57 protein-coding genes, 1 tRNA gene and 1 rRNA gene are annotated in these 57671 nt (G+C 40.6%); 57 read left to right on the forward strand and 2 right to left on the reverse strand.

All coding sequences use genetic code 11. The annotated features are described in order from the left end of the window. The first annotated feature begins 9 nt into the window (after positions 1-9). From rrf to rsmI, 12 genes are all read left to right on the forward strand, one after another. Positions 10-125: ribosomal RNA gene (rrf, locus tag HRJ06_RS20235) — 5S ribosomal RNA — on the forward strand. 415 nt (positions 126-540) lie between these two features. After that, positions 541-750, forward strand: coding sequence for a sigma factor G inhibitor Gin (locus HRJ06_RS20240; RefSeq protein WP_174734793.1), 210 nt, complete (start codon positions 541-543; stop codon positions 748-750). A 137-nt stretch (positions 751-887) separates the two neighbouring features. Continuing rightward, complete coding sequence (locus HRJ06_RS20245; protein WP_174734794.1) at positions 888-2321, forward strand: aminotransferase class I/II-fold pyridoxal phosphate-dependent enzyme; 1434 nt, start codon at positions 888-890, stop codon at positions 2319-2321. Positions 2322-2349: 28 nt separating this feature from the next. Then, positions 2350-2982 carry a dTMP kinase gene (gene tmk / locus HRJ06_RS20250; protein WP_174734795.1) on the forward strand — a complete coding sequence of 211 codons (633 nt, stop codon included), beginning with the start codon at positions 2350-2352 and terminating at the stop codon, positions 2980-2982. Positions 2983-3244: 262 nt separating this feature from the next. After that, positions 3245-3574, forward strand: a complete 330-nt coding sequence (locus HRJ06_RS20255; protein ID WP_174734796.1) for a cyclic-di-AMP receptor — start codon at positions 3245-3247, stop codon at positions 3572-3574. Positions 3575-3596: 22 nt separating this feature from the next. Further along, positions 3597-4037: a YaaR family protein gene (locus HRJ06_RS20260; RefSeq protein WP_174734797.1), complete on the forward strand. Its 441-nt coding sequence runs from the start codon at positions 3597-3599 to the stop codon at positions 4035-4037. 13 nt (positions 4038-4050) lie between these two features. Beyond that, positions 4051-5058: a DNA polymerase III subunit delta' gene (holB, locus tag HRJ06_RS20265; protein WP_174734798.1), complete on the forward strand. Its 1008-nt coding sequence runs from the start codon at positions 4051-4053 to the stop codon at positions 5056-5058. After that, positions 5051-5860 carry a PSP1 domain-containing protein gene (locus HRJ06_RS20270; RefSeq protein ID WP_174734799.1) on the forward strand — a complete coding sequence of 270 codons (810 nt, stop codon included), beginning with the start codon at positions 5051-5053 and terminating at the stop codon, positions 5858-5860. Before holB ends, HRJ06_RS20270 begins: the two co-directional genes overlap by 8 nt. Before the next feature lie 31 nt (positions 5861-5891). Continuing rightward, positions 5892-6263, forward strand: a complete 372-nt coding sequence (gene yabA / locus HRJ06_RS20275; RefSeq protein ID WP_174734800.1) for a DNA replication initiation control protein YabA — start codon at positions 5892-5894, stop codon at positions 6261-6263. A 187-nt stretch (positions 6264-6450) separates the two neighbouring features. Next, positions 6451-7194 (forward strand): tRNA1(Val) (adenine(37)-N6)-methyltransferase, encoded by a 744-nt coding sequence (locus tag HRJ06_RS20280; protein WP_174734801.1) that lies wholly within the window; start codon positions 6451-6453, stop codon positions 7192-7194. Continuing rightward, positions 7181-7468: a GIY-YIG nuclease family protein gene (locus tag HRJ06_RS20285; protein ID WP_174734802.1), complete on the forward strand. Its 288-nt coding sequence runs from the start codon at positions 7181-7183 to the stop codon at positions 7466-7468. The genes HRJ06_RS20280 and HRJ06_RS20285 overlap by 14 nt, the downstream gene beginning before the upstream one ends. Beyond that, positions 7446-8327 carry a 16S rRNA (cytidine(1402)-2'-O)-methyltransferase gene (gene rsmI / locus HRJ06_RS20290; RefSeq protein ID WP_174734803.1) on the forward strand — a complete coding sequence of 294 codons (882 nt, stop codon included), beginning with the start codon at positions 7446-7448 and terminating at the stop codon, positions 8325-8327. Before HRJ06_RS20285 ends, rsmI begins: the two co-directional genes overlap by 23 nt. Before the next feature lie 198 nt (positions 8328-8525). On the opposite strand, the gene HRJ06_RS20295 is transcribed toward rsmI, so the two are convergent. Next, positions 8526-8810 (reverse strand): AbrB/MazE/SpoVT family DNA-binding domain-containing protein, encoded by a 285-nt coding sequence (locus tag HRJ06_RS20295; protein ID WP_174734804.1) that lies wholly within the window; start codon positions 8808-8810, stop codon positions 8526-8528. A 558-nt stretch (positions 8811-9368) separates the two neighbouring features. Between HRJ06_RS20295 and metG the strand changes: the two genes are divergently transcribed. From metG to HRJ06_RS20425, 26 genes are all read left to right on the forward strand, one after another. Next, positions 9369-11312, forward strand: coding sequence for a methionine--tRNA ligase (gene metG, locus HRJ06_RS20300; RefSeq protein WP_174734805.1), 1944 nt, complete (start codon positions 9369-9371; stop codon positions 11310-11312). Positions 11313-11514: 202 nt separating this feature from the next. After that, positions 11515-12282, forward strand: a complete 768-nt coding sequence (locus tag HRJ06_RS20305; protein WP_174734806.1) for a TatD family hydrolase — start codon at positions 11515-11517, stop codon at positions 12280-12282. A 240-nt stretch (positions 12283-12522) separates the two neighbouring features. Continuing rightward, the gene (locus HRJ06_RS20310; RefSeq protein ID WP_174734807.1) at positions 12523-13707 is read left to right on the forward strand and encodes a ubiquitin-like domain-containing protein; all 1185 of its coding nucleotides are present in this window, start codon (positions 12523-12525) and stop codon (positions 13705-13707) included. A gap of 178 nt (positions 13708-13885) precedes the next feature. Then, positions 13886-14446 carry a ribonuclease M5 gene (gene rnmV / locus HRJ06_RS20315; RefSeq protein ID WP_174734808.1) on the forward strand — a complete coding sequence of 187 codons (561 nt, stop codon included), beginning with the start codon at positions 13886-13888 and terminating at the stop codon, positions 14444-14446. After that, entirely contained in the window at positions 14439-15317 is an 879-nt protein-coding gene (rsmA, locus tag HRJ06_RS20320; protein ID WP_174734809.1) for a 16S rRNA (adenine(1518)-N(6)/adenine(1519)-N(6))-dimethyltransferase RsmA, read from the forward strand. The genes rnmV and rsmA overlap by 8 nt, the downstream gene beginning before the upstream one ends. A 493-nt stretch (positions 15318-15810) precedes the next feature. Beyond that, complete coding sequence (yabG, locus tag HRJ06_RS20325) at positions 15811-16689, forward strand: sporulation peptidase YabG (RefSeq protein WP_174734810.1); 879 nt, start codon at positions 15811-15813, stop codon at positions 16687-16689. A 317-nt stretch (positions 16690-17006) separates the two neighbouring features. After that, the gene (veg, locus tag HRJ06_RS20330; protein ID WP_046525184.1) at positions 17007-17270 is read left to right on the forward strand and encodes a biofilm formation stimulator Veg; all 264 of its coding nucleotides are present in this window, start codon (positions 17007-17009) and stop codon (positions 17268-17270) included. Between the two features lie 156 nt (positions 17271-17426). Further along, complete coding sequence (locus HRJ06_RS20335; protein ID WP_174734811.1) at positions 17427-17609, forward strand: small, acid-soluble spore protein, alpha/beta type; 183 nt, start codon at positions 17427-17429, stop codon at positions 17607-17609. A 334-nt stretch (positions 17610-17943) separates the two neighbouring features. Next, complete coding sequence (gene ispE / locus HRJ06_RS20340) at positions 17944-18813, forward strand: 4-(cytidine 5'-diphospho)-2-C-methyl-D-erythritol kinase (protein WP_174734812.1); 870 nt, start codon at positions 17944-17946, stop codon at positions 18811-18813. Positions 18814-18870: 57 nt separating this feature from the next. Continuing rightward, entirely contained in the window at positions 18871-19704 is an 834-nt protein-coding gene (gene purR, locus HRJ06_RS20345; RefSeq protein ID WP_174734813.1) for a pur operon repressor, read from the forward strand. 125 nt (positions 19705-19829) lie between these two features. Then, positions 19830-20204: a RidA family protein gene (locus HRJ06_RS20350; protein ID WP_174734814.1), complete on the forward strand. Its 375-nt coding sequence runs from the start codon at positions 19830-19832 to the stop codon at positions 20202-20204. A gap of 180 nt (positions 20205-20384) precedes the next feature. After that, positions 20385-20675, forward strand: coding sequence for a septation regulator SpoVG (gene spoVG / locus HRJ06_RS20355; RefSeq protein WP_003347151.1), 291 nt, complete (start codon positions 20385-20387; stop codon positions 20673-20675). Between the two features lie 274 nt (positions 20676-20949). Next, on the forward strand, positions 20950-22323 hold the full coding sequence (gene glmU / locus HRJ06_RS20360) for a bifunctional UDP-N-acetylglucosamine diphosphorylase/glucosamine-1-phosphate N-acetyltransferase GlmU (RefSeq protein WP_174734815.1): 1374 nt from the start codon (positions 20950-20952) through the stop codon (positions 22321-22323). Positions 22324-22342: 19 nt separating this feature from the next. Further along, on the forward strand, positions 22343-23302 hold the full coding sequence (locus HRJ06_RS20365; RefSeq protein ID WP_174734816.1) for a ribose-phosphate diphosphokinase: 960 nt from the start codon (positions 22343-22345) through the stop codon (positions 23300-23302). 159 nt (positions 23303-23461) lie between these two features. Next, positions 23462-24097, forward strand: a complete 636-nt coding sequence (locus tag HRJ06_RS20370) for a 50S ribosomal protein L25/general stress protein Ctc (RefSeq protein ID WP_174734817.1) — start codon at positions 23462-23464, stop codon at positions 24095-24097. A 177-nt stretch (positions 24098-24274) separates the two neighbouring features. Continuing rightward, positions 24275-24835 (forward strand): aminoacyl-tRNA hydrolase, encoded by a 561-nt coding sequence (pth, locus tag HRJ06_RS20375; RefSeq protein ID WP_174734818.1) that lies wholly within the window; start codon positions 24275-24277, stop codon positions 24833-24835. 97 nt (positions 24836-24932) lie between these two features. Continuing rightward, on the forward strand, positions 24933-25163 hold the full coding sequence (locus tag HRJ06_RS20380; protein ID WP_174734819.1) for an anti-sigma-F factor Fin: 231 nt from the start codon (positions 24933-24935) through the stop codon (positions 25161-25163). 94 nt (positions 25164-25257) lie between these two features. Continuing rightward, positions 25258-28788, forward strand: a complete 3531-nt coding sequence (gene mfd / locus HRJ06_RS20385) for a transcription-repair coupling factor (protein WP_174734820.1) — start codon at positions 25258-25260, stop codon at positions 28786-28788. A gap of 259 nt (positions 28789-29047) precedes the next feature. After that, positions 29048-29584, forward strand: a complete 537-nt coding sequence (gene spoVT, locus HRJ06_RS20390) for a stage V sporulation protein T (RefSeq protein ID WP_174734821.1) — start codon at positions 29048-29050, stop codon at positions 29582-29584. 668 nt (positions 29585-30252) lie between these two features. After that, positions 30253-31878, forward strand: a complete 1626-nt coding sequence (locus HRJ06_RS20395; RefSeq protein WP_174734822.1) for a putative polysaccharide biosynthesis protein — start codon at positions 30253-30255, stop codon at positions 31876-31878. Then, positions 31875-33338, forward strand: coding sequence for a bifunctional methyltransferase/pyrophosphohydrolase YabN (yabN, locus tag HRJ06_RS20400; RefSeq protein WP_174734823.1), 1464 nt, complete (start codon positions 31875-31877; stop codon positions 33336-33338). Before HRJ06_RS20395 ends, yabN begins: the two co-directional genes overlap by 4 nt. 21 nt (positions 33339-33359) lie before the next feature. Further along, the gene (locus HRJ06_RS20405) at positions 33360-33620 is read left to right on the forward strand and encodes an RNA-binding S4 domain-containing protein (RefSeq protein WP_174734824.1); all 261 of its coding nucleotides are present in this window, start codon (positions 33360-33362) and stop codon (positions 33618-33620) included. A 106-nt stretch (positions 33621-33726) separates the two neighbouring features. After that, entirely contained in the window at positions 33727-34029 is a 303-nt protein-coding gene (gene yabP / locus HRJ06_RS20410; RefSeq protein WP_174734825.1) for a sporulation protein YabP, read from the forward strand. Further along, entirely contained in the window at positions 34026-34658 is a 633-nt protein-coding gene (yabQ, locus tag HRJ06_RS20415; RefSeq protein WP_174734826.1) for a spore cortex biosynthesis protein YabQ, read from the forward strand. Before yabP ends, yabQ begins: the two co-directional genes overlap by 4 nt. A 17-nt stretch (positions 34659-34675) precedes the next feature. Continuing rightward, the gene (locus tag HRJ06_RS20420; protein WP_174734827.1) at positions 34676-35068 is read left to right on the forward strand and encodes an FtsB family cell division protein; all 393 of its coding nucleotides are present in this window, start codon (positions 34676-34678) and stop codon (positions 35066-35068) included. A gap of 74 nt (positions 35069-35142) precedes the next feature. Beyond that, complete coding sequence (locus tag HRJ06_RS20425; protein WP_174734828.1) at positions 35143-35580, forward strand: S1 domain-containing RNA-binding protein; 438 nt, start codon at positions 35143-35145, stop codon at positions 35578-35580. A 373-nt stretch (positions 35581-35953) separates the two neighbouring features. On the opposite strand, the gene HRJ06_RS20430 is transcribed toward HRJ06_RS20425, so the two are convergent. Further along, a tRNA-Met gene (locus tag HRJ06_RS20430) sits at positions 35954-36027 on the reverse strand. A gap of 325 nt (positions 36028-36352) precedes the next feature. On the opposite strand from HRJ06_RS20430, the gene spoIIE reads away from it, so the two are divergent. From spoIIE to lysS, 19 genes are all read left to right on the forward strand, one after another. Further along, entirely contained in the window at positions 36353-38824 is a 2472-nt protein-coding gene (gene spoIIE, locus HRJ06_RS20435; protein WP_174734829.1) for a stage II sporulation protein E, read from the forward strand. Positions 38825-39351: 527 nt separating this feature from the next. Then, the gene (locus HRJ06_RS20440) at positions 39352-40089 is read left to right on the forward strand and encodes a VWA domain-containing protein (RefSeq protein ID WP_174734830.1); all 738 of its coding nucleotides are present in this window, start codon (positions 39352-39354) and stop codon (positions 40087-40089) included. After that, positions 40058-41047: a protein kinase domain-containing protein gene (locus tag HRJ06_RS20445; RefSeq protein ID WP_174734845.1), complete on the forward strand. Its 990-nt coding sequence runs from the start codon at positions 40058-40060 to the stop codon at positions 41045-41047. The genes HRJ06_RS20440 and HRJ06_RS20445 overlap by 32 nt, the downstream gene beginning before the upstream one ends. A gap of 149 nt (positions 41048-41196) precedes the next feature. Further along, positions 41197-42594, forward strand: a complete 1398-nt coding sequence (tilS, locus tag HRJ06_RS20450; RefSeq protein ID WP_174734831.1) for a tRNA lysidine(34) synthetase TilS — start codon at positions 41197-41199, stop codon at positions 42592-42594. 14 nt (positions 42595-42608) lie between these two features. Further along, a complete protein-coding gene (gene hpt, locus HRJ06_RS20455; protein ID WP_174734832.1) occupies positions 42609-43154 on the forward strand; it encodes a hypoxanthine phosphoribosyltransferase in 546 nt (181 codons plus the stop codon). 128 nt (positions 43155-43282) lie between these two features. Continuing rightward, positions 43283-45259 carry an ATP-dependent zinc metalloprotease FtsH gene (ftsH, locus tag HRJ06_RS20460; RefSeq protein ID WP_174734833.1) on the forward strand — a complete coding sequence of 659 codons (1977 nt, stop codon included), beginning with the start codon at positions 43283-43285 and terminating at the stop codon, positions 45257-45259. 133 nt (positions 45260-45392) lie between these two features. Continuing rightward, a complete protein-coding gene (locus HRJ06_RS20465; RefSeq protein WP_174734846.1) occupies positions 45393-46172 on the forward strand; it encodes a type III pantothenate kinase in 780 nt (259 codons plus the stop codon). Positions 46173-46209: 37 nt separating this feature from the next. Continuing rightward, positions 46210-47088: an Hsp33 family molecular chaperone HslO gene (hslO, locus tag HRJ06_RS20470; protein WP_174734834.1), complete on the forward strand. Its 879-nt coding sequence runs from the start codon at positions 46210-46212 to the stop codon at positions 47086-47088. 351 nt (positions 47089-47439) lie between these two features. Continuing rightward, positions 47440-48333 (forward strand): peptidyl-prolyl cis-trans isomerase, encoded by an 894-nt coding sequence (locus HRJ06_RS20475; RefSeq protein WP_174734835.1) that lies wholly within the window; start codon positions 47440-47442, stop codon positions 48331-48333. A 733-nt stretch (positions 48334-49066) separates the two neighbouring features. Further along, positions 49067-49996 carry a cysteine synthase A gene (gene cysK, locus HRJ06_RS20480; protein WP_174734836.1) on the forward strand — a complete coding sequence of 310 codons (930 nt, stop codon included), beginning with the start codon at positions 49067-49069 and terminating at the stop codon, positions 49994-49996. A 93-nt stretch (positions 49997-50089) separates the two neighbouring features. Continuing rightward, complete coding sequence (locus HRJ06_RS20485; RefSeq protein WP_174734847.1) at positions 50090-51547, forward strand: anthranilate synthase component I family protein; 1458 nt, start codon at positions 50090-50092, stop codon at positions 51545-51547. Further along, complete coding sequence (gene pabA, locus HRJ06_RS20490; RefSeq protein ID WP_174734837.1) at positions 51531-52127, forward strand: aminodeoxychorismate/anthranilate synthase component II; 597 nt, start codon at positions 51531-51533, stop codon at positions 52125-52127. The genes HRJ06_RS20485 and pabA overlap by 17 nt, the downstream gene beginning before the upstream one ends. A 1-nt stretch (position 52128) precedes the next feature. Further along, entirely contained in the window at positions 52129-53019 is an 891-nt protein-coding gene (pabC, locus tag HRJ06_RS20495; protein ID WP_174734838.1) for an aminodeoxychorismate lyase, read from the forward strand. Next, positions 53004-53852, forward strand: coding sequence for a dihydropteroate synthase (gene folP, locus HRJ06_RS20500; protein WP_174734839.1), 849 nt, complete (start codon positions 53004-53006; stop codon positions 53850-53852). Before pabC ends, folP begins: the two co-directional genes overlap by 16 nt. Beyond that, complete coding sequence (gene folB / locus HRJ06_RS20505; RefSeq protein ID WP_174734840.1) at positions 53845-54204, forward strand: dihydroneopterin aldolase; 360 nt, start codon at positions 53845-53847, stop codon at positions 54202-54204. Before folP ends, folB begins: the two co-directional genes overlap by 8 nt. Positions 54205-54206: 2 nt before the next feature. Beyond that, on the forward strand, positions 54207-54734 hold the full coding sequence (gene folK / locus HRJ06_RS20510) for a 2-amino-4-hydroxy-6-hydroxymethyldihydropteridine diphosphokinase (RefSeq protein ID WP_174734841.1): 528 nt from the start codon (positions 54207-54209) through the stop codon (positions 54732-54734). Beyond that, on the forward strand, positions 54686-54910 hold the full coding sequence (locus HRJ06_RS20515; protein ID WP_174734842.1) for a helix-turn-helix domain-containing protein: 225 nt from the start codon (positions 54686-54688) through the stop codon (positions 54908-54910). Before folK ends, HRJ06_RS20515 begins: the two co-directional genes overlap by 49 nt. Before the next feature lie 25 nt (positions 54911-54935). Further along, the gene (gene dusB, locus HRJ06_RS20520; RefSeq protein WP_174734843.1) at positions 54936-55937 is read left to right on the forward strand and encodes a tRNA dihydrouridine synthase DusB; all 1002 of its coding nucleotides are present in this window, start codon (positions 54936-54938) and stop codon (positions 55935-55937) included. A gap of 196 nt (positions 55938-56133) precedes the next feature. Beyond that, positions 56134-57615: a lysine--tRNA ligase gene (gene lysS, locus HRJ06_RS20525; RefSeq protein ID WP_174734844.1), complete on the forward strand. Its 1482-nt coding sequence runs from the start codon at positions 56134-56136 to the stop codon at positions 57613-57615. Positions 57616-57671 lie beyond the last annotated feature (56 nt).

Raw genomic sequence — 57671 nt, forward strand, 5'->3', positions numbered from 1 at the left:
TCAAAATAGTCTGGTGGCGATAGCGAGAAGGTCACACCCGTTCCCATACCGAACACGGAAGTTAAGCTTCTCAGCGCCGATGGTAGTTGGGGTTTTACCCCTGTGAGAGTAGGACGCTGCCAGGCACACGAAGAACAGCTGATAGAGCTGTTTTTTTTTTGTTCGTGTGGATAAAACCATATCAAAATGAAAAGAAATTAGCCTTTTTGTTAAGATATATAGGATCAATTCTTAGCTAAAACTGATTGAACTAATGCTGTTTGTATTTAGTTTGACGTCTCATTAATCAATATCAACTATAACTGTAGTATTTTATAAATAAATAATTTTCTATCCTGGAATAACAATTATTTAACGGGTTCGGCATATTTATGTTTAGCATCATGCTTATCTAAAAAGAAACCCATTAATTTATTAAGAAATCCATCCTAGACATACACAGAAACCCAGTATATAACATACAATAATAAATAATTAGGATCAAAGAGTTAATTTTCTAAAGATTGTATACAAATTAGGGCTCCGGGGAACAATTGCTGTATGGAGGTGGAGCAGTTGGAATCGTCAATAACCAGTGGGGAAAAGTGTGTTGTGTGCGAGCAAATAAAGTCTGTCGGAATACACCTTTATACTTCTTATATCTGCCATGATTGTGAAAGGGTTATTATACAAACGGATACGAGTGATCCAAAGTATAGACATTACATTAAGCAGTTAAAGAAAATTACACAGCCAGAAATCTATTCATAAAGCTCACTAGGGCTTTATTTTTTTTTATTTTTAGGAAAGCAGGCGGTAATTTGTTAAAATAAGAAAGACTGTCCTTCAATGGCAGCGTCTGTCCGTTAAAATAAGAGACGGGACAATATAAATATTGGCGGTATTTTATGAAACAGCAGCAAACTCCCTTATTTGATCAATTGCTTTTACATGCCGGAAGTAACCCGTTGTCTTACCATGTTCCTGGACATAAGAATGGTGCAGTATTTCCGGATGAAGCAAAACATTATTTTAAAAATATATTAAAACTAGATGTAACGGAGCTTACGGGTTTGGATGATCTCCATTCAGCTGAGGGCGTGATTCTTGAATCAGAAGCCTTATTAGCTGATTTATATGGGGCAAAAAGGAGTTTCTTTCTTGTTAATGGTTCTACAGTCGGCAACTTGGCAATGATTCTTTCTTCTCTTAATGAAGGGGACCAGGTACTGGTACAAAGGAATTCACATAAATCGATTATGAATGGAATTCGGCTAGCCAAGGCAGATCCTGTATTTTTAAATCCTGAATATCATTTGGATTGGGCCGTGGCCGGTGGAGTTAGCTTAGAAGTTGTAAAAGAAGCGACAAAGCAGTTTCCGGCGGCAAAGGTACTTATATTAACCTATCCCAATTATTATGGATTGGCTTATGAAATTAAGGAAATAATCAAATTTGCGCATGAACAAAATATAGCTGTCTTGGTGGATGAGGCACATGGCGTTCATTTCGCAGTAAATCCACTTTTTCCGGAATCTGCAATCGCACTTGGGGCTGATATCGTCGTCCAGTCCGCTCATAAAACTCTTCCAGCGATGACTATGGGGGCTTATCTGCATTTTAATAGCAATCTGCAGAGTGTAGATAAGTTAACCTCTTACTTACAAATGCTGCAGTCAAGCAGTCCCTCCTATCCTCTTATGGCATCTCTGGACCTTGCACGCAGTTACCTAGGGACTTATAGCAAGGAGGATATTAGTTATTTAATGCAGTCAGTAGAAGGCTTTAAGAATCAGCTGGACAGCCTTTCAGATATAAAGGTGCTGACATCAGAAAGATATAAGGTTGATCCCTTAAAAGTAACCATTCAATCCACCAAAGGTTTAAGCGGATATGAAGTGCAGCAGCTTTTGGAAAGAGAAGGGGTCTATACAGAGCTTGCAGATCCAATAAACGTCTTGTTAATCCTTCCATTACTAAAGAAGGATATGTTTTTTCCTTTTGACGATACAATTGGTAAAATACATAAGGCTTTAAAAAACACCTGTAAAACGAAGGCTCAAGCAGAGCCTATTAAAAGCAGTGAACCTTTTTCTGTTCTTTCCGTCAGCTATAAAGAAATGGAGCAATTAACGAACCTGGTTATCCCGCTTGAGGAGTCAGCGGGAAAAATCTGCGCTGAAATGATCATCCCCTATCCTCCAGGCATCCCACTTATTTTACCTGGAGAAAAGATAACTAAAAAAGCTATTGAAGAACTGATTAGATTATTAAAAAACAAAGCTAAGATTCAGGGTGGAGAGTATCTGGCAAAGGCCAGGATAAAAGTGTTTCATCGATAATAGACAGGCAGTGGAGGTCAAAATTAATATGAAAAACGGGTTATTTATCTCAGTAGAAGGCCCTGAAGGTGCAGGTAAAACAACGATTATCAAGCTGTTAGCAGAAAGGCTAGGCAGTCAGGGCTATAGCGTGATGCAGACAAGGGAACCCGGTGGAATTGAGATTGCTGAACAAATCCGCAGTGTTATTCTTGATAAAATGAATGTTAATATGGATCCTCGAACAGAAGCACTGCTTTATGCGGCAGCAAGAAGGCAGCATCTTGTTGAAAAGGTAAAGCCGGCACTGAGCAGAGGAGAAATTGTTTTGTGTGACCGGTTTATTGATAGTTCACTAGCGTATCAAGGCCATGCCCGAGGCTTGGGTATAGACCAGGTATTTGCTATTAATCATTTCGCAGTTGAAGGTACGATGCCTGAGCTGACTTTTTATTTCGACCTTGAACCAGAGACTGGGCTTGAGCGGATTAGCCAGAACAGTGGCAGGGAAGTGAACAGGCTCGATTTGGAAAACCTGGAATTTCATCAAAGGGTTAGAGAGGGGTATCTCCTATTAATTGACCGCTTCCCAGAGCGTATTTATAAAATAGATGCTTCCAGACCGGTTGAAACGGTCTATAATGAAGCAGAAGCTGTCATACTAGACAGGCTTCTGCATTAAGTTTGATAAATCCCCTGGAATTTTTTCTGGGGTTTTTTGCTGTTAATAGAATATTAAAGATTGTTAGTGAAAATGGCTACAAGGTGATTCTTTATCTTCAGTTAGCAATACCAGCTTTTGAATACCGAGAAGCAACAAGAAAAAAGGTTTTGTCCCTTATGCTAGTTTGAAAGAACATCTAACAATGCCCTGTCAGGACTTGCATTTCTGTTATAATATAGAGTAAGATGCGAATCGGAAAGAAAACAGGAGGTCTGAAGGAATGAAATTAATTCTTGCGGTCGTACAAGACCAGGACAGCAATAGATTATCCAGTGCATTAATTGATAATAATTTTAGGGCTACCAAGCTTGCAAGCACCGGTGGTTTTCTAAAATCAGGAAATACAACGTTTATTATTGGAGTCGAAGATATTCGTGTAGATCGGGCTTTACAGGTTATAAAGGATAATTGTAAATCTAGAGACCAGTTGGTTGCCCCTGTGTCTCCAATGGGAGGAAACGCCGACTCCTACGTCCCTTACCCGGTTGAAGTAGAAGTGGGCGGAGCCACTGTATTCGTCCTTCCAGTAGAACAGTTTTTTAATTTTTAATCGTGGGAGGAAATAGCACAAAATGAAAATTAACCACGATCAAAGGTTAAATATTGAAAAAACACGTCAGGATCAAAAACAACAAGTCTTAGGTGGAAATAACTTTAATAGATATATTCAGAGCCAGGGGCAGAAGCTGCATATGGGTGAGCTTCAGCGCCTGTTAGGCCAAATTGATTTTGCTGGTGAACGCCTCGGAAGGTCGAGAACGTTTAAGGACCTCGCAAAGTTTAAGAATCTGGTAAAACAATTTGTAAGGGAAACAGTGGATTTTGGGATGGATTTAAAACAATCACATAGCTGGAGTCCTAACGGACAGGGACGGTCGCTTACGATAGTGGATGTAATCGACCAAAAGTTAGTGGAACTAACCGAAGATGTGATTAAGAAAAAAGAGGGGTCGATCGACCTCCTGGGGAAAATCGGCGAGATTAAAGGCCTTTTGATTAATTTATATACGTAAGAGAGGTAAAACTATGGGAAAAACCTGGACGCAGCTGGAAGAAATTCAACCGACTGTATTAAAAATGCTAAAAAACAGCAGAGTGAAAAATCGGGTAGCCCATGCTTATTTGTATGAAGGAATACGGGGAACAGGAAAAAAAGAAATTGGACTACTGCTTGCTAAAAGTTTGTTTTGTAAACAGCCTGGGGATGGATTTCTTCCTTGTGAAAACTGCTCAAATTGCAAACGTATCAACAGTGGTAACCATCCGGATATCCATCTAATTGAACCAGATGGACAATCCATAAAAAAAGGGCAGATTCATGCTCTGCAGGAAGAATTCTCAAAGACTGGGGTAGAGTCAAAAAAAAAGCTTTACATGATTACCCATGCTGATCGAATGACAGTTAATGCAGCCAACAGCTTGCTTAAGTTCTTAGAAGAGCCTCATGCCGAAACGGTCGCTATACTAATGACCGAACAGGCTCAAAAGATCTTGCCAACGATTCTTTCTCGCTGTCAAATAATAAATTTTAAGCCATTATCATCTGTAAAGATGGTGGAAAAGCTGGTTGAAAATGGAATAAAACCTGTGGTAGCCCCCTTGATAGCCCAGTTAACCAACAATTTAGACGAAGCTTTGGAAATAAGTAACGACGATTGGTTTGCACAAGCACAAAAATTAGTGTTAAAATTATATGAAATGCTAAAAAAGAATTCTCTTGAGACGTTAGTCATGCTTCAGGAAAATTGGTTTGTGCATTTTAAGGAAAAAGAACAGCTAGATCGCGGCTTGGATTTATTACTTCTTGTCTTTAAGGATTTACTATATATTCAACTTGGAAAACCAGAACAGGTTGTATACGTAAACGAGAAACCTCGTTTAGAGCAATACGCAATGCAGACTTCTGGCCGTCGTTTAGCAGATCAAATGGAAGCTACTCTCGAGGCCAAAAGGAAACTGCAGGCGAATATGAATCCCCAGCTGCTGATGGAAGAGCTGGTGTTAAAACTTCAGGAGGGATCTTCCTTTGTATGATGTAGTGGGTGTCCGCTTTAAAAAAGCGGGGAAGATATATTACTTTGATCCCGGAGAACTCCTAATTCAGAAAGACGATTTTGTAATCGTTGAGACTGTAAGAGGCGTTGAATTTGGAAAGGCCGTTACACCGCGCAAGCAGGTTGGCGAAAATGATGTTGTTCTGCCATTGAAAAAGGTGGTAAGAATAGCAGATCAAAAGGATCGGTTAATTGTCGATGAGAATAAGGCAGCAGCGGAAGAAGCATATCAAGTATGCGGCGAAAAGGTAAATGAGCATCAGCTTGATATGAAGCTTGTTGATGTTGAATATACGTTTGACCGAAATAAAGTCATTTTCTATTTTACAGCTGATGGAAGAGTCGATTTCCGTGATTTGGTAAAGGATTTGGCGGCAATTTTCCGGACAAGGATAGAGTTGCGTCAAATTGGTGTTCGGGATGAAGCAAAAATGCTGGGGGGAATTGGTCCCTGCGGCAGAATGCTTTGCTGTTCAACCTTCTTAGGAGATTTTGATCCAGTCTCCATTAAGATGGCGAAAGACCAAAATTTATCCTTAAACCCTACCAAAATATCAGGATTATGCGGACGTCTTATGTGCTGCCTAAAATATGAAAATGATCAGTATGAACAGGCTAAAGAACAGTTGCCTGACTTAGGTGAAATCATTACTACCCCAGATGGCATAGGTAAAGTGGTTGGTTTAAATTTATTAGAACGTGTCATGAAGGTAGAATTAAAGGGACAAGACCGCGTTCTCGAATATACACCTGATGAAGTGATGAAAGAAGGCGCTATTTAGTTATAATCCACAAACTGATGAGGTGGACCGCGTGGATAAAAAAGAGATCTTTGACTCAGTAAGCAATATGGAAGAACAAATCGGTAATTTATATAGCCAGCTTGGTGAGTTAAAGCAGCATCTAGGAGAGATTCTAGAAGAAAATAACTCTTTAAAGCTTGAAAATGATCATTTAAGACGCCGACTTGATCAAACAACACAAAAGGAAAACAAAGCTGCCCATTCAGACAGCAAGGGGGGCCAAGCCGTCTCTGGTGATAAAACCCCTCTTGATATTGGGGAAGGCTATGACAATTTGGCCCGTCTTTATCAGGAAGGTTTTCATATTTGCAACTTGCATTTTGGGAGCCCACGAAAAGAAGGGGACTGCCTATTTTGTTTATCCTTTTTGAATAAAAAATGATCGCAGCCTTCCCTGTTTAAAGGGAAGGCTATTTTTATAAATACTGTCTATGCCGCCTAGAAAAGGGATGGACAATGTCCGATATGTTCAGACAGCTGGATGGCGGGTATGCTAGTTATGAAGAAAATGATTTAACTTACATAAAAAAGCAAGAGGATAATCCTCGCTTATTAATCCGGAGGAACACATGGTTAATTTAAAAAATGATGAAAGACTTGATTATTTGCTAGCAGAGGATCTGAAAATTATCCAAAGCCCCTCTGTTTTTGCATTTTCTCTTGATGCAGTATTACTGGCTCGATTTGTTTATGTTCCAATTCAGAAAGGCAGACTGATCGATCTATGCAGCGGAAATGGTGTTATTCCTCTGTTTCTAAGCTTGCGGACAAAAGGTTCCATAACAGGGGTCGAAATTCAGGAACGCCTGTATGATATGGCTATTAGAAGCATTGAATATAATCAGCTCGGAAACAAATTAGATATGATTCATGGCGATCTTAAGGATATGCCGGCACTGCTGGGGCATGGAAAGTATGATGTCGTTACCTGTAATCCACCGTATTTTCCTACATCCTCAAAGGAAGAGATTAATTTAAATGAGCACCTTGCCATTGCACGCCATGAACTTTTATGTACGCTTGACGATGCAATCCGAGTATCAAGCCAATTGGTCAAACAAGGGGGAAAGGTTGCATTTGTACACCGACCGGGAAGGCTGCTGGATATTGTTGAATCAATGAGAAAGTATAGCCTTGAGCCTAAGCGGATTCAGTTTGTTTATCCTAAAGCTGGTAAAGAAGCTAATACTCTATTGGTTGAGGCAATTAAAGGCGGAAAGCCCGATTTGAAAATTTTACAGCCACTTACCGTCTATAATGAGGATAATGAATATACACCTGAGCTGAAAGAAATTTTATATGGAAACAAGTGAGCACTATTTTTATGTACTTTGCTGCAGGGATGGAAGCTTTTACGGTGGCTATACAAATGATTTAGAACGCAGGCTAAACCAGCATAATGAGGGCAAAGGTGCAAAGTATACGAGAGGGCGCGGGCCTGTCAAGCTGCTCTATTCAAAACCCTTTACCAATAAAAGTGATGCACTTAAGGCAGAATATCAATTTAAACGGTGGTCTCGGAAGAAAAAAGAGCAGTTTTTAATAAATGAAACGGGTGGTATATATGTGGCAGCAAAAGAGCTTTAATAATGAACAGGAAAAAGGCATATTATATCTTGTGCCAACTCCGATTGGAAATTTAGAAGATATGAGCTTTCGCGCTATTAGGATCTTAAAAGAAGCTGACCTTATTGCGGCAGAGGATACAAGAAACACCAAAAAACTATGCAATTATTTTGAGATTGAAACCCATGTAACTAGTTATCATGAACATAATAAACAAGTAAAAGGTGAGAAGATTATTGAGCGAGTTAAAGAGGGTGCCAAGGTTGCGCTCGTAAGTGATGCTGGCATGCCAACTATTTCAGATCCGGGTTATGAACTAGTTGTTGAGGCGTTGGCAGAAGAGCTGACAGTTGTTCCGCTTCCAGGGGCAAATGCTGCATTGACAGCACTAGTTGCTTCGGGCATTGAAACTCAGCCTTTCTATTTTTATGGATTTTTAAATCGCCAGAAAAAGACGAAAAAGAAGGAGCTGGAGGAACTATCTAAACAAACGGCAACCCTTATCTTTTATGAGTCCCCGCATAGGCTTCGGGAAACACTGCAGGTGATGAATGATATATTAGGCAATCGTCAGATAGTTTTATGCCGTGAATTGACAAAGCGGTATGAAGAATTTATTAGGGGAACGATCACAGAAGCAATTCAATGGGCGGAAAGCGATCAGATTAAAGGAGAGTTTTGCCTGATTGTTAAAGGTTCTATCCAATCTGCAGAAGATTCTTCTGAAGAACAATGGTGGACAGACTTGGAAATGAAGGAGCATGTAAACTTTTACATTAAAGAAAAGGATATGAACAGCAAAGATGCTATTAAGCAGGCGGCCAAAGATCGCGGTCTTAATAAAAGAGATATATATCATGCCTACCACATTGAAGAGTAGGTCATAGCTTTGGGTTTGACTGACGTACCGACTGAGATAAAGGAAGCATGAAGAGAGAGAGTGGCGGTAAGGCAGGATAATTCTCAAGTGGCTATGACTGGAGCTGAATGGAGGTATAGTAAACACCTTTATCATTTTACCTAAACGATCAAAAAAGCCTCTTAATAGTTAAGAGGCTTTTTAATTTGCTGCCTATTTTTATTTTGCAGGCTCGAATGTGCCTTGGATTTCTTTAAGAAGCTGTTCAGCGCCGTCACGGCTAAGAATTAACTTTCCGCCAGCAAGTGTAATATTGTTATCAGAAACTTCCCCAGTTATATGGCAAGTCATATTTGGCTTGTATTTTTTAAGGATGATACGGTCATCATCAACATAAATTTCAAGTGCATCTTTCTCAGCGATCCCTAATGTTCTTCTTAATTCAATCGGAATCACTACGCGGCCTAACTCATCAACTTTACGAACAATACCTGTAGACTTCATTTATTGTTTCCCCTCTCAAGCTATCATTTTCTAATTTATATTCGTCATTATTCGACAAATTTCAACTTATTGGTTTAATAATACCAGCCATTCCCAAATACGTCAATTATTTTATTTTTCTTCCAGTAGGAAATATTTACAGATGACTAATAGTGCGCTCATATCAAAGAATTCTTGATAATAACTACAATGTTGTCCATGTTAAATTGGAAAATGATTATAGCATAGGGAAGGAAAAATGTTTTTGCTTAGATAGTAATTGTACTAATTTCGTCACAATTTTCGACATTTCAGCCTCCGTTAATCGACAAAATTCGCATTAGGGTTTTGTGGCAATTATTTTGTTTTTCTAAACTTTGAGATGGTTGCACAAAATAAGATTTTTAGGTATATTTTGATGATATAAGAGGTTATGATGACTATAAGTATTATAGAGGAAGGGATCTTCTAGCTAGTACATAATAAGTGTATGAAAAGAGAGATAGATTGAGATCAAAGTTCTTGTCCGCCGGGCAGGGCTTTTTTAAGGAACTTATAGAAAAACGAGGAGGGAATAACATGCAAGAAAAATTGAAAACTTTTTATCTTACTACTCCAATCTATTATCCAAGTGGCAACCTTCATATTGGACATGCCTATACGACAGTTGCCGGTGATGCAATGGCACGTTATAAGCGGCTGCGTGGGTATGATGTTATGTTTTTAACAGGAACGGATGAACACGGACAGAAAATCCAAAGGGCAGCAGAGGCCAAGGGGGTAACTCCACAGCAGTATGTTGATGAAATTGTGTCTGGCATTCAGCAATTATGGGGAACGCTGGATATCTCCTACGATGATTTTATCAGGACTACTCAAGACAGGCATAAACAAATCGTAGAAAAGATTTTTGCAAGGCTCCTAGAACAAGGGGATATCTATCTTGACCAATATGAAGGCTGGTACTGTACACCTTGTGAATCTTTTTATACAGATCGTCAGCTTGAAGAAGGGAACTGCCCAGACTGCAATAGAGGGGTAGAAAAAGTTAAAGAGGAATCTTACTTCTTCAGAATGAGCAACTATGCTGATAGGCTCCTCCAGTATTATCAGGATAATCCGAGTTTTATCCAGCCAGAATCACGGAAAAATGAAATGATTAATAACTTTATTAAACCAGGGTTAGAGGATTTAGCCGTATCAAGAACTACATTTGATTGGGGAGTAAAAGTTCCCGGCGATCCAAAACATGTCATCTATGTTTGGATTGATGCTCTTTCAAATTATATTACGGCCCTTGGATATGGGACAGAGGATGATAGCAAGTATCTGAACTACTGGCCGGCAGACGTTCATTTAGTAGGTAAGGAAATTGTCCGGTTCCACACGATTTATTGGCCGATTATGCTGATGGCTCTCGATCTGCCGCTGCCTAAAAAGGTTTTTGCTCATGGCTGGCTTTTAATGAAGGACGGCAAAATGTCAAAGTCCAAAGGGAATGTAGTGGATCCTGTTACGCTTATTGATAGATATGGATTAGACGCTCTCCGTTATTATTTGCTTCGTGAGGTACCGTTTGGTGCAGATGGGGTATTTACTCCAGAAGGATTTGTTGAACGAATTAATTTTGACTTAGCTAATGATCTTGGGAACCTTTTGAACCGGACAGTGGCGATGATTGATCGATATTTCAACGGGGAGATACCTGCTTACCGGGGATCAGAAGGGGAATTTGATCAGCTCTTGCTTCAAGCGAATTTAGATACCTTAACAAAATATGAGGATGCTATGGAAAACATGGAATTCTCCGTTGCTTTAACTTCTATTTGGCAATCAATTAGCCGAACCAATAAATATATTGATGAAACTCAGCCATGGGTTCTAGCTAAGGATGAGGAAAAAAAGGATCAGCTGGCAGATGTTATGGCCCATTTAGCAGAATCATTAAGAAGAGCTGCTGTGCTGCTGCAGCCGTTTCTGACTAGAACCCCGAAGAAGATCTTTGAACAACTTGGCATCAATGAAGAAACATTAACCTCTTGGGAAAGTCTTGAGAAGTTTGGGATTATTCAGCAAGGAACCAAAGTTGTCAAGGGAGATCCAATCTTTCCTAGGCTTGAACTACAGGACGAGGTCGGCTTTATCAAGGAAAAAATGCAGGGTTCAGCCCCAGTTAAAGAAGAAAAGCCGGACCAGCTTAGCGAAATCAGTATTGATGACTTCATGAAAATTGATCTGCGTGTAGCTGCTGTGATTCATGCTGAACCTGTGAAAAAGGCAGATAAGCTGTTGAAAATCCAACTAGATCTTGGCTATGAAAAAAGACAGGTTGTTTCAGGGATTGCCAAGTTTTACAAGCCTGAAGAACTAGTAGGTAAAAGAGTAATATGTGTTACAAACTTAAAACCGGTTAACCTTAGAGGAGAACTTTCAGAAGGAATGATCCTCGCCGGATCCAAGGATGGCGTGCTTTCTCTCGCTTCTGTCGATGAGAACCTGCCGCTTGGAGCAAGAGTAAAATAAATTGGAAAAACATAGAAATGTTTCATGTGTAACACTGACGGGTAAACATTTCTATGTTTTCTTTTTTTTGCCTTTATTAACAAAATATCCTTATTGTTGTGACAATCGAGTAAACAGCTGTCCGAGGCATACATGTATCTAGGATATAGAGGTATAATAAATGAGCCAAGGATTGTTGTATGACTGAAAAAGGAGTTTTTTTATGTTTTTTGATACACATGCCCACTTAAACGCGGAGCAATTTAACGAAGACTATTTAGAAGTCATCAATCGCGCCCTGGAAACAGGCGTTTCGAATATTGTTGTAGTAGGTTTTGACAGGCCGACGATTACTAGAGCGATTGAACTGGCGGAGAACTATGAGTTTATATATGCAGCGGTTGGCTGGCATCCAGTTGATGCGGTTGATATGACGGATGCTGATCTGGAATGGCTGAAGGAACTTTCTGCCCATCCAAAGGTAGTCGCTCTTGGAGAAATGGGACTAGACTATTATTGGGATAAATCACCGAAAGAAATTCAAAAAGAAGTGTTCAGAAAGCAAATCAAGCTGGCGAAACAGGTTAAACTCCCAATCATCATACATAATAGAGAAGCTACAGCAGATATAGTAGAGATTTTAAAAGAAGAGGGAGCAGCCGAAGTAGGCGGTATCATGCATTGTTACAGTGGCAGTGTTGAAATTGCCCAAGAGTGCCTCGAGATGAATTTTTATATTTCATTAGGTGGGCCTGTTACCTTTAAAAATGCTAAAAAACCGAAGGAAGTGGCAACGGAAATTCCACTGGATCGTCTGCTGATTGAGACGGATTGTCCGTATCTAACCCCGCATCCATTCCGCGGGAAACGCAATGAACCGGCCTATGTAAAATTGGTAGCCGAGCAAATTGCAGAACTTAAAGGAGTTTCCGTAGAGGAAGTGGCGGAAGCTACACAACAAAATGCAAAAAGATTATTCGGCATAAAGTGATATGTAATGCTGTCGATTTGTCCAGATGGTTGTCCTAATTTTTTCTTATTCCATAAAGTTCTACATGTCTCTATGCTTTCATAGGATAACCATGTCGATAAGTCTTTCTTTCCTTTTCATCGGACATCTTGCATAATTATGAATACGTCCAGGGGGCAGGAGGTTAGATTTGACAAGTCGGCAGTATACTCTATATAATCACTCCGAGAAAAGGAGGCGTTTTTCATCGTCATTCAAAACGTGAAAAACCTGTTTTCCAAGTCTTTGAGTAAGAAAAGATTAGCTGTTTTTTCTGCTAGTTTCCTAGTTTTTGCTTCTGTAATCGGGTACTTTTTATACGAGGGTACCAAAAATACAGTTGCATTAACATTGGATGGTCAAGAAACAGTCGTCAAAACACATGCAGATACAATCCAAGAAATATTTGACGATCTTGATATTTCCTTACGATCCGAAGACTTCTTATCACTTGCCGCTGAAACCTCCGTTAAAGACAATCTTGAGATTGTCTGGAAACCGGCTAAACAGGTAGAGCTTTTAGTTAACAACGAAAAACAGCAATACTGGACCGCAGCTAATACGGTCTCTGAATTTCTGGAAGAGCAAGGTATAGATTTAAGTGAACACGATAAACTTAGTCCTGCCCCCAAAGAAAAAATAAAACAGGATCTGACTATTGCCATAGAAAGAGCTTTTCAGCTAAAAATAGTGGATGGCGGAAAAGAGCAAGAGGCATGGTCAACTTCGACTACGGTCGCTGACTTTTTAACACAGCAACAGGTTGCACTTAACGAATTAGACCGTGTTGAACCAGGTTTGGAAGAAGATGTCGCTGAAGATTCAGTGATACATATTATTCGAGTCGAAAAAGTCACCGATGTAGTGGAAGAACCGATTAAGTTTGCTGTAGTAACTGAAAACGACAAAGCCCTTGAAAAAGGCAAACAAAAGATTGTAAAAGAAGGTCAGGAAGGTTTACTTTCCAAAAAATACGAAGTCATTTTAGAAAATGGCAAAGAGGTATCCCGTAAATTAATAAGTGAGGATACTGTCAGAGAAAAACAAGATAAAGTAGTGGCAATGGGTACAAAGGTAATTACTCAGCAGGTATCGCGCGGATCCAATGAATCTGGCGGGACCGAGTTTTATGTAACATCAACAGCCTATACTGCAAACTGTAATGGGTGTTCCGGCTATACTGCTACAGGAGTTAACCTCAGAGCCAACCCGAATGCAAAGGTTATTGCTGTGGATCCAAGAGTAATCCCCCTTGGCACCAAGGTATATGTTGAGGGATATGGCTATGCTGTTGCAGCAGATACAGGCTCCGCTGTAAAAGGTAATAAAATTGATGTGTTTTTCCCCTCAAAGGCGGAAGCTTACCGTTGGGGACGGAAAAGTGTAAAAATCAGAATTCTAAATTAGTACACGGTGCAGAGGAAGTGATTCCTCTGCATTTTATATTTAGAATGTTTATTTGTAAGGTATAATATAAAAGAATGTATGACATAGCAGAAGTGAAGTTTTAATAAATACTTTCAATTAATTAGACGAGGAATGTTACAAAAATGTTTCAAGTTTTTTTAATTTTATCGGAGGAAAAATGAAAATTAGAGAAATCATTGTTGTAGAAGGCAGAGATGATACAACAGCTATTAAAAGGGCAGTAGATGCTGATACAATCGAGACTAATGGTTCAGCGATAAATGAGGCAACATTGGTTAAAATTAAGCTAGCCCAAAAGAAACGCGGGGTAATTGTTTTTACCGATCCGGATTTCCCGGGTGAAAAAATCCGGAAAATCATTTCGGAAAATGTACCAGACTGCAAACATGCCTTTATCCCAAAGGACCTTGCAACCCGTAAAAACAGGCGGGGAGTTGGAGTAGAGCATGCCACACCGGATGTCATCAGGGAAGCCTTGAGCGGGGCCCAGTTGATGGCAGAGTCGGTCAAAGAGGAAATTACCCAGGATGATCTTATAACGGCAGGCCTAGTTGGCGGAGAAGGTTCAAAAGAAAGACGTGAAAAACTGGGCAGGATATTAAAAATAGGCTATACAAACGGAAAACAGCTCCATAAAAGACTAATGGTCTTTCAGGTAACCCGGGAAGACTTTGCCGCTGCTGTTAAGTCCATTCGACAGGAGGAACAAAATGCATAAAGATATCGCCACACCGGTGCGGACAAAGGCTATTTTAGAAAGGCACGGTTTTTCATTTAAAAAGAGCCTCGGACAAAACTTTCTGATCGATACAAACATATTAAACCGAATTGTCGACCATGCAAACATGACTGAGGAAACAGGTGCAATCGAAATAGGGCCCGGTATTGGGGCTTTAACAGAGCAGCTGGCTCGCCGAAGCAAAAAGGTGGTTGCCTTTGAAATCGATCAGCGTCTTTTGCCAATTTTGGAGGAAACATTATCTCCATATCCTAATACAAAGATCATTCATCAGGATGTTTTAAAAGCAGATGTACAAGCTGTTATAGATGATGAATTCAATGATGTGAGTGACATAATGGTTGTTGCGAACCTGCCCTATTATGTTACAACACCAATAATAATGAAGCTGCTAGAGGAAAACCTTCCAATAAGAGGGATCGTTGTCATGCTGCAAAAGGAAGTTGCAGACCGTATTTCTGCATCACCAGGAACGAAAGAATATGGTTCCTTGTCTATTGCTATCCAGTATTACACCAAGGCTGAAACAGTCATGATTGTACCGAAGACCGTTTTTGTCCCACAGCCAAATGTTGATTCAGCAGTAATAAGACTTACGCGCCGCAAGGAACCCGCTGTTACTGTAAAAGACGAGAATTTCTTTTTCAAAATAACGAAAGCAAGCTTTTCACAACGAAGAAAAACATTGCTTAATAATCTTACAAGCATGCTCCCAGACGGAAAGGAAAAGAAATCCGTAATCCTTGCAGCGCTCGAGGAAGCCGAAATTGACGGTACAAGAAGAGGAGAAACACTGTCTATAGAGGAGTTCGGCAGATTAAGTGATGCACTATATCCAATCTTTAAATAAAGGCCCAAATCCGGGCCTTTTTTAATTTTGCGTTTTTGTTAAAAGACTTTAGTTAAAAACATACTTTTGATGGAAGAATAGGGTCATTTGTTTAATTTCGGAATAAATATCGTTAAAGAACATATCCGTTTTTTTGGAATATAATCAGATCTTATGGAATATATTTTATTTTTATGGAATCTTCATTAAGTTTAATGGACTATATTCTCTTAGTGGGCTGAAATAAACCGTAAACTTCAAATCCTCCAGTTTGTTCGTTTCTGGGCAGTCGTCTCCGCTTTTCTATTTGTCTAGCTCCGTCTCCTAGAAACTCAGCAAACTTCAAATCCTCCGGCAGAAGCACAACCCGCTTCTTTGTCGGATTCTCCAGTTTGTTCGTTTCTGGGCAGTCGTCTCCGCTTTTCTATTCACATGGATATGGGTTTTTGCATAGCTTAGAAGGAATTGAAATTTATGTGGGCAGAGAATGTCCGACCTATTTGGAGTGAGGACAGTGAGCATTAAACTCATGGATGTAGTGGGAAGGGTATCCCACAATTGTGATATTATGTTCCGGGTTATCGATATTCGAGAGGAAAACGGGCAAAAAATTGCTTTATTATACGGGGAAGACATTAGATTAATGGCCGATGCCCCTTATGAGGATCTTATCCAAATGGATAAAAACAGGCGTATGAGAATGTCTGAGGAATTTAGGTCACTTGAAGAGCAATCCTTTCAGCTGATTCGTCAGGACGTAGACCTGGTGAAACAAAAGCAAGAATATGATGCAACGGCAGGTTACAGTAAGCCGTATAGTTATTTTCAGATGCCTGGAAGGGTACTCCATATAGATGGTGATCAGAACTACTTAAAGAAATGCCTGTCAGTATATGAAAAAGTCGGTGTTCCAGTATACGGGGTGCACTGTAATGAAAAAGAGATGTCTAATAAGGTTGTCGAGCTGATTGATTATTATCGGCCGGATATTTTGGTCATTACTGGGCATGATGCCTATTCGAAATCAAAGGGGAATATGAAAGACATAAACGCATATCGCCATTCCAAAGATTTTGTTCAAACAGTCCGAACAGCGCGGAAGAAGGTGCCGCACCTGGATCAATTGGTGATCTTTGCGGGTGCCTGTCAATCCCATTTTGAATCATTAATCCAAGCTGGTGCAAACTTCGCAAGTTCCCCATCCCGAGTTAATATACATGCTTTGGATCCGGTTTATATCGTGGCGAAAATTTCTTTTACGCCATTTATGGAACGAATCAATGTTTGGGATGTACTGAGGAACACGCTAACAGGAGAGAAAGGCCTTGGAGGTATTGAAACAAAAGGGGTTCTTCGGACCGGGATGCCTTTTAAAAGGCCGGAAGATGCTTAATAATTAGATACAGCCGTCCCTGTACGGCTTTTTTCTCCATAAAAATAGACAGGATCAGACTCTGGAAAGATGATATTATTTTTTCTGTAAATCAGTTGATTTTTATACAGTCCCTTATCTATTCTAATATTATTTCTTGCAAGTTAATTTCCTTACATATTTTAATTCGATAAAGGACAATCTAAAATTGTTGAAATTTACAAGAAAAAGTAGATCGAAAAATATTGACAATCAAAATTAATGACTGTTATAATTTTATGTTTTTATTTGACTGAATTTTGTCAGCGTGTTATACTTTACATAGTGAGGTGGACCGAATGCCAAAAACATTATCGGATATTAAAAAAGCTCTTGATTCAAATTTAGGGAAGAGACTTTTACTTAAGGCGAACGGTGGACGCAGAAAGACGATTGAGCGTTCGGGAGTTTTAGCTGAAACCTACCCTTCCGTCTTTGTGATTGAATTAGATCAGGAAGAAAATGCGTTTGAACGAGTATCATACAGCTATGCAGACGTTTTAACAGAAACGGTTCAAATTACCTTCTATGAAGATACAACAGGAAATATGGCTTTAAGCTAATAAGCAGAGAAGCAGCAGCACAGGCAGTGAATAAAAATTCACTGCTTTTTTGTGTGCCGAAATGGCAAAGCCGGAACAAGGATATATTGGCGCTCATGAAAAGAGCTGTTGATTATCATAATATAAATAGCCGCGGTGATGAAAGGAGATGGGACAGTGGGCAGAAGAAAAGGGGTTATGTCTGAAGGATTTAAAGAAGAACTTGCGAAGGAACTTGGCTTTTATGATGTCGTTCAACAGGAAGGCTGGGGCGGCATCAGGGCACGAGATGCGGGGAATATGGTGAAGCGTGCCATTGAACTGGCCGAACAGCAGCTTGCGGTCCAGAACAAGCAATAAAATCACTGAAGAACAATCACTGGCTGCCAACTTGGTTAATAAAACAGTCACATTGAGATAGTAAGCATCGCGGCGAAAGGCTTGGGTTTAAACCCAAGCCTTTTTTATTATAAAATTGGGACATAGACTACTGTCTTTGCTGCAGCAGCCTATCACTTTTCAATCCCTGAAGAACTTCTTCGATCTTTGAAAAAGGCTTCATACACCCGTTTTGAAATGATAAAATATGAATTCTATGTGGTTGTTTCCTAAGAGAGGTCTTACATTGGCCATTTTGTGGTAAAATAGGACAAAAAACTAGGGAACGTTGAATTTCGTAAAGTAGGTGGAAGCAGTGAGGCTTTTAATAAAAGCACCGGCCAAAATAAATTTATCGCTGGATGTATTACATAAACGTCCAGATGGTTACCATGAAGTAGAAATGATCATGACAACAATAGATTTAGCAGATCGTATCGAACTTAGTTTAAATCATTCAAATCAAATTATTATAAATTCACATAACCGGTTTGTTCCAGATGACCAAAGAAACCTCGCCTATCAGGCCGCGCTATTATTAAAGAACCGATTTCGGGTTAAAAAAGGGGTTAACATCACGATAGAGAAAACGATTCCGGTAGCTGCAGGGCTTGCAGGAGGCAGCAGTGACGCAGCTGCAACTTTAAGAGGGCTTAATAAACTATGGGACCTGGGTCTCTCGCTGGAAGAGCTGGCTGAGCTAGGAGCTGAAATTGGTTCGGACGTTTCCTTTTGTGTCTATGGCGGAACTGCGCTAGCCAAAGGAAGAGGAGAGATTATTACAAAGCTTCCTCCTCCTCCAACCTGTTGGGTTGTGCTGGCCAAACCTTTTATAGGAGTATCGACAGCCGAAGTTTATCGCCGCTTAAATATTAACGATGTACATCATCCTGATACCAATGAAATGATCAATGCAATTAAAGCCAACGATTTTGGTGGTGTCTGCAAAAACCTTGGGAATGTACTGGAAGAAGTCACTCTTCCGCTTCATCCTGAAGTTGCTCAAATTAAAGATCAAATGAGCCGATTTGGCGCGGATGCTGTTTTAATGAGCGGGAGCGGCCCAACAGTTTTTGGGCTGGTTGAACATGATTCCAGGATGCACCGTATATACAATGGACTGAGGGGCTTTTGTGATCAGGTATTTGCCGTCCGGATGATGGGTGAACAGCATACTCTTGATTAAAACCGTATAATAGTGTTATATTATCGGTAAATCATTCGGATTTGGGAGGTTTCCTAATTGAAGTTTCGCCGCAGTGAACGTTTGATAGACATGACTAATTATTTACTTGAGCACCCTAGACAGCTTGTCCCGCTGACTTTTTTCGCAGACCGTTACGGTTCAGCTAAGTCATCAATCAGTGAAGATTTAGGGATCATTAAAGAGACATTTGAACAAAGAGGAATAGGGATTTTGCAGACGGTGCCGGGAGCAGCCGGAGGAGTTAAGTTCCGTGTGAAAGTACCGGAAGAAGAGGCAAGATTATTGGTAGATGAACTGTGTTCAGTTATTGCCAGCCCAGAAAGACTTCTGCCAGGCGGCTATCTTTATATGAATGATATTTTGGGGAATCCACAAATCGTCCAAAGGACAGGCAGGTTATTTGCTTCTGCCTATGCCGATAAACATATAGATGTCGTTATGACCGTTGCTACTAAGGGTATTCCACTCGCCTACGCAGTTGCTAGCCAGTTAAATGTACCGGTCGTTATTGTTCGCCGGGACAGCAAAGTAACTGAAGGGTCAACAGTTAGCATTAACTATGTATCAGGGTCTGCTAAGAGGATACAAACGATGGTCCTCTCGAAAAGAAGCTTAGCTGAAGGGTCGAATGTCTTAATTGTCGACGACTTTATGAAAGCAGGAGGTACCGTGAATGGTATGATTAATATGCTAGAAGAGTTCAACGCGCATGTTGCTGGCATTGCTGTACTTGTAGAGTCGGAGAACATGGAAGAGAGGCTGGTTGATGAGTATTTATCGCTGGTAAGACTTTCAGATGTCGATGTAAAGGAAAAGAAGATTTCCGTTAATGAAGGTAATTTTTTTATAAAGAAGAAACATAAAATGTGAGGATCAATGGGACCAACCTAATTACTGATTGGTATGCCGATTCCGTTAAACCCTTAATTAACTTGGAAAGAACAAATGCTTTTTGTGTTGATCGATACATTTATTCAGTATTGGAGGAGAAATAAATGAAAATAGTTCAGACGAACCATGCACCTGCGGCAATTGGGCCATACTCACAAGGCATTATCGTAAATAACCTATTCTACAGCTCAGGCCAGATACCGCTTACACCGGAGGGGATAATGGTAGAGGGAGATATCTCCACTCAAGCCCACCAGGTATTCAGCAATCTAAAAGCAGTACTTGAAGCAGCAGGAGCAGACCTGAATACAGTCGTAAAAGCTACTGTTTTTATAAAAAACATGGATGACTTTACTGCACTGAACGAGGTTTATGGGGAATATTTTAATGAGCATAAGCCAGCTCGTTCGTGTGTCGAAGTGGCCAAGCTTCCAAAAGATGCTCTAGTAGAAATAGAAGTGATTGCGCTCGTTAAATAATACGAGCGTTTTTAAAGTTATTTCCAGTAAAAAATTGTGTAAAAATTGGCTTTATTCAGCAAAAATTCATCAGTTTGACATTTTTTTTCAAAAAACTTTGTAATAAAAGAAGGATTTAATGGTTATCTGTGGAATTATTAAATTTAGATTTGATCTACTATTGCAAAGGTGGTGAACGGAATGGAAGTAACTGATGTAAGATTACGCCGCGTTAACACTGACGGAAGAATGAGAGCTATCGCTTCCATCACTCTTGACAATGAGTTTGTTGTCCACGATATACGTGTAATTGATGGGAACAACGGTCTGTTTGTAGCAATGCCTAGCAAACGTACTCCAGATGGTGAATTTCGCGATATCGCCCATCCAATTAATTCTGGTACACGTGGGAAAATTCAGGAAGCTGTATTGGCAGAATACCACCGTTTAGGTGAATTAGAAGTGGAATTTGAAGAAGCTGGAGCTTCTTAGGAATATAATGCAACAAGGGCCTACTTCTTAGTAAGGCTCTTTTTTATGTATGTATAGATAAAGAAAGCTGCAATCAAATTTACGGACATCGCCTTTTAATTTACCCTGAGATCAGCGCCTCAAACCTCTAGTTTGGTTTGTGTTAATGCTTCATAACCCCTCTCAGCCATCCCATTTGTTTAGCAAATATTTCGATTAATCCCTCATTCCTTGAAATGAAGCCGTTTTTGAGATATATTCGTAATGGATAAAAAGGTAAATTGGAGGACTGCAAATGTCTAATCGTTATGCCATTGTTCTAGCCGCCGGACAAGGGACAAGAATGAAGTCCAAGTTATATAAGGTACTTCACCCTGTTTGTGGCAAGCCCATGGTTCAGCATGTTGTTGACCAGCTTATAAATCTTGATATAAAAGACATCGTCACTATTATTGGCCACGGAGCTGATCTGGTAAAATCTCAATTGGGTAAAGATAGTGCATATGCTCTGCAGGAAGAACAGCTTGGTACAGCTCACGCAGCTTTACAAGCTAAAGATATACTGGCAGATAAGGATGGGGTGACCATCGTCGTGTGCGGCGATACGCCACTGATAAGAGCTGAAACAATGGAAGCCTTGTTTAACCATCATGAAGAAACTAAGGCAAAGGCGACAATCCTTACTGCTGTAGCAAGTGATCCCACCGGTTATGGGCGCATTGTCCGTAATGAAAGTGGTCTAGTTGAAAAGATTGTCGAACATAAAGATGCGACTGAAGCAGAACGTACGATTGCAGAGATTAATACAGGAACCTATTGTTTTGATAATGAAACCCTATTTGCAGCAATTCAAAACGTTTCTAATAACAATTCTCAGGGAGAATACTACCTGCCAGATGTAATAGAAATACTAAAAAACAGCAATGAAGTGATTTCAGCTTATCAGAGTGAAGAGTTTGAAGAGACTCTAGGTGTTAATGATCGAGTTGCTCTAGCAGAAGCTGAACGGATCATGAGGAAACGGATAACGACGGCACAAATGCGGAATGGTGTAACGCTAATTGACCCTGCGAACACTTACATTGATGCTGATGTAACAATTGGGCAGGATACGATTATCTACCCGGGGACAATTATAAGCGGACTGACCACGATCGGAACAGACTGCCAGATTGGACCCAACAGTGAAATTAACAACTGTGAAATTGGAAACAATACAGTTATCCGTCAATCACTCGCATACGACAGCAGTATTGGCTCAGAAGTAAATATTGGTCCATTTGCTCATATACGCCCGCAATCTGAGATCGGGGATGAAGTGAAAATCGGCAACTTTGTGGAAGTGAAAAAAGCTGCTTTTGGACGCGGAAGCAAGGCCTCTCATCTTAGTTATATTGGCGACGCTGAAGTTGGCAGCAATGTAAATATTGGCTGCGGTTCAATAACTGTTAATTATGATGGGCATAATAAACACTTAACAAAAATCGAAGATAATGTATTCATTGGCTGTAACTCTAACTTGGTTGCTCCTGTTACAGTTGGTAAAGGTGCCTATGTAGCAGCAGGTTCGACGATTACAAAAGATGTTCCTGAAGAAGCTTTATCCATAGCACGGGCACGTCAAATTAATAAAGATCAATATGTCGGCAAGTTAAAGTTTAAGAAATAAATTTCTGGAGGGTCCACTCATGTCGAACCAGTATTTAGATCCAAAATTAAAAGTATTCTCGTTAAACTCAAATCTTCCGCTTGCCGAAGAAATTGCCAAAGAAATCGGTGTAGAGCTAGGAAAATGTTCAGTTACCCGTTTCAGTGATGGAGAAATCCAAATTAACATTGAAGAGAGCATCCGGGGCTGTGATGTTTATGTTATCCAATCGACCAGCTGGCCTGTTAATGAACATATAATGGAATTACTGATCATGATTGACGCTCTTAAACGCGCATCTGCTAAAACAATTAATATTGTTATGCCTTATTACGGGTATGGACGGCAGGATCGTAAAGCAAGAGCCCGTGAGCCGATTACTGCTAAGCTTGTAGCGAACCTGCTTGAAACGGCCGGAGCAACCCGCGTTATCACGCTTGATTTGCATGCACCGCAAATACAAGGATTCTTTGATATCCCAATTGACCATTTAATGGGCGTGCCAATTTTATCTGATCATTATAAAAGTCAAAACTTCGACGGTGATATTGTAATTGTATCTCCAGACCATGGTGGTGTTACCAGGGCTAGAAAGATGGCCGAACGTTTAAAAGCGCCAATTGCTATCATTGATAAACGACGTCCAAAGCCTAACGTGGCAGAAGTGATGAATATTGTCGGTAATATTGATGGTAAGATTGCCATTTTAATTGATGATATTATCGATACTGCCGGAACGATTACCCTGGCGGCTAACGCCCTGATAGAAAACGGTGCCCGTGAAGTTCATGCCTGCTGTACCCATCCGGTGCTGTCTGGGCCTGCATTTGAAAGAATTAATAACTCGAAAATAAAACAGCTTGTTGTAACAAACACAATTGCTCTTCCAGAAGATGAAGAAAACACAAGGAAGATTGTACCTCTGTCTGTTGCTCCGTTAATCAGTGAAGCAATCATTCGTGTCCATGAGGAGCAATCCGTAAGCACACTATTTGATTAATATATTTAAATTAGGCTTGCCAGCAGGCAAGCCTAAAACTGCTCCATCATTGCTTTCTAAAGGCTCCTTCTTGAAGACATGCGTTTAGACCTTCCTATTTTAGGGCATTTTTTATAAAGATAGCTCTTTTAACTTATTAATAGGAAGGGGACAATATTCATGAGTGCAGTACTAAAAGCAAGCGAACGGAAAGAATTAAGGAAGTCCAGTTTAAGAAACATACGCGAAGAGGGCCAGATCCCTGCAGTTGTATACGGGAACAATTCTGAAAGCACACCCGTTTCTGTAGATAGCATTGAGTTTATTAAAGTTATCAGAGAAACCGGGAGGAATGGCGTCATCGTTCTCGACTTAAATGGAAAAAAGCAAAACGTTGTTCTAGGTGATTATCAGGAGGATCCAATAAAAAGGGAAGTTCTCCATGCTGACTTCCTAGCGATTAATATGTCTTCTAAAATGAATGCTAAGGTGAGGCTTGTACTTACTGGAGAAGCTGCTGGAGTAAAAGATGGCGGTGTGCTGCAAAATCCAGTTCATGAACTTTCAATAACTGCAACTCCTGACAATATTCCATCTACGATTGATTTAGATGTGTCAAACCTTCAGGTGGGAGAAACTCTATTAGTTTCCGATTTGAAAACAGATGCCAGTTATGAGATTAATGAAGATGATGATACTGTCATTGCCTCCATCTTGCCCCCTCGCCAGGAAGAAGAAATTAGTACAGGTGAAGAGCAAGAACCGGGTATTCCTGAAAATGAAGAAGGCAGAGAAACAGAAGCAAGTGAAAAATAACAAAATTCCTGCAAGCGCTTAAGGGAACTGCCGTTTCTAAGGGAGTACTTAAAGGCTTATGAGAATTTTCTAGACTAGATTATGTCTAGCTCCGAGACTGATAGCTCGGGGCTTAGATGTATCTCTAATATAGTTATTGTTTTCCCTTTACTTATTTAAAGGGATGGGGGGAAGAAAATGAAACTGTACGTTGGTCTGGGCAATCCGGGCAAACAGTATGAGAATACGAGACACAATATTGGCTTCAAAGTCATTGATGAGCTTGCCAAAAGATTTTCGATTCCCTTAAACCAGGCAAAGTTAAAAGGAGTCTTTGGCATAGGTTACTATGGCGGTAAAAGAGTGATTTTATTAAAGCCTCTTACATACATGAATCTGTCTGGCGAATCGATAAGGGCGGTAATGGATTATTTTCAGATTGAGCTCGAAGATATAGTTGTTATTTACGATGATTTAGACCTTCCAGCAGGGAAAATTAGGCTGCGTCAAAAAGGAAGTGCTGGTGGACATAATGGAATTAAGTCTACTATCGCTCACCTGGGGACACAGTCATTTAACCGCATTAGAGTAGGGATTGATCGGCCCATGAAAGGTATGGCTGTTCCGGATTATGTTTTAGGCCGTTTTTCTAAAGAAGAACAGCCTGTAATGGAAGAGACAACCCTGTTGTGTGCTGATGCATGCGAGGCATGGTTAGGAAAACCTTTCCTTGAAGTCATGAATTCCTATAATCAGTAACATATTAAAGAAAAAATCACATACAATATCGCTATATGAATAAGTCCCTTTTAGTGAGTCAATACTAGTATTACCACACATACTAGGAGGGACAGGCATGGCGATAAATTACTTCTGCCGGCACTGCGGAACAAAAATGGGCTCTTTGGACAGTATGTCTGTTCACACAGAAAGCCTCGGCCTTCATAAACTGACAGATGAAGAAAGGCAAACTATGGTGAGCTACGAAAACACTGGCGATGTTCATATTAAAAGTATTTGCGAGGATTGTCAGGAATCACTTGAGCGCAATCCCGACTATCACCAGTACGATTATCTGATTCACTAAACGCTTTGGAACAATCCAAAGCATTTTTCTGTTTAGTAAAAATGTGCGAATATACTAGACTATATTATTTTTTACAAAAAGGGAGAGGTTTTGGATGCAGGGGCTAAAAGCTCTTTTCAGTCAGCAGGATGATGTTCAGTCGGTTATTAGCGGTATGAAGGAAGGGCTAAAGGAGCAGCTGATTGCTGGCCTTTCAGGTTCTGCAAGAACTGTATTTTTAACTGGAGTTTATGAGAACACCGAAAAGCCTTTACTGGTTATTACCCACAACCTCCTGCAGGCTCAGAAGATTTATGATGATGTTATTAATTTAGTCGGTGAAGATGATGTCTTTCTATACCCGGCGAATGAATTAATAGCAGCTGAGATTAGTATTTCTAGTCCGGAGCTAAAAGCTCAGCGGATGGATGTCTTAAATCATTGGAGCAGCAAAAAAAGTGGAATCGTTATTGTCCCTATGGCTGGGCTGAGAAAAATCCTTCCCCCGAAACAGCTGTGGTCGGATTTTCAGGTCTTATTTAAGGTAGGGGAAGATATTGAGGTAGAAAAAGAGCTTAAGCATTTTGTTGCTATGGGGTATGTAAGAGCCGATATGGTTTCAGCCCCAGGGGAGTTCAGTGTCAGGGGAGGAATTATTGATATTTATCCACTGACTGCACCAAACCCAATCAGGATTGAGCTATTTGATACGGAAATTGACTCGATTCGTTACTTTTCCTTAGATGATCAGCGCTCTCGTGAGAAACTAGACTCTGTCTCAATCGGACCGGCTATGGAGAATCCACTTGGTGAAAACGAACTTAAGCGATTAATTGGCCTCCTTGAGGAAGGTCTGAGCAAGAGCCTGAAAAAGCTTAAAGATGAAAAAGCGAGAACAAAGCTTGCAGAAAATGTAGGATTTGAACTTGAAAAGTTAAGAAATGGCCAGGTCCCAGAGCAGTTATTCAAATATTTATCATTAGCCTACGAAAAACCTCACAGTTTGCTAGATTACCTGCCAGCAAACGGGTGTATTTTTATAGATGAAATAAGCAGAGTTCAAGAAATGAATGATTCTCTTTCAAAAGAAGAAGCAGAATGGTATACAAGCCTTCTAGGAGAAGGGCAAATCGTTCATGATGTGAAAATATCACATAACCTTTCCGAACTGGTACAGGAGCATGAACAGCCGATTATGTATCTGTCTTTATTTTTAAGACATGTCCCAAATACGAACCCGCAAAACATTTTGAATATTTCCTGTAAGCCGATGCAGAATTTCCATGGGCAGATGCATGTACTTAAGGCGGAGATGGAAAGATGGAAAAAGGGAAATTATAAGGTAATTCTGTTAGGGCCAACTAGTGATAGGGTTTCAAAACTTGAGAGCGTTCTTGAAGATTATGATATAGAGGGTATTCAAGTTAGCCAGAACCAAGAGCTAAAACAAGGCAAGGCACAGATCTTGCAGGGAAGCTTAAATTCAGGATTTGAAATGCCGATCCAAAAGATTGCCGTTATAACGGAAGAAGAGCTGTTTAATAAAAAAACTAAAAAAACCTCACGACGTCAAAAACTATCCAATGCTGAGCGGATTAAAAGCTATTCAGAGTTAAAAATCGGAGACTATGTTGTACACGTTAACCACGGAATAGGTAAGTATCTGGGGATTGAGACTCTTGAAATAAATGGACTCCATAAAGATTATCTCCACATTAGGTACCATGGAAGTGACAAGCTTTATGTTCCGGTAGAGCAGATTGATCTTGTCCAAAAATTTGTCGGCTCAGAAGGTAAAGAGCCAAAAATCTACAAGTTGGGCGGAAGTGACTGGAAAAGGGTTAAAAATAAAGTTCATTCTTCAGTCCAGAATATCGCAGATGATTTGATTAAGCTTTACGCAGAACGGGAAGCAAGTGTCGGATATGCCTTCTCGCCCGATGGATCTATGCAAAGAGAGTTTGAGACCTCTTTTCCTTATCAAGAAACGGAAGATCAAGTGCGTTCTATTCATGAAATAAAAATTGATATGGAACGAGAGCGCCCGATGGACCGTCTTTTATGCGGAGATGTAGGCTATGGAAAAACAGAAGTGGCTATTCGGGCTGCATTTAAAGCAATTGCTGACGGTAAACAAGTTGCTTTTCTAGTGCCAACTACGATCCTGGCTCAGCAGCATTATGAAACAATTCGTGAACGATTTCAGGACTTCCCAATTAATATTGGGCTATTAAGCCGATTTAAAACGAGAAAACAGCAGACGGAAACTATGAAGGGGTTAAAGGCGGGCTCTGTCGATATTGTAGTCGGAACTCATCGACTCTTGTCAAAGGACATTGTTTATCGTGACTTGGGACTGCTCATTATAGATGAGGAGCAGCGTTTTGGTGTAACCCATAAGGAAAAAATTAAGCAATTGAAGACGAATGTAGATGTTTTGACACTGACTGCTACGCCAATTCCAAGGACACTTCATATGTCAATGCTAGGAGTTCGTGACTTGTCTGTAATAGAAACTCCTCCGGAAAATCGATTCCCTGTTCAAACTTACGTTATGGAATATAACGGTGGACTTGTCCGAGAATCAATCGAGAGGGAGCTGGCAAGGCAGGGACAGGTTTATTTCCTGTATAACCGGGTTGAAGATATTGAGCGGAAGGCAGAGGAGATTTCAATGCTGGTGCCGGATGCAAGAGTTGCGTACGCCCACGGCAAGATGACAGAGAATGAACTTGAATCAGTCATGCTTGGTTTTCTTGAAGGCGAATACGATGTTCTTGTAAGCACTACGATTATCGAAACAGGTGTTGATATTCCGAATGTAAATACGCTAATTGTTTTTGATGCAGATAGAATGGGCCTTTCTCAACTTTACCAATTAAGAGGCAGAGTAGGACGGTCAAATCGGGTAGCGTATGCCTATTTCACTTACCGAAAGGATAAGGTTCTGACGGAGATAGCTGAAAAGCGTCTGCAGACTATCAAGGAATTTACTGAACTAGGGTCTGGATTTAAAATAGCTATGCGGGACTTATCAATTCGGGGTGCCGGAAATTTACTTGGTGCAGAGCAGCACGGCTTTATTGATTCTGTTGGTTTTGATCTGTACTCCCAGATGTTAACGGAAGCAATAGAAGAAAGAAAAGAAGGGCCACAGCAGGTTAAACAGCCTGCAATGGAAATGGACTTACAGATTGATGCCTATATTCCTGATACCTACATTTCTGACGGACACCAAAAGATTGAGATGTATAAACGATTCCGAGGTGTTGCCACCCTTAAGGATATTGAAGAACTTCAAGATGAAATGATTGACCGATTTGGAGATTATCCTGAGGAAGTCAATTATTTATTTAAGATTTCTGAGCTTAAAGTTTATGCACAAACAGCTCAGACTGAATCAATCAAGCAGACAAAGCAGGACGTCACCATTTTAGTATCTGAGGAAGGAAGCAGCCAAATTGATGGGCAAAAACTGTTTGCAATCAGCAATCAGCACCGTAAATTGGTTGGGCTTGGCATGGAAGGCAAGAAGCTTAAAATCGTTCTTCACATAAATAACCTTAAATTAAATGAATGGTTTGATATAGCAGTTGAAATGGCCAAAGGCCTCCACGACTCACGAAAAGAACAGCCAGTATCTTAATGGTTGGTAAGTTCTGTAACAAAAATGTAAAGTGATGAGTGTTTCAAAAAAGGTAGACAAGGGTATTTCCAAATGTGCAGGCAATTTTTGGTTGGAATGTTTATCCGGTATTGGAATCTTTATCACATTCGAGAAAATCTTTTTGTATGTGCATAGAACTTTCCATATGTAAGATACTAAGTTCAATCTTGGCAATTACTAACTATTTACCTTTATTGCCAAAGGAAAAAATCATCAGATGAAAGTGAGGCAACGTTGGATGAAAGCAACTGGTATTGTTCGTCGAATCGATGATTTGGGTCGTGTCGTTATTCCTAAAGAAATCCGCAGAACGCTGCGTATTCGAGAGGGAGACCCATTGGAAATTTTTGTGGATCGTGACGGGGAAGTTATCCTTAAGAAATACTCTCCGATCAGTGAGTTAAGTGATTTTGCCAAAGAATATGCTGAGGCTTTATATGACAGCTTGGGAAATCCGGTGCTAATTTGTGATCGTGATGTTTACATCACACTAGCCGGGGGCTCTAAAAAAGACTATTTAAACAAAAATATCAGCGACTTGGTTGAAAAGACGATGGAGGATCGCAGCTCCGTAATCATGAATCAGCAAGGAGAAATCTCGCTTATTGATGGGATTGAAGAAACTATTTCAGCCTATACAATTGGCCCAATCATTGCTAATGGTGATCCAATTGGCGCAGTCATTATTTTCTCTAAAGAGGGAACCCTCGGTGATGTTGAACAAAAGGCAGTAGAAACAGCGGCTGGCTTCTTGGCACGACAGATGGAGCAGTAAAATCCAATAAAGGATTATTGCTGCCCTTCTTCAAACATCATCATGACCTGAAAAGTTACGTAGATTTTGAAAAGGGCAGCATCGCGCTGCCTTTTTTCTATGTCTTTATAAACCCTTTAATTATTTCCTCTGTAGGACGTGATCCTTCAATGAGTAAAACGCCGGCTTTTATCCGTTACTACGTGAACCGCCCCCCCACCCTAAGGTCTGTAGGCTTGTCCATTCCTTCGGCTGCCTAGCTAGTCAACTTGTTATGCTCCTAAGAAATATCTTGCTTAAAGCTTTTCGGTTGGCTTCGGTTCATCTGTTGAAGTCAAAAAGCGACTTCCTCAGCTGACCCTCCCGCGCTGGTCGAAGCTGAGCAGTTGGCTGCGTTTTTCGATTGTCTAGCTCAGCGCCTAGCCCCTCGAGGACGCTTCGATCCTGCTGATGAAGGCAGAAAACGCCTTCACCTGCAGGCTCTCCAGCGCTGGTCGGGGCTGAACAAGGCGCTGCCGCTTTTCTGTGTCTAGCTCCGCCGCCTAGCTTCTCGATCGCTTCGGTTCATCTGTTGAAGTCAAAAAGCGACTTCCTCAGCTGACCCTCCCGCGCTGGTCGAAGCTGAGCAGTTGGCTGCGCTTTTCTGTGTTATAATGTTTTGGATATTAGTGTGGAAGAGGGGATAGGGTATGAAGCCCCTAACAGATAATTCTAGTAATTTTTTCAAAGGTGCGTTGATATTAACTGCAGCGGCCTTAGTAACAAAAATATTAAGTGCGATCTACCGGGTCCCATTCCAAAATATTGTTGGAGATGTAGGATTTTATATTTACCAACAGGTCTATCCTTTTTATGGGATGATTCTTGTGCTATCTACATATGGTTTTCCAGTTGCGGTTTCAAAGTTATATTCAGAAAGAAAAAACAGCGGAACTCATGAAGAGGCTGTTCGTGTATTGGCGGCTTCTTTTATATTTCTGAGTATCCTAGGAGTTATCCTTTTTTCTGCTTTATACTATGGAGCAGACTGGCTGGCTGGAAAGATGGGTGATCCCGAATTAGCGCTATTGTTAAGGGTAGCGGCTGTTCCATTTTTGTTTATTCCGTTTGTTTCTGTACTTAGAGGTTATTTCCAAGGTTCAGGTAACATGGTTCCTACGGCGTATTCCCAAGTAGGAGAACAATTTGTAAGAGTTGTTACGATTCTGGGTCTAGCTTCCCTTTTTATAAAAGAAGGCTATAACCTTTATTATGCGGGGGCAGGTGCAGCGTTTGGGTCAGTTTCCGGTGGACTTATATCGATTATTATTCTTGGTCTGCTATTTAAAAGGGAACGAAGAGATAATCAAAGTAACGTAACAGTTACTCAGTTATTGAAGGGTTCATCCAACATTATAAAAGCATTGTTTATCCATGGGCTATCACTGAGTATAAGTGCTATGCTTTTGATATTTCTTCAGATGGCTGATTCCTTAAATTTATATTCTTTACTCCTATCAAATGGAACCATGACAGAAGAAGCTAAAGCGGCCAAAGGAATATATGACAGAGGTCAGCCATTGATTCAATTGGGGACAATTCTATCCACATCAATGGCCTTATCTCTAATTCCCCTTATTGCTAACGCGCGACTAAAAAAACAAACCAGCTTTGTTACTGAACATATAAGCCTAGCCCTCAAAATTAACATTCTCTTTGGTACTGGTGCAGCGCTAGGCTTACTAAGTATTATTGAGCCAGTAAATGAGATGTTGTTTGAAGATAGGCAAGGCTCGCAGGTTCTTGCTGTACTATGTTTTGTTATTCTTGGCGGTTCGGCCGTAATGACTTTGACAAGCATTCTGCAGGGGCTTGGTTCCATTCTGTATCCCGCAGCCATGGTATTAATTGCCTTTGTTCTAAAGCTTCTTTTAAACCTTGTTTTTGTTCCTTGGCTAGGAACAATGGGTTCTGCCATTTCATCTGTATTGTCATGCTTTCTGGTTCTGGTGTTATTAGGTATTAAACTCAGGGTTAAGATAAAGGTATCCTTACTGTCTCCGCTGTATTTAGTTAAAGTAGCAGGTTCTGCTCTTCTTATGGTCTCATTTTTATTTATCTATCAGAATTATACAGAATTCTTTTACTCATTGTTGGTGAATGATCGCTTAGCGTCCGCTTTTCAATCTATCAGTGCAGCCATTTTTGGAGGGTTCATTTATATATTCGCTTTGTTAAGAACCAGTGCATTATCAAAAAAGGAGCTCTCTATGCTTCCTTTTGGCAGCAGACTGGCTTTTCTATTGCCTAAAAAAACAGGAGGGAATCATTTATGAGAAAAATTACTATTGTTGGACTAGGGGCCGGCGACTTAGACCAGCTCCCTCTAGGCGTATATAAAAAACTAAAATCCGCTGAGCATTTATTTCTGCGCACCAAAGAACATCCTGCTGTTCTGGATTTAGAAGCAGAGGGCATGTCTTATCAGTCATTTGATGAGGTATATGAACAGCAAGAGAGCTTTGAAGCAGTTTATGAGGAGATCAGTGAGCAGCTTTTAGAAATGTCGGGAAAAACTGCAGTTACCTATGCTGTACCTGGTCACCCGCTCGTGGCCGAACAAACTGTACAGCTTCTGATAAGTAAAGGGCCAGAAAGAGGAGTTGAGGTTGAAATTACAGGAGGCCAAAGCTTTCTGGATGCAGTGTTCCAGGCACTTGCGATTGATCCAATAGATGGATTTCAATTATTGGATGGGACTGCCTTTAAACGAGATCAAGTTCAGTTGCTTCAGCATACCCTTATCGGCCAAGTCTATGACTCGTTTGTTGCTTCTAATGTAAAATTAACCTTAATGGAAAAACTCCCTGATGATTACGAAGTATTTATTGTAACTGCTGCCGGAAGTTCAGGAGAAAACATAAAAAAGGTACCTTTATTTGAGTTAGACAGGCAGGTAGAATTAAATAACCTAACTTCAGTTTATGTTCCTCCCGTAAAAGACGAGACAATCTTAAATAAAGAATTTTTTAAACTCCGGGAAATTATTTCTGTCTTGAGAGGGCCAAAAGGCTGCCCATGGGATAAAAAACAAACTCATTCCTCTTTAAAGAAATATCTAATTGAAGAGGCGTATGAGCTTATCGAAGCGATTAACTCTGACGATATCGATCATATGATTGAAGAACTTGGGGATGTGTTACTCCAGGTTATGCTTCACGCACAAATAGGAGAAGATGAAGGTTTTTTCAATATTGCCGATATAATTGATGTGCTGTCCGAAAAAATGATCAGGCGCCATCCTCATGTATTCGGAACGGCTGAGGCTAATGATGTTGATGCAGTTATGAAAAACTGGCAGGAAATTAAGAGAGAAGAAAAAGGAAACGTGGCAAGAGAATCACTTTTAGATGGGGTAAGCAAGGGCCAGCCCAATATTATGAGGGCATATGAACTTCAGAAGGCGGCTGCTAAGGTTGGTTTTGACTGGAAAGAAGTTGGACCAATGTGGGAGAAAGTAAAAGAGGAAATTGAAGAGTTTACTGAAGAAGCGGAGAAAACAGACAATAGTGAAAAGCAACATGATGAATTTGGCGACTTGTTGTTTGCCCTCGTAAATGTTGCCCGTTTCTACAATATACAGCCGGAAGAAGCGCTCTTGAGGGCAAACTCTAAATTTACGAGACGATTTAGATATGTCGAAGCGAAAGTTAATAAGAGTAACCGGGATTTTAGCGGACATACCCTTGAACAATTAGATGCTTACTGGGATGAAGCAAAACAAATGGGCATGTAGATATAAAGGAGGAGTTGCGATATGCGGTTAGATAAATTTTTAAAAGTTTCCCGGCTAATTAAACGAAGAACAGTAGCCAAGGAAGTCTCTGATCAAGGGAGAATATCAATTAATGGGGTTCCCGCGAAAGCCAGTTCTACAGTAAAAGCGGGCGATGAGCTTACGATTCGATTTGGACAAAAACTTGTGACTGTAAAGGTTGACCAAATCCAGGAAACAACCAAAAAGGAAGCAGCAGCTGAGATGTTTACTGTTATTAAAGAAGAAAGGCTCAACGATTAGAATGCGATGATCCATAGCAATACTAGGCTTCATTCTTGAGTTCGTTCTATTTCCCTCACACCAGGCATAAACTTGTACAAATATTGTATAGAGTGAGGGATATGAAATGAGCCAATATTATGAACCCAATACACCGAAAAGCAGCGTGCCGGATCACGATGTCATTATGAGGGGCCGGCGAACCTTAGAAATTACTGGTGTTAAACAGGTTGAAAGCTTTGATAACGAAGAATTTTTGTTAGAAACGGTGATGGGGTTTCTAGCAATAAAAGGGCAAAACTTGCAGATGAAAAACCTCGATGTTGATAAAGGTGTGGTCTCCATAAAAGGCAAGATCTATGATCTTGTATATCTGGACGATCAGCATGGGGAGAAAGCTAAAGGATTCTTTAGCAAGCTGTTCAAATGACACTTTCCACTCAATTTTTAACAATGCTTGCCATGATCGCAATGGGCAGCTTCTTTGGAGCAAGCCTTGATACTTACAAGCGATTTTTTAAACGATCTGCAATAAAAAGGTGGATTATCTTTGTAAATGATATACTATTTTGGATCTTTCAAGGGCTTTTAACGTTCTATGTTTTATATGCTGTAAACATGGGGGAGCTAAGGTTTTACATTTTCATAGCTTTATTTTGCGGGTTTGCGGCATATAAGGGTTTGTTCCAAGATATCTATTTAAAAGTACTAGAAACGATGATTTCAGTCTTTATTTCAATTTATCAATTTATCGTTAAGTTGATCCAACTTCTGATTGTCCGCCCTATTCAGTTATTAATTATGACCGCTATTACATTGGTACTCTTCTTTGGAAGGGGGCTTTTTTCTCTTATAAAAATGGCCCTTTCTATAGTGAAGTGGCTATTGATGTGCATTTGGAAACCAATTCAGCTTCTAATGTTATTTTTATGGAAACTTTTGCCGAAAAACATTAAAAATTCCGTCGAGAAGTTATATAATAAATTGGCAGGTATTTTCAGGAAAATCAAGAATTATGTTTATAAGGTATACAAGAGGATAAATAAAAAAAAGAAATAAGGAGGACTGCGGATAGTATGGGTGCGAGAAAAAAACGGAACATCGCCAAGATCCAAAACACATACGTTAAAGATAAAGAAGCAGCCGAAGTTACTGACAATATTAAACGTAAGCATCTAATCAGGCGCCTTGCAGTCTTCTTTGTTTTGGCTGGAACAGTGACCTTTTTTATGATTGCTGCATTTGTTTCTCAAACTTCTGCTCTAGAACAAAAACAGCTCGAGAAGTCAAAGCTAGAAAAGCAAATAGCGGAGCTGAATAAGGAACAGGAGATTCTGGAAGAAGAAATTGTTAAGTTAAATGACGATGAATACATAGCAAAACTAGCAAGGAGAGAATATTTCCTCTCTGAAGATAATGAGGTTATCTTCAACCTTCCCGAAAAAACAAAGGAAAAACCCTCTAATTGACACTCTTTTTTTGCATTTTGTATAATATAAAGTAAGTATGATTTTTTATTTCTTTAAGGAGGAAATTTCTTTTTATGTCAATCGAAGTAGGCAGCAAGTTACAAGGGAAGGTTACAGGAATAACAAATTTTGGTGCGTTTGTAGAGTTGCCAGAAGGCTCAACAGGACTTGTCCATATTAGCGAAGTCGCCGATAATTATGTAAAAGATATAAATGATCATTTAAAGGTCGGCGATCAGATAGAGGTTAAGGTCATTAATGTTGAGAAGGATGGGAAAATCGGCTTGTCCATCAAGAAAGCAAAGGACCGTCCTGAAAGACCGGAAAGAACAGAATCTAAACCATATTCTCAGCGTCCTCGTCAAGGAAGGGTAACTGATAATCGTAATAGCAGGCCAGAGAATTTCGAATCTAAAATGGCACGCTTTTTAAAAGATAGTGAAGATCGTTTATCCTCATTGAAGCGCAATACCGAATCAAAACGTGGGGGACGAGGAGCAAAAAGAGGATAACTTGCTGCAGGTTATTTTTTATATAGATTTACAAATAGACACGGGCAAGCTGCAAAAGCAGTTTGCCTTTATTCATTTATAAAAGCGCTGGCTCCAAAAAGAGGCAGCGCGCTTTTTAGCCATTAAATATATACAACAACCCTTTCAAAAAAGGTCAGGCTGTCGAGAGTTTCATTTCTCGGCAGCCTGTTTTTTAAGCTTCAGCGCACAGTCAGTTTCAAGAGCTAGCTTCCGTAAGTATCTTGCGAGGAGCCCGATAGGCTACGAGCTGCTCGAGTCATATGCCATGCCCTTGCTGAATGCAAAAAACGCCTTCCTTCAGGACCTGTCTTATGCTTGACGGGGCTGAACAAGGCGTTTCCGCATTTCTATATAGCGGCGGAGGGGATCGAACCCCCGACCTTACGGGTATGAACCGTACGCTCTAGCCAGCTGAGCTACACCGCCAATTTATAGCACAAGAAATATAATACCACTTAATAAAAAAGTGTCAATAAATTAATAAAAGAAAAATGTCATATTTTAAATGTTCCTACTGATACAGGGAAAATGTACTAAACTCCCGGGTTAAGGAGCAGAAATCTCGGCAAATTTTTATAAGTAATAAAGATAATCAACCGGTTAGGCTAATGAACTTGTTTTGTTTTTGGCGTTTGCGCTGAAACAAGTCGAACGAAATTTTCTAGCTTGTCCTTATTTATGACAAATTTTTGAACATTCCCATTTTATAATTGTCTGCAACGACATTTTTATATATAGGGGAGTGTAATGGATGGAAAGACTAGAAAGGAATGCAATCGAACCGATCGCAGAAGTGGGATCTTGGAGACCGGGTTTTCAATTGTCCAAAAGTTTTTTTGCTTTGCAGGGAAAGCTGGAAAACTTCTTTATAAAAAACGGCTTTGCTTTACTTGTCATTGGTTTTTTGCTAGGCAGAGCGCTAATACTTGCCAAACTCACTCCATTTAGCCTTCCTTTTTTTGCTGCTGTCTACTTATCGAGAAGAGATAAAGCACCTTTAGCATTATTAGGAGTAACTGCAGGTGCGGCAACGCTGTCCATCGGAGCAGCTGCGCTAACTTTTGCTCTAGCCGTAACTTTTCTAGTTGTTTTTCGGCTGACAAAGAAAGGGTTAAAAAGTGAACTTCGCTGGCTGCCGTTCTATGTATTTGGCACTATATTGGCAGGGAATCTCGCGGTTACTTATATCCAACATTCCCAGATTACATTGTATGACGGAATGATGGCAGGAGTAGAGTCTAGTTTAGGTTTTATTCTTACATTAATTTTTCTCCAAAGTATTCCGCTTATCTCGTTTCAAAAAAGAAGGCAGTCGTTAAAAACAGAAGAAATTGTTTGTTTAATTATTATGCTCGCTTCTGTCATGACCGGAACTATTGGATGGTCAGTATATGATCTTTCAATTGAGCATGTAATGGCGAGATACTTAGTGCTGGTGTTTGCATTTGTTGCAGGTGCTACAGTCGGTTCCACGGTAGGGGTTGTAACGGGTCTGATTTTTAGTCTTGCTAATGTATCTAGCTTTTATCAAATGAGCCTGCTGGCCTTTGCAGGTTTATTAGGAGGCCTGTTAAAAGAAGGACGAAAAGTTGGGGTGGCCCTTGGACTGCTTATAGCTACCCTGTTGATTGGAATGTATGGTGAGGGCGCAGGAGGCTTAAGTAAAACGCTTTTAGAATCAACTGCCGCCATTTTGTTATTTTTACTAACCCCTAGTTCACTGACAGCAAAATTAGCTAGGCATATCCCAGGAACCTCTGAACATTCGTCTGATCAGCAGCAATACATGAGGAAAATGCGCGACGTTACCGCTCAAAGAGTCGAGCAGTTTTCAGGAGTTTTTGAGGCTCTATCTCAGAGCTTCACAGCCAAGGAGGAATTGGCAGAAGAGGACTCCGACCGAGAGCTCGATTATTTTTTAAGTAATGTCACTGAAAAGACCTGCCAAACTTGTTTCAAAAAAGAACATTGCTGGTCAAGGAATTTTAATACAACATATGACTACATGAAAGATATTATGCAAGAAATGGATAAGAATGAAGAGACTATTCCGCCAAAATTATTAAGAGATTGGGATAAACATTGTTCTCGCTCGAAGAAAGTGCTTGAAACAATGCAACAGGAATTAACAGTTTTACGGGCAAATAAAACATTGAAGAAACAAGTGCAGGAAAGCAGGAGATTGGTGGCTAATCAATTGCTTGGTGTTTCAGAGGTAATGGGTGATTTTGCAAGAGAGATTCAAAGAGAAAGAGAGAACCATCATAAGCAGGAAGATCAAATTCTATCTTCTCTTCGAGAGTGTGGCATCAATGTTGAACACGTTGAAATATATGGTCTTGACCATGGCAATGTTGACATTGATATGTCGATCCCTTATTGCCAGGGACACGGAGAATGTGAAAAATTAATAGCGCCAATGCTTTCAGATATTTTAGGAGAAACTATTATTGTCAATTCAGAGGAATGTGCTGCGTTTCCAAACGGCTTGTGCCATGTTACTTTTCGCTCGGCGAAGGCGTATGCCGTTGCAACGGGTATAGCTCATGCAGCCAAGGATGGGGGACTTGTATCAGGAGACAGTTATTCGACGATTGAACTGGGTGGGGGCAAATTTGCGATTGCTATCAGTGACGGTATGGGCAACGGTGAACGGGCTCATTCAGAAAGTATGGAAACTCTCCAGCTGCTGCAAAAGATTCTTCAATCAGGAATTGAGGAAAAAGTAGCGATTAAATCCATCAACTCAATTCTCTCTTTGAGGACAACGGATGAAATTTTTTCAACACTTGATCTTGTGATGATAGATTTACAAAATGCAGCTGCGAAATTTTTAAAGATTGGATCTACTCCCAGCTTTATTAAGCGAGGGAGCAAGGTATTTAAAGTACAAGCAAGTAATTTGCCAATGGGTATGATTCAAGAGTTTGATGTTGATGTTGTTAGCGAGCAATTAAAAGCGGGAGACTTACTGATTATGATGAGCGATGGTGTTTTCGAAGGACCAAGGCATGTAGAGAATTATGATCTCTGGATGAAACGTAAAGTTCTTGAGTTAAAAACAAACGAACCCCAGGAGATTGCTGATCTAATAATGGAAGAGGTCATTCGATCTAGAAGTAACAATATAGAGGATGACATGACAGTTATTGTTGCCAAAATTGATCATAACACACCGAAATGGGCTTCAATACCTGTGCAAAAGTATAGAAAGAAAGCCTGAAATTCACTAAACCCTTCTTTGCTCGTTTCTGGGGCAGACCTTATTTGTTCCTGGTCGGCTTACAACGGACAGGATGTCCTAGTCAGGCGCTTCCGCTTTGCTTTGTCCAGCTTCGCCTCCTAGAAACGTGGCAAACTTCAATTCCTCCTTCAGAAGCACAAACCGCTTCTGAAAGAGGAATCTCCAGTTTGCTTGTTTCTATACAGTCGGCTTTGCTTTTCTATGTCCAGCTTCAGCGCCTAGCCCCTCGAGTCGCTTCGGTCAACCTGCTGAAGTCAAAGAACGACTTCAAGCGCTGGCCCTCCAGCGCTTGTCGGGGCTGATCAGGCGCTTCCGCTTTTCTATGTACAGCTACGCCTCCTAGAAACTTGGCAAACTTCAATTCCTCTTTCAGAAGCACAAACCGCTTCTTTATCGGAATCTCCAGTTTGCTCGTTTCTTTACAGTCGGCTTCCGCTTTTCTATGTATATTTATTCTGCGGCTCGTCGAAAATGGTAACAAATTTACCCATTGGAGGGGAGTTAGTATGAAAACAGGTGCATTACGCCAGATTCTACTGATTACAGATGGCTGTTCAAATACAGGTGAGGATCCAATTGCCATGGCGGCATTGGCAAAAGAGCAAGGGATCACTATAAATGTGATCGGGGTTATGGAGAAGGATATTATTGATGAGCAAGGATTGACTGAAATTGAGGGAATTGCTCTATCAGGAGGCGGAGTTAGCCAGGTTGTATACTCCCAGCAACTTTCGCAGACTGTACAGATGGTAACCAGAAAGGCAATGACCCAAACATTACAGGGGGTTGTCAACCGTGAGCTCCAGCAAATCCTTGGAGGAGGAAATACGGTAGAAGACCTGCCTCCTGACAAGCGTGGCGAAGTGATGGAGGTAGTGGATGAACTTGGGGAAACTGTTGAGTTAAATGTACTGATTCTTGTCGATACAAGTGCCAGCATGAAACATAAACTTCCAACTGTTAAAGAGGCATTATTAGACCTGTCCCTTAGTTTAAACGCTAGAGCAGGTGAGAACCGTTTCTCAGTCTTTGTATTTCCCGGGAAAAGGAATGATGTCGAAAAGTTATTGGATTGGACACCAAAACTCGAATCTTTAACGAGCATATTTGCTAAATTAACAACTGGCGGAATGACACCAACTGGACCAGCCCTGCGAGAAGCCTTAACATATTTCAAGAAAAAACGATCGCTAAGGAGTCTGCTTTCTGGTGATGATGAATCATTCATTGAAGAGTCTGTGTAAAGTATCTCCGGGTACGCCCATTAATGGAAAGTGGCATGGTAATCAATATAAAATAATCAAAGAACTCGGTTATGGAGCAAATGGGATTGTCTATTTAACATCCCATAATGGAGTGCAGGTAGCTTTGAAAATGAGTGATAATGGAATGTCTATTACTTCCGAAGTAAATGTGCTGAAGTCTTTTGCCAAGGTCCAGGGAAGCACCCTAGGACCTGTTTTATTAGATGTGGACGATTGGATGAGCGGCAGTGATAGGATCTCATTTTATGTAATGGAATACATTAAGGGTCCAGATTTGCTTACCTTTATTCATCAGCGTGGGGAATCCTGGATCAGTGTAATCGTCCTCCAGCTTTTGAGTGATCTTCAGAAAATGCATGAAAATGGATGGGTTTTTGGGGATTTAAAGCCGGAGAATTTAATCATTATGGGGCCGCCACCAAGAATTCGCTGTATTGATGTTGGAGGAACTACTATTAATGGAAGAGCAATCAAAGAATTCACCGAGTTTTTTGATAGAGGATATTGGGGCCTGGGATCGAGAAAAGCTGATCCTTCCTACGATCTGTTTGCTGTAGGAATGATTATGCTCAACATTGCGTATCCAAAGAGATTCACTAAAACAACAGGAGGGATGGATCAGCTTAAGTTAATGATAGAGAAGAGCAGAGAATTAAGTATGTATAAGGGCATTCTTTACAAAGCCTTAAATGGACAATTTTCTTCAGCTGTACAAATGCGGGGAGAACTGTTGCAAAGTCTTCAAACTCAACAAACGAGGACAACAACGAAAACGAAAACAAAGCCATCTCCACAACGACAACACAACGTCTCCCAAAAAACAGTTACGAGGCAGGCGTATAGGAAGAAAAGTAATAAGGGCGGGATTATCGAAACGCTAATAGTTCTTTCCGTCATTTCCATGCTGTATTTTCTTTATATATGGTTAAGTTTTTAATTTTAAATGAAACTTTTAAAGAGTTAATACGTAAACAACAAGAGCTTGTTACTGAACTTATCTATAAAAGATGGTAAGCTTGATAATAAAGGTTAACGATTAAGAGTATGGGTATAAGAACACCAATAACGGCATAGGGAAGAATTGATATGTTACAGAGCAAAGTAGAAGCTTTTCTTTCAAAGCATTCATTTAAAATCTCGGGCCAATCGATAGCAGTAGGGGTCTCTGGAGGCCCGGATTCTCTTGCACTTCTACATTATTTGTGGAGCATAAGGGAAAAGGAACAAATAAAGATCACAGCTGTTCATGTCGATCATATGTTTCGTGGCCAGCAGTCCTATGAAGAAGCGATGTTCGTTAAGGGTTTTTGCAATGCCAGGGAAATACCGTTTGAGATGAAACAAATTAATGTTCCTGTTTACATGAAAAAAACTGGTAAAGGCACTCAGGAAGCAGCAAGAGATTGCAGATATTTGTTCTTTGAAGAGGTAATGAAGAAAATGGGGTGCGGTTATCTTGCCTTAGGCCATCATGGTGATGACCAAATCGAGACGATCATGATGAGGCTGACAAGAGGCAGTACTGGTTTGGCAAGGACAGGAATACAATTTTCAAGGCCGATTGATGGTGGGGTTCTTTTTCGCCCATTATTATGTGTATCAAAAGAAGAAATTGAGCGGTACTGTGACCTGAATGACCTAAATCCTAGAAGGGATCCTAGCAATGAACAGGACACTTATTCCCGGAATCGATTCAGGCATCATGTACTGCCATTTCTAAAGCAGGAAAACCCTCAAGTTCACCAGCACTTTCAACGATTAAGCGAAGATTTGACTAATGACGAAATTTATTTGAGAGAATTAACAGTCGAAGCAATGAATAGAGTTATGGTAAAAAAGAATGGGAAAGTGACGATTCAAATCGAAGAGTTTTTTAAAATGCCGATTCCTTTACAAAGAAGAGGGATTAAACTAATATTAAACTATCTTTATCATGAAAATCCTGCCTTTCTTTCCGCCATACATATTGACAATATCTTTGATCTATTATGCAATTCCCATCCTTCCGGGACACTGGATTTTCCCAGCGGCTTAAAAATCACTCGCGATTATGGCAGGTGTCATTTTCAAATGAAACACCGACCCCTGGAGCCTTACTGTTACGAAATTAACAAACCCGGAATTATAACACTGTCCAATGGCAACTCTATTAAGGCGGAATTCATTGACCTCTATTCAAATTGGCAAACCCATCTTGATTCATATGCAGTCAATTTGACCGAAATCCCCTTACCGCTCATTATCCGAACAAGGAAAAATGGAGACCGGATGACTTTGAAAGGGATGTCAGGTTCAAAAAAGATTAAAGATATTTTTATTGATCAGAAAGTTCCTCTTCCACTAAGAGAGGAATGGCCAATTGTTACAGATGGAACCGGTGAAATTCTCTGGATTCCAGGCTTGAAAAAGGCCCATGGCAGAGAGGCAGATGATAGTGCTGGTCATAAATTACTTTTAACATATATCAGAACAGATAACTTCTAGGGGGCACAAATTGCATGAAGAATGATATTGAAAAAATCCTTTATACAGAGGAAGCGATCCAAGCACAAGTTAAAGTCCTTGCAGGACAGCTTACCGAAAAATATAAGGATAGCTTTCCGCTGGCAATTGGAGTCCTAAAAGGTGCGATGCCTTTTATGGGTGACTTGCTGAAGCGAATTGATACATATTTAGAAATGGACTTTATGGATGTGTCCAGCTATGGCGGAACAACAGTTTCTTCTGGAGAAGTGAAAATCTTAAAAGATCTGGATACTTCAGTAGAAGGTCGTGATATTCTAATTGTAGAAGATATCATTGATACTGGGTTAACACTTAGTTACCTTGTAGAGCTCTTTCGATATCGAAAAGCAAAATCAATTACTATCGTAACTCTGCTTGATAAACCTTCGGGAAGGAAAGCAGATTTACAGGCAGATTATGTTGGTTTTATTGTACCTGATGAGTTTGTAGTGGGGTATGGTCTGGATTATGCTGAGAAGTATCGAAACCTCCCATATATTGGTGTTTTAAAACCGGAAGTTTATACAAAAAGCGAGTAAAAAAAAGGGGTGTTAGAAGCAGTCTATTATCGGAAACATATGTGGTGAACAAGGCTAAATCCTTGTATTTTCACAATTTTCTATGATACTATTTAATATAGTTTGTCTACCCTGGGAGGAGGTAAGGGATGAATCGGATCTTCCGTAATACCATCTTTTATTTATTAATATTTTTGGTGATCATTGGTGTCGTGAGCTTTTTTAATGGCAATAACGAACCAACAGAAAATATAACGTATGACGAATTTATGCAGCATCTGGAAGCCGGAGAAGTTGAAGGCAACCTAACCTTACAGCCGGAACGCGGCGTCTATGAGGTAAGAGGCCAGCTTGAAGGCTATGAAGAAGGAAAGTTTTTCTTAACTTATGTCTGGAACAATGCTACTACTCTGGACCGTATTGAAGAAGCTGCAGCAGAGGCAGAAGTAGAAATCATGCCGGCCAAAGAAACAAGCGGCTGGGTTACATTCTTTACATCCATTATTCCGTTTATCATTATCTTTATTTTGTTCTTCTTCCTTTTAAATCAGGCTCAGGGCGGCGGCAGCCGTGTTATGAACTTCGGAAAAAGCAAAGCAAAGCTTTATAATGAAGAGAAGAAAAAGGCGCGCTTTAAAGATGTTGCCGGAGCGGATGAGGAAAAGCAGGAACTTGTTGAAGTTGTTGAGTTTCTAAAAGATCCACGGAAATTTGCAGAGCTTGGCGCCCGTATTCCTAAGGGAGTACTGTTAGTAGGACCTCCGGGTACAGGTAAAACCTTGCTTGCCCGTGCGGTTGCTGGAGAAGCGGGAGTTCCGTTTTTCTCAATAAGTGGATCTGATTTTGTTGAAATGTTCGTTGGTGTTGGTGCCTCACGGGTTCGTGACTTGTTTGAGACAGCGAAGAAAAATGCACCATGTATCATCTTTATAGATGAGATTGATGCAGTTGGCCGTCAGCGTGGAGCTGGACTGGGCGGAGGACACGACGAACGCGAGCAGACCTTGAATCAGTTACTAGTAGAAATGGACGGGTTCGGTGCGAACGAAGGTATTATAATGATTGCAGCGACAAACCGTGCGGACATTCTTGACCCTGCCTTATTAAGGCCAGGCCGTTTTGACCGTCAAATCACGGTTGACCGTCCTGATGTTAAGGGTAGAGAAGAAGTGCTTAAGGTTCATGCAAGAAATAAACCACTTGATGAATTTGTTAATCTTAAAAACATAGCCATGCGCACACCAGGCTTTTCTGGTGCGGATCTGGAAAACTTGTTAAATGAAGCGGCATTAGTGGCTGCCCGTCGAGACAAGAAAAAGATCGAAATGGAAGACATTGATGAAGCCACAGACCGGGTTATTGCTGGTCCTTCTAAGAAGAGCAGAGTTATCTCTAAAAAGGAACGCAATATTGTTGCCTTCCATGAAGGTGGGCATACTGTAATTGGTCTTGTCCTTGATGAAGCAGATATTGTTCATAAGGTAACGATTGTCCCACGCGGACAAGCGGGCGGTTACGCAGTAATGCTTCCAAAAGAAGATCGTTATTTCATGACAAAACCTGAGCTCTTAGATAAGATCACAGGCTTGCTCGGTGGACGTGTTGCAGAGGAGATCGTTTTTGGTGAGGTAAGTACTGGCGCTCACAATGACTTCCAGAGGGCAACAGGAATTGCACGCCGTATGGTAACTGAATTTGGTATGAGTGATAAGCTTGGACCGCTGCAATTTGGTCAGGCGCAAAGCCAGGTATTCCTCGGACGTGATTTTAATAACGAACAGAATTACTCGGATGCCATTGCATATGAAATTGATCTAGAAATTCAACGGATTATTAAAGAGTGCTACGAAAGAGCTCGTATAATCCTGACCGAAAATCGTGATAAGCTTGATATCATTGCTAATACTTTACTAGAGGTTGAGACACTTGATGCAGAGCAAATTAAGCATCTAGTTGACCATGGTAAATTGCCTGATCGTCCTGTTTCAGTAACCAAAACTGATAATGAGGATGTTAAAGTCAATATCAGCGGAAAAAGGGAAGAGGAAGCAGAAAAGACAGTATCAGAGCCTGATTCTGATTCTCCAAAGTCTCCTGAAGCTGGCGATAACGAGCGAAAAGAATAACGTCTAAAGGTGCTCATTTATGAGCACCTTTTTATTATCAGGAAATAAGTTGTACCCTTGCACTCGTCAATGGTTATTATGGTATGATATTTGGAGTTAGAGGAAGAAAAAATCCAATAAAGTGGTGAGAATGTTGATTTTTGTATTCGACGTTGGAAATACGAATATAGTGCTAGGTGTATATGATAACGAAGAACTGAAGCATCATTGGCGAGTGGAAACTAACAGGAATAAAACAGAGGATGAATACGGAATGATTATTAAGTCTTTATTTGATCATGAAGGTCTTTCCTTTAGTGATATAGATGGGATCATTATTTCTTCTGTTGTGCCGCCAATTATGTTTTCTCTAGAAAGAATGTGCCAAAAATATTTTCACCTTAAGCCGTTGGTTGTTGGACCAGGAATGAAAACTGGGTTAGATATAAAATACGAAAATCCCCGTGAAGTCGGAGCGGATCGCATAGTAAACGCTGTTGCAGCAATACATGAATATGGAAGCCCACTTATTATTGTGGATTTTGGAACAGCCACTACGTATTGTTATGTAAATGAACAAAAGCAATATTTGGGTGGTGCGATTGCCCCGGGGATAGGTATTTCTACAGAGGCACTCTATTCAAAGGCGGCAAAACTACCAAGAATTGAAATAGGGCGTCCAGATGATATTATTGGCAAAAATACAGTTGCTGCCATGCAGGCAGGGATTTTATACGGTTATGTTGGACAGGTTGAAGAAATTGTAAGAAGAATGAGGATGAAGACCCCGCAAAGTCCGACCGTGATAGCCACTGGTGGACTAGCTAATTTGATCGCGGAGGAATCAACTGTGATTGATATTGTTGATCCATACCTGACTTTAAAAGGGCTCCAGCTCATTTATAAACGTAATATGGAAACGCTAAAAAAATAGCTGATTGGGAAACATACAACAAGAAAGGGGCATATATATGAGTGATTATTTAGTTAGGGCGCTTGCATTTGACGGACAAGTCCGGGCATATGCTGCCGATACTACGGATACAGTAAGTGAGGGACAAAGGCGCCATTATACATGGCCGGTGGCTTCTGCTGCGCTGGGTCGAACATTGACTGCCGGTGCAATGATGGGCGCTATGATGAAGGGTGAAGAGAAGCTTACACTTAAGGTAGAGGGAGACGGTCCAATTGGACTGATACTTGTTGATACAAATGCCAAAGGAGAAGTCCGTGGATATGTAAGCAATCCCCATGTTCACTTTGATCTAAATGAACATGGGAAATTAGATGTCCGTGCGGCAGTTGGTACGTCAGGAACTCTAACTGTGGTTAAGGATATTGGCATGCGCGATCATTTTACTGGCCAGGTGCCAATTGTTTCAGGTGAACTGGGTGAGGACTTTACCTATTATTTTGTGAAATCCGAACAAGTTCCATCATCTGTCGGTGTAGGTGTGCTTGTTAATCCTGACAACTCAATAAAAGCGGCAGGTGGCTTTATTATTCAGCTTATGCCGGGCACAGATGATGAAACCATCACTTTGATAGAAAATCGTTTAAAGGAAATGGATCCTATTTCTAAGCTAATTGACAAAGGTTTAACACCTGAGGAAATTCTAGAAGAAATCCTCGGAAGTGAAAACTTAAAAGTCCTTGATCGCCTCCCAGTTTCATTTAATTGTAATTGTTCGAAGGAACGATTCGCTAGTGCGATCATCAGCCTGGGTTCAGATGAAATCAGAGACATGATTGAAACAGATGGTAAAGCAGAAGCGCAATGCCATTTCTGTAACGAAACATATATTTATTCAAAAGAAGAGCTTGAGGAATTAGAAGAGGAAGCTAGATAACTGAGACCTAATATGTTCGCCAGCACTATTAGTTGTGTGCTGGCTTGTTTATTCTAAAATAGACAAGAAATAAGTTTTGCTAACATGGAAGGTTGTCTAGCTCCGAACGCCATCGGCTCGAAGTCATAAGCCTATCCCTTTCAGAAGGCAGAAAACGCCTTCTTGCAGGGCTTGTCTTATGCTTGTCGCCGATAACCCGGCGCTCTGCGCTTTATTGTGTCTAGCTCAGCGCCTAGCCTCTCGAGTGCTTCGGTCCAGCTGGTGAAGTCAAAGAACGACTTCTTCATCTGGCCTTCCAGCACTTAGCGAGGCAGTACAAGGTGCTTACGCATTTCTTGAGGGGGAAGAGGGTTGGAGAAGAAGCAGTTATGGATAGTAATTGCGGGGCTTGTTTTAGTTAATTGCCTAACTATTGTTTTTTTTCTGTCAGGAAGTGGAGAGGCGGGATCAAAGATTTTCGCAGGGGAACAGGAAACGGTTGCGAAAATTGGAAAAGAAACGATCTCTCGTCAGGAATGGCTGACTGAAATGGAAGAACGCTATGGGGAAGATACGTTACGAGATTTAATAGATCAAAAAGTAATAATTCAAATGGCTGATGATTATGGAATAAAGGTTTCCGATAGCGCGATAGAACGTGAACTAAATATGCTAAAGGCTATGTATGGATCTGGAGAAGCGGGCAACGAAGAAAAATGGAAACAAGAGATAAAATATAATCTGCTACTTGAAGAATTGCTGACAAAGGATGCAAACGTGACCGAAGCAGATATGAAAAATTTTTATGAGCAAAATCAAACATTATACGATGTGCCAGCCTCTTACCATTTATCGCAAATTGTTGTTAAAACAAAAGGAGAAGCAGAGCAGACTGTTAAAGAATTAAAACAAGGTTCAAGCTTTTCAGCATTAGCAATGGAACGTTCTATAGATGAATTCTCAGCTCAGAAGGGCGGAGACCTTGGGTTCATTAATGTAGAGGATGACAGCTACCTGCAGAATATAGAAGAGCTTGTAAAAGGTATGGAAAATGGAGAGTGGACCGATCCGGTAGAAACGGAATCAGGCTATGCTATTTTAATGGTACATGAAAAGCTTAAGGGCAAGAAATATTCCTTTGAGGAAGTAAAAGGACAAATCCGTCGTCAAATTGCATTGGAACAAATGGATAGGCCTGTTTCTGCCAGAGCATTTTGGAGTGAAACAAAGGTAGATTGGTTTTATGAAGAAAAAGAAAAAAGGTAATATAAAACCCGAGAAGCTGTCTTATTTTTAAGAAGTTTTCGGATTCGGAGTGAAGGCGATCGATCGAAAATGCTTAGGCATTCCGTCGTGCGCGGGCTTGCGAAGCTAGCCAACTACTATGCCTTCATGGCTCGGGAGTCATACCTTGTAGACTGCACCTATGCCGGGTGCGCACAAAAAGTCCAAGTCGCTCTTTTTTAAAAGTGCGTTGGACTTTCGCTGCTGAAGTATTTGGTTAATAGCACTAGGTTGATTGGAAAGGACTCCTCATTATGCAATCTCATAATTTCGTGTGATGTTAACTCACGGATGCTTTTCTTGTGCTGTCACATTTCCTTAGTGCCAAGGCTTATTCTGGGATGCCCAATCAGTCTCCTGCGGGCTCACCGCACGCCCCGCGGAAAGCGAGTGCTGGAGCGAAAATCAACAGTATATTTGAACAGAGCCAGATTTTTTATAAATTTCCTTGGAGTACATGCCATTTTGGTTTGTACTTTTTTCAATCCAATTATAACTGGTACCTACAATATTCTTATTATCAACTGCACTATTTAACTTAGTATAAACATGTTTAATATACAGCTTGGAGGATAGTTTAAAGGAATAAGATGATTTTCAAAAATTGGTTATTTAGTCGGACTATTCAGTAATAAAATATTGACAAGTGACCGAATGATTGGTACCTTTTAATAAAACCAATAAAAATAGTCGGAATAAAAAGGTGGTATAAAAAATGGTCAGAATTGCAAATTCCATTAATGATTTAATTGGTCAAACACCAATTGTAAAACTTAACCGTCTTTCAGATGAAAACAGCGCAGATGTTTATTTAAAATTAGAATATATGAATCCAGGAAGCAGTGTTAAAGATCGGATTGCTTTAGCAATGATTGAAGCTGCGGAAGCATCAGGAAAGCTTAAGGAGGGGGATACCCTTATTGAGCCTACTAGCGGGAACACGGGCATCGGCCTTGCTATGGTAGCAGCTGCAAAAGGCTTCAAAGCCGTTCTGGTTATGCCTGAAACAATGAGTATGGAACGAAGGAACTTGCTTCGTGCATACGGCGCAGAGCTAGTCTTAACACCAGGACCAGAGGGCATGGGGGGAGCGATCCGCAAAGCTGAGGAGCTTGCGAACGAACATGGCTACTTTATGCCACAGCAGTTTAAAAATGAAGCAAATCCTGCTGTTCATGAACGAACAACTGGTAAGGAAATTGTTGAGCAAATGGGTGACCAGCTCGATGCATTTATTTCAGGTATCGGAACAGGTGGTACGATAACAGGTGCTGGAAAGGTTCTCCGCGATAAATACAGTAACATTCAAATTGTCGCTGTTGAACCTGCTGATTCTCCTATATTATCAGGGGGCAAGCCAGGCCCTCACAAGATTCAGGGGATCGGTGCGGGATTTGTACCGGATGTATTAAATACTGATATTTATGATAAAGTCGTTAAAGTTGAAAACGAGCAGGCATTTGAGTATGCACGCCGGGCGGCTAAAGAGGAAGGTATACTTGGCGGGATTTCTTCCGGAGCCGCAATCTATGCAGCACTCGAGGTAGCGAAAGAACTAGGAAAAGGCAAAAAGGTATTAGCCATTATCCCTAGTAATGGAGAGCGCTATTTAAGTACTCCGCTCTATCAATTCGAAACTGAATAAAACGGTCAATAGGAGGCAGGCTTAAGCTATGCCTCTTTTTTTTGATAAAAACACAACAAAAAAGTATGAAAGCAGGTATCAATTTCATGTATGATGAGGGGAGAAATTATAGGAGTGACTAAAGTGCCTACATACGAAATTGCTCATTTAAACATTCCCTTTGAACATGAAGATTTTATTAAACAATATTTTGCTATCTCTGAGTCCTACTCCCACCATGCTTTGCTTGAAAGTGGAAGAGGTGGCCAATACAGCATAGCGGGCTTTAAACCAGAAGCTATTATATTTGGGAAAAATGGTGAACTTAATATTAAAGAAAAAGATACAACCTCTACCTTCGCTGGCAATCCATTAGAGAGAATGAAGGAATGGATGGATAAGCATGAGGTCATAGCGGATGATAATTTACCGGATTTCCAAGGCGGAGCTCTTGGATACATCAGCTACGACTATGTACGGTATATTGAAAGGCTTCCTGAATATGCCAAAGACGATCTGCTAGTTCCGGATCTGTATTTTTTACTATTCAGAGAGCTGTTTGTTTTTGACCATATAGCAAAAACCCTTTGGATCATGATTTTACATGAACCGGAAAATAAACAAGAAGCCATGAAAGCAGCTGCTAATTGGAAGGGATTATGGGAAAAGCCTTTAGACATACACCCTGAAAAGGCTGAAAAACAAAAACGGTCTGCAGGGCTAGACTTCTCAATGGACGGTCCGAAGTTTATGCAGGCTGCTGAGAAGATAAGAGATTATATCGCACAAGGCGATGTTTTCCAGGTAAATTTATCGGTACGGCAGTCAGCGGAAATAACGGTTCCAGCCGTTGAAGTTTACAAACAGCTGCGTAAGTTTAATCCGTCTCCTTATATGGGCTATTTTCACACACCAGAATTCCAATTAGTCAGCGCATCTCCTGAGCTGCTTGTAAAATTGAAAAAAGACGAGGTTTCAACCCGCCCTATAGCCGGAACTAGGTCTAGAGGAAAGAATCCTGATGAGGACTTTAAGCTTGCCAGTGACCTGATCCAAAATGAAAAAGAGAGAGCTGAGCATGTCATGCTTGTCGATCTTGAACGAAATGACCTTGGGAGGGTCAGTCAATATGGCTCGGTAGAGGTTAACGAATTTATGGTCATTGAAAAATACTCCCATGTTATGCACATTGTCTCTAATGTTAGAGGGAAACTCGCGGAAGATAAAAGCTGGTTTGATGTAGTGAATGCTGTTTTCCCTGGCGGAACGATAACAGGAGCCCCTAAGGTCAGAACAATGGAGATCATTGATGAACTTGAGCCTGTTAGACGCGGGCCTTATACTGGTTCAATGGGCTGGATTGGCTTTAATCAGGATATGGAATTAAATATTATTATTCGGACGATGCTTGTAAAAGAAGGTACTGCTCATATTCAGGCTGGTGCGGGAATTGTTATTGATTCCGAACCTGCTCATGAATACAAAGAATCTCTGAAAAAGGCACGTGCCCTATGGAAAGCAAAAGAACTTGCAGAAACAGAAAAAGGTGACTTAAATGATACTCATGATTGATAATTATGATTCCTTTACTTATAATCTTGTTCAATATCTTGGGGAACTTGGAGAGGAACTGATCGTAAAAAGGAATAATGAAACAACTGTCAACGAAATCATTCAGCTCAATCCTCAGTATGTCATGGTCTCGCCGGGTCCTTGCAGTCCTAATGAAGCGGGTATTAGTCTTGAAGTGATTGAAAACCTCGCTGGGGTAATTCCGATTTTTGGTGTTTGTCTTGGGCATCAGTCCATTGCACAGGTGTTTGGCGGAGAAGTGGTACGGGCTGAACGCTTAATGCATGGAAAGACTTCTGATATGTACCATGACGGAAAAACGATTTTTGCAGGATTAAGCAACCCATTTCCCGCGACGCGCTATCATTCATTAATCGTCAGAAGAGAAAGCTTGCCAGATTGTTTCGAGGTTTCTGCTTGGACAGATGAAGATGAGATCATGGCTATCCGTCATAAGACTCTTCCCATCGAAGGGGTTCAATTTCATCCAGAATCCATTCTGACTTATGATGGAAGGCAGCTGCTTAAAAACTTTGTGGCTTATTATAAGGTGCCGGCTGCTAGTGGAGTTATAAGGTAATATGTATGTATATATAAACGGCGAAGTCATCAAGAAAGAAGATGTAAGGATTTCTCCCTTTGATCATGGATTTCTTTATGGACTTGGACTGTTCGAAACGTTCCGAGTATATGAGGGCCATCCCTTTCTTCTTGATGATCATTTGGAAAGGCTTAACGAAGGCTTAAGGCTTTTAAATATTGAGGTTCAGTATAACCGGGCACAAGTTTATAACATATTAAAAACCTTACTGAAAAAAAACCAGCTTACGAATGCATACGTCCGTTTTAATGTGTCAGCTGGGAACGGAGAGATAGGACTGCAAACGGACGTCTATACAGAGCCAAATTTAATCATTTTTATGAAGCCTCTATTGTCATCGTTAGAGATAGCTGAGAAGGAAGCGATCCTCCTTAAAATTAACAGAAATACACCTGAAGGAAGCTACCGCCTTAAATCGCATCATTACTTAAACAATGTTCTTGCGAAACGGGAGATCGGACAAGAGCCGGAATCCGAAGGGATTTTTTTAAATGCAGATGGTTTTCTAGCTGAAGGAATTGTTTCCAACTTGTTTTGGATAAAGGATGGAGTTTTATATACACCTTCTGTTAACACAGGTATCCTGAATGGAATTACAAGACAATTTGTAATTAGGATGGCAAAGAATGCTGGAATTGAAGTGATCGAAGGAATGTTTTTAACAGAACAAGCAGAATCGGCAGATGAAATGTTTCTAACGAATTCTATCCAGGAAATAGTGGCTGTATCAAAATTTGGCGGAAGTCAGCTGCCAGGGAACCGCGGGCTAACTGTGAAATGGTTCAGCTCAAATTACCGTATGCAGCGTCGAAAGCTATGGAGCAGAAATGGGATGTTGCTGGAGGGTTTAAGTGAATGGAAAAAGAAATAAATAACATCATTCAGGCTGGTCCATATAGCTTGGATTTCAGAAAAAAAACGTTAGTAATGGGGATTTTAAACGTCACTCCAGACTCCTTTTCAGATGGAGGGAAGTTCAACCGCACTGACCATGCTATAATGCGTGCTCAGGAGCTTGTTGAACAGGGAGCAGATATAATTGATATCGGGGGAGAATCAACAAGACCTGGACACGAGCCAGTTACTCTTGAGGATGAACTTGCTCGTGTTATTCCAGTAATAGAGGCTGTCACGGCCCATGTGGACGCCCCTGTTTCTATTGATACGTATAAAGCAGAAACAGCCCGGCAAGCAGTTTTAGCTGGAGCTCATATCATTAATGATGTATGGGGAGCAAAAGCTGATGCGAATATGGCGGCCGTTGCAGCTGAGCTGAAGGTGCCAATCATCCTAACCCATAATCGTCACGACCGCAATTACAAGAACTTCATTCAAGATGTAATTATGGATCTATACGAAAGCATTTCAATTGTGAAACAGGCTGGAGTAGAAGATAATCATATTATTCTCGATCCCGGAATTGGATTTGCAAAGGATTTTAATGAAAATCTCATAATGATGAGATCGCTTGGAAAACTTGTTTCATTGGGGTATCCGGTATTGCTGGGTACTTCGAGAAAGGGCTTTATAGGCAAAGTCTTAAATGACTTGCCTGCCGACGAGCGAATGGAAGGAACAGGTTCTACTATTTGTTATGGAATTCAACAAGGGTGCCAGATTGTTAGAGTTCATGATGTGAAACCAATCTCTAGAATGGTTAAAATGATGGATGCTCTTATGGGAAAGGGAGATTATAGTGGATAAAATTCATGTTAATCAAATGCAATTTTATGGATATCACGGTGTTTTTCCCGAGGAGACTCGACTTGGCCAGCGGTTTATTGTGGATTTAATAGTGGAGTTAGATTTAAAAGCGGCCGGTGAAAGTGATAACCTGGACGATTCAATCAATTACGCGGAACTGTATCAGGTCTGTAAAGAGGTAGCGGAAGGACCGCCTTTTAAGCTAGTTGAAGCGGTTGCTGAAAAAATGGCTGAAGAAATTCTAGCTCGTCATGCTGCAGTACAAATCTGCCATTTGAAAGTAATTAAACCGGATCCACCCATCCCAGGCCATTATCAGTCAGTTGCAGTAGAGATCACAAGGGGAAGATAGACGTGGAAAATTTCGCATATATAGCAATCGGCTCAAATATGGGGGATAGGGCGGCCTATATGAAAGAGGCCATTCGGTTGCTGAGTTCTGATTCATCTATTACAGTGGTAAATACTTCATCGATTTATGAAACAGACCCTGTTGGGTTTGAAGAGCAAGATTTATTTTTAAATATGGCTGTTCTTGTTTCTACCGACTTAAACCCTTTTGAATTGCTAGATCGGTGCCAAACTATTGAGTTGGATATCGGAAGAATAAGGGAATTTAAGTGGGGTCCCAGAACAATAGACCTTGACATTTTGCTCTATAATCAAGAAAATATTGTAGCAGAGAAGCTTATTGTTCCGCATCCCCGGATGCATGAAAGAGCTTTTGTTCTTGTCCCTTTATTAGAAATGAATCCAAATCTTAGACTGCCAAAGATGGAGGGACCTCTAAAGTCCTGTTTAGCAAATATACCTTATAAAGAAGGAGTACGAATATGGAAGCAGAAAAATGGGGAAGACGTATTCGCGCTTTTCGAAAGTTAAAAGGATTTACGCAGGAAGAGTTTGCAAAGAAACTGGGAGTATCAGTATCCATTCTAGGTGAAATCGAACGGGGAAACCGGATGCCTCCTAACAGATTTATTATGCAGGTAGCGGATGTTTTGAACATCAGTATTGAGGAATTATCTCCTCCGTCAGAGAGCAGTCATACTATATAACTTTTAGTGAAAGGAGGATAAACCCATGCTGAAAATTGGCGATATTGAAATAAAAAACCCTGTAGTGCTGGCACCTATGGCGGGAGTGTGCAACTCTGCGTTCCGTCTTACAGTAAAAGAATTTGGTGCTGGACTTGTATGTGCAGAAATGGTTAGTGACAAAGGAATTGTTCTCAAAAATGAAAGAACAATGAACATGCTGTATATCGATGAAAGAGAAAAGCCGCTAAGCCTCCAAATTTTTGGCGGCGAGAAAGAGACACTCGTAGAAGCCGCAAGATTCGTCGATCAAAATACAAATGCAGATATTATTGATATCAACATGGGCTGTCCTGTTCCGAAGATTACTAAATGTGATGCGGGAGCTAAATGGCTGCTTAACCCAGACAAAATTTACGAAATGGTGTCAGCCGTTGTTGATGCAGTCCAAAAACCAGTTACGGTCAAAATGCGTATGGGTTGGGATGAAGATCATATTTATGCTGTTAAAAACGCACAGATGATTGAACGTGCAGGCGGCAAGGCTGTAGCGCTGCACGGCCGCACACGTGTTCAAATGTACGAAGGACAGGCGAACTGGGATATTATTCGTGAAGTAAAGCAATCCATCAATATTCCGGTTATCGGAAATGGTGATGTCCAGACACCGCAGGATGCAAAACGCATGCTTGATGAAACAGGCGTTGATGGCGTCATGATTGGCCGTGCGGCCCTAGGAAACCCTTGGATGATTTACCGTACAGTTAAATTCCTTGAAACAGGTGAGCTAATGGGCGAACCGTCTGTACGCGAGAAAATTGATGTTTGCATCCTTCACTTAGATCGTCTCATTGCATTGAAGAATGAAGATGTTGCAGTTCGTGAAATGAGAAAGCATGCTGCATGGTATTTAAAAGGTGTTCGTGGTAATGCAAAAGTCCGTAATGGAGTAAATGAAAGCAATACGAGAGACCAGCTAGTAACATTACTAACAGACTACGTTGCAGAAGTAGAAGAAAAGACAAAACAGGATTTCCTTGCTGGATAAAGTTTGACTTTAAAAGGCTCTTTTTCTATAATACGTATGATATTGTTAACTGCCAGTGACCCAAAGCTGGCAGTTTTTATTCTATTTAAGCCTGTTTTGATGTCTGAATTTATGTGTTTGTGTAAAATAATAGAAGGATAGATACGAACGAGGCAATTTTATACCTTACATATACTGAAAACTGGAGTGATCATAAATGAGTGAAGAATTAAATGACCAGCTAATGGTCAGGAGAGAAAAAATGAATGCTCTGCGGGAAAGAGGTCTTGACCCATTTGGCAAGCGCTTTGAGCGTACCCATGATACTGCCCAGATTGCTGCGGAGTTTGGTGACCTTGAAAAAGAAGAAGTTGACTCAAGGAACGTATCCGTCAAAATAGCAGGGCGGCTTATGACAAAACGCGGCAAAGGGAAGGCGGGCTTTGCGCATATTAAGGATCTAACAGGCCAGATTCAAATCTATGTACGGCAAGATGCTGTAGGCGAAGAGCAGTACAGCACATTTGATGACTCTGACCTTGGAGATTTGATTGGTGTTGAAGGAACACTTTTTAAAACAAAAGTCGGTGAATTATCTGTAAAGGTTACAGACTATGTGTTTTTAACAAAGGCATTGCGTCCTCTGCCAGATAAATTTCACGGTTTAAAAGATGTCGAACAACGCTACCGTCAGCGTTATCTCGATTTAATTACAAGTGATGAAAGCAAAGAGACATTTATTAATCGCAGCCGTATTATCCAGTCAATGCGCCGTTACCTTGATGCCCATGGGTATTTGGAAGTCGAAACTCCGTTAATGCATTCGATTGCTGGGGGAGCGTCAGCGCGTCCGTTCATTACTCATCACAATGCACTTGATATGACACTATACATGCGTATAGCTATTGAATTACACCTAAAGCGTTTGATTGTCGGAGGGCTTGAAAAGGTTTATGAAATCGGACGAGTTTTTAGAAATGAAGGGATTTCTACTAGGCACAACCCTGAGTTTACAATGATAGAACTTTACGAAGCATATGCTGATTATAATGATATTATGAGTCTTACCGAAAATCTGATTGCGCATATTGCCCAGGAGGTATTGGGTACTACCACCGTTCAGTATGGTGAGTACGAAGTTGATTTAAAACCGGAGTGGAAAAGACTTCATATGGTAGATGCGATTAAGGAGCACACAGGTGTGGACTTCTGGAAGCAGATGAGTACGGAAGAAGCACAGCAGCTTGCTGAGAAGCATGGCGTTGAAATAACCAAGCACATGCAATACGGTCACATCGTAAATGAATTCTTTGAGCAGAAGGTCGAGGAGAAATTAATCCAGCCTACATTTATCTTCGGTCATCCGGTTGAAATCTCCCCTCTCGCGAAAAAGAATGATGAGGATTCCCGTTTTACTGATCGTTTCGAACTTTTTATAGTGGCAAGGGAACATGCCAATGCTTTTACAGAGCTAAACGATCCTATTGACCAAAGGGAACGCTTTGAAGCTCAGCTCCAAGAAAAAGAACAAGGCAACGACGAAGCACATGAAATGGATGAGGATTTTATTGAAGCGTTAGAATACGGAATGCCTCCAACAGGGGGACTGGGTATTGGTATTGACAGGATCGTTATGCTGCTCACCAATTCTCCATCAATTCGAGATGTACTATTGTTTCCATTAATGCGTCATCGTTAATACCAGAAAAAGCAAAGCATTTAAGTGCTTTGCTTTTTTTATGCGTGTAAAATAAA

The sequence above is a fragment of the Mesobacillus harenae genome, from assembly GCF_013343715.1.
In the GTDB taxonomy this organism is placed as follows: domain Bacteria; phylum Bacillota; class Bacilli; order Bacillales; family Cytobacillaceae; genus Mesobacillus_A; species Mesobacillus_A harenae.

Excerpts from the sequence above, each read along its gene's own strand:
- ftsH (WP_174734833.1), top strand. The coding sequence starts at position 43,283 with ATGAATCGGATCTTCCGTAATACCATCTTTTATTTATTAATATTTTTG.
- HRJ06_RS20485 (WP_174734847.1), top strand. The coding sequence starts at position 50,090 with ATGAGGGGAGAAATTATAGGAGTGACTAAAGTGCCTACATACGAAATT.
- HRJ06_RS20280 (WP_174734801.1), top strand. The coding sequence starts at position 6,451 with ATGGTTAATTTAAAAAATGATGAAAGACTTGATTATTTGCTAGCAGAG.
- HRJ06_RS20305 (WP_174734806.1), top strand. The coding sequence starts at position 11,515 with ATGTTTTTTGATACACATGCCCACTTAAACGCGGAGCAATTTAACGAA.
- tmk (WP_174734795.1), top strand. The coding sequence starts at position 2,350 with ATGAAAAACGGGTTATTTATCTCAGTAGAAGGCCCTGAAGGTGCAGGT.
- spoIIE (WP_174734829.1), top strand. The coding sequence starts at position 36,353 with ATGGAAAGACTAGAAAGGAATGCAATCGAACCGATCGCAGAAGTGGGA.
- HRJ06_RS20515 (WP_174734842.1), top strand. The coding sequence starts at position 54,686 with ATGGAAGCAGAAAAATGGGGAAGACGTATTCGCGCTTTTCGAAAGTTA.
- pth (WP_174734818.1), top strand. The coding sequence starts at position 24,275 with ATGAAACTGTACGTTGGTCTGGGCAATCCGGGCAAACAGTATGAGAAT.
- HRJ06_RS20425 (WP_174734828.1), top strand. The coding sequence starts at position 35,143 with ATGTCAATCGAAGTAGGCAGCAAGTTACAAGGGAAGGTTACAGGAATA.
- HRJ06_RS20255 (WP_174734796.1), top strand. The coding sequence starts at position 3,245 with ATGAAATTAATTCTTGCGGTCGTACAAGACCAGGACAGCAATAGATTA.
- HRJ06_RS20370 (WP_174734817.1), top strand. The coding sequence starts at position 23,462 with ATGAGTGCAGTACTAAAAGCAAGCGAACGGAAAGAATTAAGGAAGTCC.
- HRJ06_RS20350 (WP_174734814.1), top strand. The coding sequence starts at position 19,830 with ATGAAAATAGTTCAGACGAACCATGCACCTGCGGCAATTGGGCCATAC.
- HRJ06_RS20395 (WP_174734822.1), top strand. The coding sequence starts at position 30,253 with ATGAAGCCCCTAACAGATAATTCTAGTAATTTTTTCAAAGGTGCGTTG.
- folP (WP_174734839.1), top strand. The coding sequence starts at position 53,004 with ATGGAAAAAGAAATAAATAACATCATTCAGGCTGGTCCATATAGCTTG.
- spoVG (WP_003347151.1), top strand. The coding sequence starts at position 20,385 with ATGGAAGTAACTGATGTAAGATTACGCCGCGTTAACACTGACGGAAGA.
- HRJ06_RS20260 (WP_174734797.1), top strand. The coding sequence starts at position 3,597 with ATGAAAATTAACCACGATCAAAGGTTAAATATTGAAAAAACACGTCAG.
- hslO (WP_174734834.1), top strand. The coding sequence starts at position 46,210 with ATGAGTGATTATTTAGTTAGGGCGCTTGCATTTGACGGACAAGTCCGG.
- holB (WP_174734798.1), top strand. The coding sequence starts at position 4,051 with ATGGGAAAAACCTGGACGCAGCTGGAAGAAATTCAACCGACTGTATTA.
- HRJ06_RS20405 (WP_174734824.1), top strand. The coding sequence starts at position 33,360 with ATGCGGTTAGATAAATTTTTAAAAGTTTCCCGGCTAATTAAACGAAGA.
- HRJ06_RS20295 (WP_174734804.1), bottom strand. The coding sequence starts at position 8,810 with ATGAAGTCTACAGGTATTGTTCGTAAAGTTGATGAGTTAGGCCGCGTA.
- yabP (WP_174734825.1), top strand. The coding sequence starts at position 33,727 with ATGAGCCAATATTATGAACCCAATACACCGAAAAGCAGCGTGCCGGAT.
- hpt (WP_174734832.1), top strand. The coding sequence starts at position 42,609 with ATGAAGAATGATATTGAAAAAATCCTTTATACAGAGGAAGCGATCCAA.
- yabQ (WP_174734826.1), top strand. The coding sequence starts at position 34,026 with ATGACACTTTCCACTCAATTTTTAACAATGCTTGCCATGATCGCAATG.
- pabA (WP_174734837.1), top strand. The coding sequence starts at position 51,531 with ATGATACTCATGATTGATAATTATGATTCCTTTACTTATAATCTTGTT.
- dusB (WP_174734843.1), top strand. The coding sequence starts at position 54,936 with ATGCTGAAAATTGGCGATATTGAAATAAAAAACCCTGTAGTGCTGGCA.
- lysS (WP_174734844.1), top strand. The coding sequence starts at position 56,134 with ATGAGTGAAGAATTAAATGACCAGCTAATGGTCAGGAGAGAAAAAATG.
- glmU (WP_174734815.1), top strand. The coding sequence starts at position 20,950 with ATGTCTAATCGTTATGCCATTGTTCTAGCCGCCGGACAAGGGACAAGA.
- HRJ06_RS20440 (WP_174734830.1), top strand. The coding sequence starts at position 39,352 with ATGAAAACAGGTGCATTACGCCAGATTCTACTGATTACAGATGGCTGT.
- HRJ06_RS20445 (WP_174734845.1), top strand. The coding sequence starts at position 40,058 with ATGATGAATCATTCATTGAAGAGTCTGTGTAAAGTATCTCCGGGTACG.
- mfd (WP_174734820.1), top strand. The coding sequence starts at position 25,258 with ATGCAGGGGCTAAAAGCTCTTTTCAGTCAGCAGGATGATGTTCAGTCG.
- HRJ06_RS20285 (WP_174734802.1), top strand. The coding sequence starts at position 7,181 with ATGGAAACAAGTGAGCACTATTTTTATGTACTTTGCTGCAGGGATGGA.
- HRJ06_RS20420 (WP_174734827.1), top strand. The coding sequence starts at position 34,676 with ATGGGTGCGAGAAAAAAACGGAACATCGCCAAGATCCAAAACACATAC.
- rsmI (WP_174734803.1), top strand. The coding sequence starts at position 7,446 with ATGTGGCAGCAAAAGAGCTTTAATAATGAACAGGAAAAAGGCATATTA.
- HRJ06_RS20365 (WP_174734816.1), top strand. The coding sequence starts at position 22,343 with ATGTCGAACCAGTATTTAGATCCAAAATTAAAAGTATTCTCGTTAAAC.
- HRJ06_RS20245 (WP_174734794.1), top strand. The coding sequence starts at position 888 with ATGAAACAGCAGCAAACTCCCTTATTTGATCAATTGCTTTTACATGCC.
- HRJ06_RS20380 (WP_174734819.1), top strand. The coding sequence starts at position 24,933 with ATGGCGATAAATTACTTCTGCCGGCACTGCGGAACAAAAATGGGCTCT.
- metG (WP_174734805.1), top strand. The coding sequence starts at position 9,369 with ATGCAAGAAAAATTGAAAACTTTTTATCTTACTACTCCAATCTATTAT.
- HRJ06_RS20240 (WP_174734793.1), top strand. The coding sequence starts at position 541 with ATGGAGGTGGAGCAGTTGGAATCGTCAATAACCAGTGGGGAAAAGTGT.
- pabC (WP_174734838.1), top strand. The coding sequence starts at position 52,129 with ATGTATGTATATATAAACGGCGAAGTCATCAAGAAAGAAGATGTAAGG.
- yabN (WP_174734823.1), top strand. The coding sequence starts at position 31,875 with ATGAGAAAAATTACTATTGTTGGACTAGGGGCCGGCGACTTAGACCAG.
- spoVT (WP_174734821.1), top strand. The coding sequence starts at position 29,048 with ATGAAAGCAACTGGTATTGTTCGTCGAATCGATGATTTGGGTCGTGTC.
- veg (WP_046525184.1), top strand. The coding sequence starts at position 17,007 with ATGCCAAAAACATTATCGGATATTAAAAAAGCTCTTGATTCAAATTTA.
- cysK (WP_174734836.1), top strand. The coding sequence starts at position 49,067 with ATGGTCAGAATTGCAAATTCCATTAATGATTTAATTGGTCAAACACCA.
- rsmA (WP_174734809.1), top strand. The coding sequence starts at position 14,439 with ATGCATAAAGATATCGCCACACCGGTGCGGACAAAGGCTATTTTAGAA.
- tilS (WP_174734831.1), top strand. The coding sequence starts at position 41,197 with ATGTTACAGAGCAAAGTAGAAGCTTTTCTTTCAAAGCATTCATTTAAA.
- rnmV (WP_174734808.1), top strand. The coding sequence starts at position 13,886 with ATGAAAATTAGAGAAATCATTGTTGTAGAAGGCAGAGATGATACAACA.